Source organism: Mycolicibacterium arenosum (assembly GCF_024320865.1).
Lineage (GTDB): Bacteria > Actinomycetota > Actinomycetes > Mycobacteriales > Mycobacteriaceae > Mycobacterium > Mycobacterium arenosum.
Genome location: NZ_JANDBD010000010.1, coordinates 226,786 through 284,308, shown reverse-complemented (window position 1 = coordinate 284,308; position 57,523 = coordinate 226,786). Strand labels below are relative to the sequence as shown.

At 68.8% G+C, this 57,523-nt stretch carries 54 protein-coding genes, 1 tRNA gene and 2 pseudogenes (2 of these 57 running past the window's edge); 34 read left to right on the top strand and 23 right to left on the bottom strand.

Annotated elements, in window-relative coordinates; genetic code table 11:
* The 3 genes in view from NM203_RS24040 to xerD are tightly spaced (at most 4 nt apart) and all read left to right on the top strand, a layout consistent with a single transcriptional unit that may run on beyond the window.
* Positions 1-344: the end of a CTP synthase gene (locus tag NM203_RS24040; protein WP_255063024.1), read on the top strand. It extends 1,429 nt beyond the left edge of the window; the window shows 344 of its 1,773 coding nt (coding positions 1,430-1,773); the start codon falls outside the window, past its left edge; the stop codon is at positions 342-344.
* Complete coding sequence (locus NM203_RS24035) at positions 337-951, top strand: NUDIX domain-containing protein (protein WP_255063023.1); 615 nt, start codon at positions 337-339, stop codon at positions 949-951. Before NM203_RS24040 ends, NM203_RS24035 begins: the two co-directional genes overlap by 8 nt.
* A gap of 4 nt (positions 952-955) precedes the next feature.
* Complete coding sequence (xerD, locus tag NM203_RS24030) at positions 956-1,936, top strand: site-specific tyrosine recombinase XerD (protein ID WP_255063022.1); 981 nt, start codon at positions 956-958, stop codon at positions 1,934-1,936.
* Here the strand turns inward: xerD and NM203_RS24025 are convergent.
* The gene (locus NM203_RS24025; RefSeq protein WP_255063021.1) at positions 1,933-2,685 is read right to left on the bottom strand and encodes an O-methyltransferase; all 753 of its coding nucleotides are present in this window, start codon (positions 2,683-2,685) and stop codon (positions 1,933-1,935) included. The genes xerD and NM203_RS24025 overlap by 4 nt on opposite strands.
* A gap of 143 nt (positions 2,686-2,828) precedes the next feature.
* Here NM203_RS24025 and NM203_RS24020 point away from each other — a divergent pair, with 143 nt between their 5' ends.
* The 8 genes from NM203_RS24020 (at position 2,829) to NM203_RS23985 (ending at position 10,035) form a co-directional block, all read left to right on the top strand.
* Positions 2,829-3,692 (top strand): ParA family protein, encoded by an 864-nt coding sequence (locus NM203_RS24020; RefSeq protein ID WP_255063019.1) that lies wholly within the window; start codon positions 2,829-2,831, stop codon positions 3,690-3,692.
* Positions 3,689-4,504, top strand: coding sequence for a segregation/condensation protein A (locus NM203_RS24015; RefSeq protein WP_255063018.1), 816 nt, complete (start codon positions 3,689-3,691; stop codon positions 4,502-4,504). The genes NM203_RS24020 and NM203_RS24015 overlap by 4 nt, the downstream gene beginning before the upstream one ends.
* Positions 4,504-5,196, top strand: a complete 693-nt coding sequence (gene scpB / locus NM203_RS24010; protein ID WP_255063017.1) for an SMC-Scp complex subunit ScpB — start codon at positions 4,504-4,506, stop codon at positions 5,194-5,196. Before NM203_RS24015 ends, scpB begins: the two co-directional genes overlap by 1 nt.
* 1 nt (position 5,197) lies before the next feature.
* Positions 5,198-5,944, top strand: a complete 747-nt coding sequence (locus NM203_RS24005) for a pseudouridine synthase (RefSeq protein WP_255063016.1) — start codon at positions 5,198-5,200, stop codon at positions 5,942-5,944.
* Positions 5,941-6,624: a (d)CMP kinase gene (gene cmk, locus NM203_RS24000; RefSeq protein WP_255063013.1), complete on the top strand. Its 684-nt coding sequence runs from the start codon at positions 5,941-5,943 to the stop codon at positions 6,622-6,624. Before NM203_RS24005 ends, cmk begins: the two co-directional genes overlap by 4 nt.
* A complete protein-coding gene (gene der, locus NM203_RS23995; protein ID WP_255063011.1) occupies positions 6,621-8,033 on the top strand; it encodes a ribosome biogenesis GTPase Der in 1,413 nt (470 codons plus the stop codon). The genes cmk and der overlap by 4 nt, the downstream gene beginning before the upstream one ends.
* A gap of 219 nt (positions 8,034-8,252) precedes the next feature.
* Entirely contained in the window at positions 8,253-9,194 is a 942-nt protein-coding gene (locus NM203_RS23990; RefSeq protein ID WP_255063009.1) for a sulfite exporter TauE/SafE family protein, read from the top strand.
* Positions 9,195-9,267: 73 nt separating this feature from the next.
* The gene (locus tag NM203_RS23985; protein WP_255063060.1) at positions 9,268-10,035 is read left to right on the top strand and encodes a sulfite exporter TauE/SafE family protein; all 768 of its coding nucleotides are present in this window, start codon (positions 9,268-9,270) and stop codon (positions 10,033-10,035) included.
* Here NM203_RS23985 and NM203_RS23980 read toward each other — a convergent pair.
* Positions 10,032-11,516 (bottom strand): cryptochrome/photolyase family protein, encoded by a 1,485-nt coding sequence (locus NM203_RS23980; RefSeq protein WP_255063007.1) that lies wholly within the window; start codon positions 11,514-11,516, stop codon positions 10,032-10,034. The genes NM203_RS23985 and NM203_RS23980 overlap by 4 nt on opposite strands.
* A gap of 108 nt (positions 11,517-11,624) precedes the next feature.
* On the opposite strand from NM203_RS23980, the gene NM203_RS23975 reads away from it, so the two are divergent.
* Positions 11,625-11,698, top strand: a tRNA-Pro gene (locus NM203_RS23975).
* A 213-nt stretch (positions 11,699-11,911) separates the two neighbouring features.
* A complete protein-coding gene (locus NM203_RS23970) occupies positions 11,912-12,697 on the top strand; it encodes a bestrophin-like domain (protein ID WP_255063005.1) in 786 nt (261 codons plus the stop codon).
* 52 nt (positions 12,698-12,749) lie between these two features.
* Here NM203_RS23970 and NM203_RS23965 read toward each other — a convergent pair whose 3' ends face one another.
* Together NM203_RS23965 and NM203_RS23960 are read right to left on the bottom strand one after the other, a co-directional pair.
* Entirely contained in the window at positions 12,750-13,031 is a 282-nt protein-coding gene (locus NM203_RS23965) for a hypothetical protein (protein WP_255063004.1), read from the bottom strand.
* A gap of 151 nt (positions 13,032-13,182) precedes the next feature.
* Positions 13,183-13,374 (bottom strand): annotated as a pseudogene (locus tag NM203_RS23960) (ArsR family transcriptional regulator); the annotation flags it as partial.
* A gap of 204 nt (positions 13,375-13,578) precedes the next feature.
* On the opposite strand from NM203_RS23960, the gene NM203_RS23955 reads away from it, so the two are divergent.
* Both NM203_RS23955 and NM203_RS23950 read left to right on the top strand, forming a co-directional pair.
* On the top strand, positions 13,579-14,067 hold the full coding sequence (locus NM203_RS23955) for a hypothetical protein (RefSeq protein WP_255063003.1): 489 nt from the start codon (positions 13,579-13,581) through the stop codon (positions 14,065-14,067).
* 410 nt (positions 14,068-14,477) lie between these two features.
* On the top strand, positions 14,478-18,233 hold the full coding sequence (locus NM203_RS23950) for a hypothetical protein (RefSeq protein ID WP_255063059.1): 3,756 nt from the start codon (positions 14,478-14,480) through the stop codon (positions 18,231-18,233).
* Positions 18,234-18,296: 63 nt separating this feature from the next.
* On the opposite strand, the gene NM203_RS23945 is transcribed toward NM203_RS23950, so the two are convergent.
* Positions 18,297-19,184, bottom strand: a complete 888-nt coding sequence (locus NM203_RS23945) for a sulfotransferase family protein (RefSeq protein WP_255063001.1) — start codon at positions 19,182-19,184, stop codon at positions 18,297-18,299.
* An 87-nt stretch (positions 19,185-19,271) separates the two neighbouring features.
* Between NM203_RS23945 and NM203_RS33370 the strand changes: the two genes are divergently transcribed.
* Positions 19,272-21,794, top strand: a complete 2,523-nt coding sequence (locus NM203_RS33370) for a LuxR family transcriptional regulator (RefSeq protein WP_255062999.1) — start codon at positions 19,272-19,274, stop codon at positions 21,792-21,794.
* Positions 21,795-21,811: 17 nt separating this feature from the next.
* Here NM203_RS33370 and NM203_RS23935 read toward each other — a convergent pair whose 3' ends face one another.
* Positions 21,812-22,615 (bottom strand): bestrophin-like domain, encoded by an 804-nt coding sequence (locus NM203_RS23935; RefSeq protein ID WP_255062997.1) that lies wholly within the window; start codon positions 22,613-22,615, stop codon positions 21,812-21,814.
* Positions 22,616-22,730: 115 nt separating this feature from the next.
* Between NM203_RS23935 and NM203_RS23930 the strand changes: the two genes are divergently transcribed.
* From NM203_RS23930 to NM203_RS23900, 7 genes are all read left to right on the top strand, one after another.
* Positions 22,731-23,615 (top strand): SDR family oxidoreductase, encoded by an 885-nt coding sequence (locus NM203_RS23930; protein ID WP_255062996.1) that lies wholly within the window; start codon positions 22,731-22,733, stop codon positions 23,613-23,615.
* A 2-nt stretch (positions 23,616-23,617) separates the two neighbouring features.
* Positions 23,618-24,586: a tripartite tricarboxylate transporter substrate binding protein gene (locus NM203_RS23925; protein ID WP_255062995.1), complete on the top strand. Its 969-nt coding sequence runs from the start codon at positions 23,618-23,620 to the stop codon at positions 24,584-24,586.
* Complete coding sequence (locus NM203_RS23920) at positions 24,583-25,473, top strand: DMT family transporter (RefSeq protein WP_255062994.1); 891 nt, start codon at positions 24,583-24,585, stop codon at positions 25,471-25,473. The genes NM203_RS23925 and NM203_RS23920 overlap by 4 nt, the downstream gene beginning before the upstream one ends.
* Before the next feature lie 34 nt (positions 25,474-25,507).
* Positions 25,508-25,804: a YiaA/YiaB family inner membrane protein gene (locus NM203_RS23915; protein ID WP_255062992.1), complete on the top strand. Its 297-nt coding sequence runs from the start codon at positions 25,508-25,510 to the stop codon at positions 25,802-25,804.
* A 58-nt stretch (positions 25,805-25,862) separates the two neighbouring features.
* The gene (locus NM203_RS23910) at positions 25,863-28,202 is read left to right on the top strand and encodes a Tex family protein (protein WP_255062991.1); all 2,340 of its coding nucleotides are present in this window, start codon (positions 25,863-25,865) and stop codon (positions 28,200-28,202) included.
* Positions 28,203-28,276: 74 nt separating this feature from the next.
* On the top strand, positions 28,277-29,509 hold the full coding sequence (locus NM203_RS23905) for an MFS transporter (protein WP_255062990.1): 1,233 nt from the start codon (positions 28,277-28,279) through the stop codon (positions 29,507-29,509).
* A 43-nt stretch (positions 29,510-29,552) separates the two neighbouring features.
* A complete protein-coding gene (locus NM203_RS23900; RefSeq protein ID WP_255062989.1) occupies positions 29,553-30,869 on the top strand; it encodes an acyltransferase family protein in 1,317 nt (438 codons plus the stop codon).
* Here the strand turns inward: NM203_RS23900 and NM203_RS23895 are convergent.
* The 3 genes from NM203_RS23895 to NM203_RS23885 are packed head-to-tail and all read right to left on the bottom strand — an operon-like array spanning position 30,799 to position 35,668.
* Positions 30,799-31,560 carry a hypothetical protein gene (locus tag NM203_RS23895; protein ID WP_255062988.1) on the bottom strand — a complete coding sequence of 254 codons (762 nt, stop codon included), beginning with the start codon at positions 31,558-31,560 and terminating at the stop codon, positions 30,799-30,801. The genes NM203_RS23900 and NM203_RS23895 overlap by 71 nt on opposite strands.
* On the bottom strand, positions 31,557-32,759 hold the full coding sequence (locus NM203_RS23890) for a DNA cytosine methyltransferase (RefSeq protein WP_255062987.1): 1,203 nt from the start codon (positions 32,757-32,759) through the stop codon (positions 31,557-31,559). The genes NM203_RS23895 and NM203_RS23890 overlap by 4 nt, the downstream gene beginning before the upstream one ends.
* Positions 32,760-32,809: 50 nt before the next feature.
* Positions 32,810-35,668: an MMPL/RND family transporter gene (locus NM203_RS23885; RefSeq protein ID WP_255062986.1), complete on the bottom strand. Its 2,859-nt coding sequence runs from the start codon at positions 35,666-35,668 to the stop codon at positions 32,810-32,812.
* Between the two features lie 80 nt (positions 35,669-35,748).
* On the opposite strand from NM203_RS23885, the gene NM203_RS23880 reads away from it, so the two are divergent.
* Positions 35,749-36,129, top strand: coding sequence for a DUF4267 domain-containing protein (locus NM203_RS23880; RefSeq protein WP_255062985.1), 381 nt, complete (start codon positions 35,749-35,751; stop codon positions 36,127-36,129).
* Here NM203_RS23880 and NM203_RS23875 read toward each other — a convergent pair.
* Together NM203_RS23875 and NM203_RS23870 are read right to left on the bottom strand one after the other, a co-directional pair.
* On the bottom strand, positions 36,126-37,391 hold the full coding sequence (locus tag NM203_RS23875; protein ID WP_255062984.1) for a spinster family MFS transporter: 1,266 nt from the start codon (positions 37,389-37,391) through the stop codon (positions 36,126-36,128). The two genes, NM203_RS23880 and NM203_RS23875, sit on opposite strands and share 4 nt — an antisense overlap.
* Positions 37,392-37,403: 12 nt before the next feature.
* Positions 37,404-38,057, bottom strand: coding sequence for a TetR/AcrR family transcriptional regulator (locus NM203_RS23870; RefSeq protein ID WP_255062983.1), 654 nt, complete (start codon positions 38,055-38,057; stop codon positions 37,404-37,406).
* Positions 38,058-38,162: 105 nt separating this feature from the next.
* Between NM203_RS23870 and NM203_RS23865 the strand changes: the two genes are divergently transcribed.
* Together NM203_RS23865 and NM203_RS23860 are read left to right on the top strand one after the other, a co-directional pair.
* Complete coding sequence (locus tag NM203_RS23865) at positions 38,163-39,380, top strand: cytochrome P450 (protein WP_255062982.1); 1,218 nt, start codon at positions 38,163-38,165, stop codon at positions 39,378-39,380.
* A gap of 2 nt (positions 39,381-39,382) precedes the next feature.
* A complete protein-coding gene (locus NM203_RS23860; protein ID WP_255062981.1) occupies positions 39,383-39,982 on the top strand; it encodes a TetR/AcrR family transcriptional regulator in 600 nt (199 codons plus the stop codon).
* On the opposite strand, the gene NM203_RS23855 is transcribed toward NM203_RS23860, so the two are convergent.
* The 3 genes from NM203_RS23855 to NM203_RS23845 all read right to left on the bottom strand — a co-directional run bounded on the left by NM203_RS23855 (position 39,979) and on the right by NM203_RS23845 (position 44,198).
* Positions 39,979-40,665: a C40 family peptidase gene (locus NM203_RS23855; protein WP_408633403.1), complete on the bottom strand. Its 687-nt coding sequence runs from the start codon at positions 40,663-40,665 to the stop codon at positions 39,979-39,981. The two genes, NM203_RS23860 and NM203_RS23855, sit on opposite strands and share 4 nt — an antisense overlap.
* A 318-nt stretch (positions 40,666-40,983) precedes the next feature.
* Positions 40,984-43,314 (bottom strand): amino acid permease, encoded by a 2,331-nt coding sequence (locus tag NM203_RS23850; protein ID WP_255062978.1) that lies wholly within the window; start codon positions 43,312-43,314, stop codon positions 40,984-40,986.
* 89 nt (positions 43,315-43,403) lie between these two features.
* Positions 43,404-44,198 carry an SDR family NAD(P)-dependent oxidoreductase gene (locus NM203_RS23845; protein WP_255062976.1) on the bottom strand — a complete coding sequence of 265 codons (795 nt, stop codon included), beginning with the start codon at positions 44,196-44,198 and terminating at the stop codon, positions 43,404-43,406.
* A 42-nt stretch (positions 44,199-44,240) separates the two neighbouring features.
* On the opposite strand from NM203_RS23845, the gene NM203_RS23840 reads away from it, so the two are divergent.
* The 4 genes from NM203_RS23840 to NM203_RS23825 all read left to right on the top strand — a co-directional run bounded on the left by NM203_RS23840 (position 44,241) and on the right by NM203_RS23825 (position 46,831).
* Positions 44,241-44,726, top strand: coding sequence for an SRPBCC family protein (locus NM203_RS23840; protein ID WP_255062974.1), 486 nt, complete (start codon positions 44,241-44,243; stop codon positions 44,724-44,726).
* Positions 44,727-44,778: 52 nt separating this feature from the next.
* Positions 44,779-46,032, top strand: coding sequence for a cytochrome P450 (locus NM203_RS23835; protein WP_255063057.1), 1,254 nt, complete (start codon positions 44,779-44,781; stop codon positions 46,030-46,032).
* A gap of 14 nt (positions 46,033-46,046) precedes the next feature.
* Positions 46,047-46,238, top strand: coding sequence for a ferredoxin (locus NM203_RS23830; protein ID WP_255062972.1), 192 nt, complete (start codon positions 46,047-46,049; stop codon positions 46,236-46,238).
* Between the two features lie 80 nt (positions 46,239-46,318).
* Positions 46,319-46,831, top strand: coding sequence for a hypothetical protein (locus NM203_RS23825; RefSeq protein WP_255062970.1), 513 nt, complete (start codon positions 46,319-46,321; stop codon positions 46,829-46,831).
* Here the strand turns inward: NM203_RS23825 and NM203_RS23820 are convergent.
* The 3 genes from NM203_RS23820 to NM203_RS23810 all read right to left on the bottom strand — a co-directional run bounded on the left by NM203_RS23820 (position 46,828) and on the right by NM203_RS23810 (position 49,458).
* Positions 46,828-48,486: an acyl-CoA synthetase gene (locus NM203_RS23820; protein WP_255062968.1), complete on the bottom strand. Its 1,659-nt coding sequence runs from the start codon at positions 48,484-48,486 to the stop codon at positions 46,828-46,830. The two genes, NM203_RS23825 and NM203_RS23820, sit on opposite strands and share 4 nt — an antisense overlap.
* Positions 48,487-48,533: 47 nt before the next feature.
* Entirely contained in the window at positions 48,534-48,956 is a 423-nt protein-coding gene (locus NM203_RS23815) for a hypothetical protein (protein ID WP_255062966.1), read from the bottom strand.
* Positions 48,957-49,062: 106 nt separating this feature from the next.
* Positions 49,063-49,458 (bottom strand): Rv0313 family protein, encoded by a 396-nt coding sequence (locus NM203_RS23810; RefSeq protein WP_255062965.1) that lies wholly within the window; start codon positions 49,456-49,458, stop codon positions 49,063-49,065.
* 109 nt (positions 49,459-49,567) lie between these two features.
* Between NM203_RS23810 and NM203_RS23805 the strand changes: the two genes are divergently transcribed.
* The 3 genes from NM203_RS23805 to NM203_RS23795 are packed head-to-tail and all read left to right on the top strand — an operon-like array spanning position 49,568 to position 51,399.
* Complete coding sequence (locus NM203_RS23805; RefSeq protein WP_255062964.1) at positions 49,568-50,383, top strand: ketosteroid isomerase family protein; 816 nt, start codon at positions 49,568-49,570, stop codon at positions 50,381-50,383.
* 56 nt (positions 50,384-50,439) lie between these two features.
* A complete protein-coding gene (locus NM203_RS23800) occupies positions 50,440-51,000 on the top strand; it encodes a hypothetical protein (protein ID WP_255062963.1) in 561 nt (186 codons plus the stop codon).
* Between the two features lie 36 nt (positions 51,001-51,036).
* Complete coding sequence (locus NM203_RS23795) at positions 51,037-51,399, top strand: DUF732 domain-containing protein (RefSeq protein WP_255062962.1); 363 nt, start codon at positions 51,037-51,039, stop codon at positions 51,397-51,399.
* Here the strand turns inward: NM203_RS23795 and NM203_RS23790 are convergent.
* Genes NM203_RS23790 through NM203_RS23780 form a run of 3 tightly spaced genes read right to left on the bottom strand, consistent with a single transcriptional unit; the run spans position 51,385 to position 54,692 of the window.
* Positions 51,385-52,206, bottom strand: coding sequence for an SGNH/GDSL hydrolase family protein (locus NM203_RS23790; protein WP_255062961.1), 822 nt, complete (start codon positions 52,204-52,206; stop codon positions 51,385-51,387). The genes NM203_RS23795 and NM203_RS23790 overlap by 15 nt on opposite strands.
* A gap of 21 nt (positions 52,207-52,227) precedes the next feature.
* Entirely contained in the window at positions 52,228-53,004 is a 777-nt protein-coding gene (locus NM203_RS23785) for a hypothetical protein (RefSeq protein WP_255062960.1), read from the bottom strand.
* A gap of 47 nt (positions 53,005-53,051) precedes the next feature.
* Entirely contained in the window at positions 53,052-54,692 is a 1,641-nt protein-coding gene (locus tag NM203_RS23780) for a serine/threonine-protein kinase (RefSeq protein WP_255063055.1), read from the bottom strand.
* A 110-nt stretch (positions 54,693-54,802) separates the two neighbouring features.
* On the opposite strand from NM203_RS23780, the gene NM203_RS23775 reads away from it, so the two are divergent.
* Entirely contained in the window at positions 54,803-55,291 is a 489-nt protein-coding gene (locus NM203_RS23775) for an NUDIX hydrolase (RefSeq protein WP_255062959.1), read from the top strand.
* A 22-nt stretch (positions 55,292-55,313) separates the two neighbouring features.
* Here NM203_RS23775 and NM203_RS23770 read toward each other — a convergent pair.
* The 3 genes and pseudogenes from NM203_RS23770 to NM203_RS23760 form a co-directional block, all read right to left on the bottom strand.
* Positions 55,314-55,706: pseudogene (locus NM203_RS23770) on the bottom strand (nuclear transport factor 2 family protein); the annotation flags it as partial.
* Positions 55,703-57,061 (bottom strand): serine/threonine-protein kinase, encoded by a 1,359-nt coding sequence (locus tag NM203_RS23765; RefSeq protein WP_255062958.1) that lies wholly within the window; start codon positions 57,059-57,061, stop codon positions 55,703-55,705. The gene NM203_RS23765 and the pseudogene NM203_RS23770, both read right to left, overlap by 4 nt.
* Before the next feature lie 28 nt (positions 57,062-57,089).
* On the bottom strand, positions 57,090-57,523 hold the 3' end of the coding sequence (locus NM203_RS23760) for a PDR/VanB family oxidoreductase (RefSeq protein WP_408633402.1). Its footprint extends 670 nt past the window's final position; 434 of the gene's 1,104 nt are visible here — the last part of the coding sequence; the start codon falls outside the window, past its right edge; it ends in the stop codon at positions 57,090-57,092.

Sequence of the window (57,523 nt, the reverse complement as noted above, 5' to 3'; positions counted from 1 at the left end):
ACCGGCACCGCTACGAGGTCAACAACGCCTACCGCGACCGCATCGCGCAGAGCGGGTTGCGGTTCTCCGGCACGTCGCCCGACGGCCACCTCGTCGAGTTCGTCGAGTACGCACCGGACGTGCACCCGTTCCTGGTGGGCACGCAGGCCCACCCCGAGCTGAAGAGCAGGCCGACCCGTCCGCACCCGCTTTTCGCCGCATTCGTCGGCGCCGCGCTCGACTACAAGGCCGCCGAGCGGTTGCCGATGGAACTGGCGGAACACCGGTCCAACGGCGAGCACGCGCACGAGGACATCGAGGACGGCGCGGAGCAGCAACTGCAAGAGCCCGTGCGCCGTGGCTGACCACGAATTCGACACGGTTTCAAGCGAAACGCTGCACGTCGGAAAGATCTTCGCGCTGCGTGCCGACGAAGTCCGCATGCCCGGCGGCGGCACCGCGCGTCGCGAGGTCGTCGAGCACTTCGGCGCCGTGGGCATCGTCGCACTCGATGAGGAGGGGCGCGTCGTCCTGGTGCGCCAGTACCGGCATCCGGTCGGGCGTCGGCTGTGGGAACTTCCCGCCGGACTGCTCGACATGGGCGACGAAGCTCCGCACCTCACCGCCGCCCGCGAACTGGAGGAGGAGGCCGGCCTGGCCGCCGACACCTGGCACGTGCTGGTCGATCTCATCACGGCACCGGGGTTCAGCGACGAGAGCGTCCGGGTCTACCTCGCCACCGGACTCACCGAGATCGGTCGACCCGAGGCGCACGACGAGGAGGCCGACCTCGAGGTGAAGCGGGTGCCGCTGGCCGAGGCCGTCGCCATGGTCTTCTCCGGCGACATCGTGAATTCGCTTGCGGTGGGCGGGATCCTGGCCGCGCACGCGATGGGGGAGCCGAGCGCACTGCGCACCGTCGACGCGCCGTGGGCCGATCGCTCCACGCGGTTCCGGGCGCGGCGCGCGTGACGACGTGACCACCTCTTCTGCTCTTCGCGCAAGCGGCTCATCGCCGCTCCAGTCGGTACTCGACGGCCAACTCCAGGGCTATCTCGACCACTTGACCATCGAACGCGGGGTGGCCGCGAACACGCTCAGTTCGTACCGTCGCGACCTTCGCCGCTACGTCGCGCACCTGGAGGCCAGGGGCGTCGCCGACCTCGGCGCGGTGACCGAGACCCACGTCAGCGACTTCCTGGTCGAGTTGCGCAAGGGCGATCCCGACACCGGGGTACCACCGCTGTCGGCGGTGTCCGCGGCACGCGCTCTCATCGCGGTGCGCGGCCTGCACAAGTTCGCCGCGGCCGAGGGAATCGCCGCGCTCGACGTCGCGCGAGCGGTGAAGCCGCCGACCCCCGGCCGCCGGCTGCCCAAGAGCCTGAGCTTCGACCAGGTGCTCGCGCTGCTGGACGGCGCCGGTGGGGACGGTGAGGCCGACGGACCGCTGACACTGCGCAATCGCGCGCTGCTGGAGGTGCTGTACTCGACCGGCGCCCGTATCTCCGAGGCCGTCGGCCTCGACGTCGACGACGTCGACACGCAGACGCGGTCCGTGCTGCTGAGGGGCAAGGGCGACAAGCAGCGTCTGGTGCCGATCGGCAGGCCCGCGATCAGCGCTCTCGACGCGTACCTGGTGCGCGGTCGGCCGGACCTCGCCCGCCGCGGCAAGGGCACCCCGGCCATCTTCCTGAACGCCAGGGGCGGCCGACTGTCCCGCCAGAGCGCGTGGCAGGTGCTGCAGGACGCCGCCGAGCGAGCGGGCATCACCGCCGGCGTCTCACCGCACACGCTGCGGCATTCGTTCGCAACGCATCTCCTCGAGGGCGGTGCCGACGTCCGCGTCGTCCAGGAACTACTGGGCCACGCGTCGGTCACCACGACCCAGATCTACACCCTGGTGACGGTGTCCACGCTGCGCGAGGTCTGGGCCGGCGCCCACCCGCGCGCTCGCTAGCCCTGCAGGTACCGGGATTCGAGAACGAGGTCCGGCATCAGCGTCTGGTACTCCACGTGGGTCCGATGCTCGACGGTGTCGAACTGCCGGCCCTGCTGCTCCCTCATGTAAGCGCGGTACTTCGGGGCGCCGGGGATGCGCACGTTGTCGGCTACGACGATCGCGCCGCGCCGCAACCAGCCCCGGTCCAGGATCGCCTGCAGATCGGACAGATAGGCGCTCTTGTCGTGGTCGATGAACAGCAGATCGAGGCCGCCCGGCGCGAAGCCGTGGCCCGCCAGCGCGTCGAGCGTCGAGCCGCCGTCCCCGATGGTGCCCACGACGCAGGTCACACGGTCGGAGACACCCGCATGCGCCCAGATTCGCCGCGCCACGTCGGCGTTGGCGGCGGCGAACTCGACGGAGAACACCTCCGAGCTCGGCGCCGCCCGAGCGATGCGCAGCGCGCCGTAGCCGCAGTAGGTGCCGAGTTCGAGCGCGCGCACGGGGTTCGCGCGACGCACCGCGGCGTCGAGCAGTGCGCCCTTCTCGTCGCCGACGTTCATCAGCATCGACTTCTCGCGCGCGAACTCGTCGATGGTTGCGAGCACGTGGTCGACGTCACCGCGGCGGGCGTGCGCCTCCACGTAATCGGCCGTTGCGCGCTCCCTGCCGTCGCCGATCTGACCCGTCTTCAGGAAGCCCGGCATCGCCAGCGCCATGCGCACCATCGACCACCGCAGGAAGGGCAGCCGTTGCTTCCAACCCATAAACCTCACGATATGCCACCGGGTCTGCCGTACCTGGCGAGGTCAGCCCGTTAAACTTCTGCGGATGTTCGCCAACCCGCAGCGGTGCCCGACCTGTGACGGTCGCGCATGCCCGTCGAGCGAGAAGCGGAGCGGGATCGCGCATGAGTGACGACGCGGGAGGCGGCGACGGCGCCAGCCTGACCGGCCGCACCCCACGGGTGATCCCCGTTCCCAAGCCCAAGAGCGTGCACGGGCCCGCCAAGGTGATCGCGATGTGCAACCAGAAGGGCGGCGTGGGCAAGACGACGTCGACCATCAACCTGGGCGCCAGCCTCGCCGAGTACGGCAGGCGCGTGTTGCTGGTCGACCTCGATCCGCAGGGCGCACTGTCCGCCGGGCTGGGGGTGCCGCACTACGAACTCGCGCACACCGTGCACAACGTGCTGGTCGAGCCCAGGGTGTCGATCGACGAGGTGATCGTCACCACCAGGGTCAAGGGCATGGACCTGGCGCCCAGCAACATCGACCTGTCGGCGGCCGAGATCCAGCTGGTCAACGAGGTCGGCCGCGAGCAGTCGCTGGCACGCGCGCTGCACCCGGTGCTCGACCGCTACGACTACGTCCTCATCGACTGCCAGCCGTCGCTGGGCCTTCTGACCGTCAACGGCCTGGCGTGCGCCGACGGTGTGATCATCCCCACGGAGTGCGAGTACTTCTCACTGCGCGGGCTGGCGCTGCTCACCGACACCGTCGACAAGGTGCACGACCGGCTCAACCCCCGGCTGGAGATCAGCGGCATCCTCATCACCCGCTACGACCCGCGGACGGTCAACTCGCGCGAGGTCATGGCGCGCGTGCTCGAACGTTTCGGCGATCTGGTGTTCGACACCGTCATCACCAGGACCGTGCGCTTCCCGGAGACCAGCGTCGCCGGTGAGCCGATCACCACCTGGGCTCCGAAATCCGGTGGCGCTCAGGCATATCGAGCACTTGCGCGCGAGGTCATCGACCGGTTCGGTACGTGACGACCGAAGCGGCACCGGACACGCAGAAGGCAGGCTTCCAGGTCCGGCTGAGCAATTTCGAGGGCCCGTTCGACCTGCTGTTGCAGCTGATCTTCGCGCACCGACTCGACGTCACCGAGGTGGCGCTGCACACGGTGACCGACGACTTCATCGCCTACACCAGGACCATCGGCCGTGAGCTCGGCCTCGACGAGACGACGGCGTTCCTGGTGATAGCCGCGACCCTGCTCGACCTCAAGGCGGCGCGGCTGCTGCCGTCCGGAGAGGTGCACGACGAGGAGGATCTCGCGTTGCTCGAGGTGCGCGACCTGCTGTTCGCGCGGCTTCTGCAGTACCGGGCGTTCAAGCACGTCGCGGTGATGTTCGCGGAGTTGGAAGCCGCGGCGCTGCGCAGCTACCCGCGAGCGGTGTCGCTCGAGGATCGCTATTCGGCGCTGTTGCCCGAGGTGATGCTGGGCGTCGACGCCGACAGCTTCGCGCAGATCGCGGCGACGACGTTCACCCCGCGGCCCGTGCCCACGGTCGGTATGGAGCACCTGCACGTGCAGGCGGTGTCGGTCCCCGAGCAGGCGCGCAGGTTGCTGGCGCTGCTCGAGCAGAGGGGTGTCGGGCAGTGGGCCACGTTCTCCGAACTGGTGGCCGACTGCGGGGACGGCATCGAGATCGTCGGCCGGTTCCTGGCGCTGCTCGAGCTGTTCCGGGCCAGGGCGGTAGCATTCGAGCAGCCAGAACCGCTTGGAGTGCTCCAGATTTCGTGGACCGGCGATCGCCCGACCAACGAGCACCTGGCCGCGGCCATGGAAGAAGACTGATGACAGAGCACGCACCGGATGACCTCGTGACGGAACTGCCCGACCTGGCAGAACCGCCCGAACTGGACGACGGTGAACTCGGCGCGATCCTCGAAGCGCTCCTGCTGGTCGTCGACACGCCGGTCTCGGTCGACACCCTGGCCGCGACGGTCGATCAGCCGGAGTACCGCGTGGCCGCGAAGCTGCGGCTGATGGCCGAGGAACTGGAGCAACGCAACAGCGGAATCGACCTGCGCGAGGCGGGCGGTGGCTGGCGCATGTACACCAGGGCGCGGTACGCGCCGTACGTGGAACGGCTGCTGCTCGACGGGGCCCGGTCGAAGCTCACCAGAGCCGCACTGGAGACGCTGGCCGTCGTCGCCTACCGCCAGCCCGTGACCAGGGCCAGGGTGAGCGCGGTGCGCGGCGTGAACGTCGACGCGGTGATGCGCACGCTGTTGGCGAGGGGGTTGATCACCGAGGCGGGCGCCGATTCCGATTCGGGCGCAGTCACGTTCGCCACCACCGAGCTGTTCCTCGAGCGGCTCGGTCTCACGTCGCTGGTCGACCTCCCCGATATCGCACCGCTGCTACCCGATGTCGACGTGATCGACGACATCACCGAAACCCTCAGCGACGAGCCGCGTTTCGCGAAGCTCGGCGGGGTCTCATCGTCCGACCGGGCGATGACGTTCGATGTGGACAAGGACTGACGTGGCCGGCGAAGATGAGGGCGTCCGCCTGCAGAAGGTGCTATCCCAGGCGGGGGTGGCATCGCGACGTGTCGCGGAGCGCATGATCCGCGACGGTCGGGTGGAAGTGGACGGTTCGATCGTCACCGAGCTCGGCACCAGGGTCGACCCCGACAACTCCGTGATCCGGGTGGACGGCGCGCGGATCGTGGTCGACGACGACCTGGTGTACCTGGCGATCAACAAGCCCCGTGGCATGCACTCGACGATGTCGGACGACCGCGGGCGACCGTGCGTCGGCGACCTGGTGGAGCACCGGGTCCGAGGCACCAAGAAGCTGTTCCACGTCGGGCGGCTCGACGCCGATACCGAGGGGCTGCTGATCCTGACCAACGACGGCGAGCTCGCCCACCGCCTGATGCACCCCTCCTACGAGGTGCCCAAGACCTACCTGGCCACGGTGAACGGGAGTGTGCCGAAGGGACTGGGAAAGAAGCTGCGCGAGGGCATCGAGCTCGACGACGGTCCGGTCGCGGTCGACGACTTCGCCCTCGTCGACGCCGTGCCGGGCAAGTCGCTGATCCGCGTGACCCTGCACGAGGGTCGCAAGCGGATCGTGCGCAGGATGCTCGCCGAGGTCGGCTTCCCCGTTCAGGAACTGGTGCGTACCGACATCGGCTCGGTGGTGCTGGGCGATCAGCGGCCAGGGAGCATTCGAGTGTTGACCCGCAAGGAGATCGGCGAGCTGTACAAGGCGGTGGGACTGTGAGCGACGGGCTGACCATCGCCATCGACGGCCCCGCGGGCACCGGGAAGTCCTCCGTATCAAGGGGATTGGCGCGCGCGTTGCACGCGCGGTATCTCAACACCGGCGCGATGTACCGCATCGTCACGCTGGCGGTGCTGCGGGCGGGCATCGACCCGGAGAACGCCGACGCCGTGGCCGCTTTCGCGCCGACCGTCGACCTCGCGGTCGGATTCGACCCCGACGAGGACTCCGCGTTCCTCGCCGTCGAGGACGTCTCGGTCGAGATCCGCGGGGACGCCGTGACGAAGGCGGTGTCGGCCGTGTCGGCCGTGCCCGCGGTACGCACCATGCTGGTGCGCCGGCAACGCGAATTGGCCGAGGGCGGAACGGTTGTCGTGGAGGGACGCGACATCGGAACCGTCGTGCTGCCCGACGCCGACGTCAAGGTCTTCCTGACCGCGTCGCCCGAGGAGCGAGCCCGTCGGCGCAACGACCAGAACACCGAGGCCGGACTGGCCGACGACTACGACGCCGTGCTGGCTGACGTGCACCGGCGCGACCATCTGGACTCGACGCGCGCGGTGTCACCGCTGCGCGCCGCGGACGACGCGATCGTCGTAGACAGCAGCGACTGGACCCAGTCGCAGACCATCGCCCACCTGATCGATCTGGTGGAGCAGCGCGCAGGAGCCACGAGATGACCGACCCGGTGAACGACGACGGAACCTGGGCCGACGAGGCCGACTGGGATATCGGCGAGGACCTCGAGGGCGAACTCGAGGAGGAATTCGCACCGCCGCCCGTCGTGGCCGTCGTGGGGCGGCCGAACGTCGGCAAGTCGACACTGGTGAACCGGATCCTCGGCAGACGCGAAGCCGTCGTGCAGGACATTCCAGGGGTGACCAGGGACCGAGTGTCCTACGACGCGAGCTGGCTGGGCAGGCGGTTCGTCGTGCAGGACACCGGCGGATGGGAGCCCGACGCGAAGGGCCTGCAGCAACTGGTCGCCGAACAGGCGTCCGTCGCGATGCGCACTGCGGACGCGATCATCATCGTGGTCGACGCCGTCGTGGGGGCGACGTCGGCCGACGAGGCCGCCGCCAAGAAGCTGCAGCGCTCGGGTAAGCCGGTGTTCCTCGCCGCGAACAAGGTGGACAACGAGAAGATGGAGGCCGAGGCCGCCTCGCTGTGGTCGCTCGGGCTGGGGGAGCCGCACCCGGTCAGCGCCATCCACGGGCGCGGCGTCGCCGATCTGCTCGACGCGGTGCTGGAGAAGCTGCCCGAGGCCTCCGAGGTCGCCACCCGCACCGGCGGTCCGCGCCGCGTCGCGCTGGTCGGCAAGCCGAACGTCGGCAAGAGCTCACTTCTGAACCGATTGGCCGGTGATCAACGGTCGGTGGTGCACGACGTCGCGGGCACCACCGTCGATCCGGTGGACTCGCTGATCGAATTGGACGGCAAGACCTGGCGTTTCATTGACACCGCGGGTCTCCGGCGGAAAGTCGGGCAGGCCAGCGGACACGAGTTCTACGCCTCGGTGCGAACCAGGGGTGCGATCGACGCCGCCGAGGTCGTCGTCGTCCTGATGGACTCGGCGGAGACGCTGACCGAGCAGGATCAGCGCATCCTCAGCATGGTGATCGAGTCCGGCCGCGCGGTCGTCCTGGCGTTCAACAAGGCCGACCTGGTGGACGAGGACCGGCGCTACACCCTCGACAAGGAAGTCGAACGCGAACTCGCACAGGTGCAGTGGGCCCAGCGGATCAACATCTCCGCAAAGACGGGGCGCGGTCTGCACCGCCTGGTCCCCGCGCTGGAGAACGCGCTCGCCTCCTGGGACGCCCGGATCTCGACCGGCCGGCTCAACACGTTCCTCAAGGAGGTCGTGCAGGCCACCCCGCCGCCGGTCCGGGGCGGCAAGCAGCCCCGGATCCTGTTCGCGACCCAGGCCACCGCGCGACCGCCGACGTTCGTGCTCTTCACGTCGGGATTCCTGGAGGCCGGCTACCGACGCTTCCTGGAACGCCGACTGCGGGAGACGTTCGGCTTTCAGGGCAGCCCGATTCGCATCAACGTGCGCGTGCGTGAGAAGCGGGGCTCCAAGCGGTAGCGGAATGCGCAGGTCGCCGATGCGTTGAGTATGGTTGTCCGAGCACCCGATGAGGAGAGGAGTGGACGATGGCCGAACGCGCCTTCCGTACCGCCCCCTCGTCGGCGTGCGCGCTCGAGCCGTTCTGGCCGTCTCGGCGTCTCATGGCTTTCGACGAATGGTGTTGTGCGCGCTAGGTAACCCAGCGCCCTCATCCCTTTCTCGAAAGCAGCCGAACTCGTGCGTTCGCTCATCATCTTCACCCTCGTCGGCGTCGGCGCGCAGCTCGTCGACGGTGCTCTCGGCATGGCGTTCGGTGTCACCGCCTCCACGCTTCTCGTCCTGAGCGGCGTCGCGTCGGCACAGGCCAGTGCGGCCGTCCACCTCGCGGAGGTCGGCACCACGTTCGCGTCCGGTCTGTCGCACTGGAGGTTCAAGAACATCGACTGGCACATCGTGCTCAAGCTCGGTGTGCCCGGCGCCGTCGGCGCCTTCCTGGGCGCCACGGTGCTGTCGTCGCTGTCCACCGAGGACGCCGCGCCGCTGATGGCCGCCATTCTGCTGGGCATCGGCGTCTACGTGTTGCTGCGGTTCTCGCTGCGCACACCGCCTCAGGTCAAGGTCGGTGAGACCAAGCACACCGCGAAATTCCTTGCGCCGCTTGGTGTCTTCGGCGGCTTCATCGACGCGTCAGGCGGCGGCGGCTGGGGCCCGGTGACCACCAGCACGCTGCTGTCCAGCGGCAAGACCGCACCGCGCACCGTCATCGGCTCGGTGAGCGCATCGGAGTTCCTGGTCGCCGTATCGGCTTCGCTCGGCTTCCTCGTCGGGCTGCGTGAGCAGTTCTTCGACAACCTCCTCATCGTGCTCGGACTGGCCCTGGGCGGCGTCATCGCGGCACCGTTCGCCGCGTGGCTTGTGAGCCGGATCAGCCCGGCACTGCTCGGCACTGCCGTCGGAGGTGTGATCGTTCTCACCAACTCGCAGAAGCTGGTGAAGTACTTCGAGGTCGGCACCCCGTGGTCGACGCTGATCTACGCGACGATCGTCGTCGCGTGGGCGTCGTTCGTGTACCTGGCCTGGAGGATCTCCACGGCGCCCGCGTTCGTGCCCGACGAACTCGAGGCCGAGGTGGACGTCGACGCCGATCGCACCACGGAGCCCGTCGACGACGCGCGGTGACGACGCGGCTCACCCGTCGCTTCGCTCGCCCCTGAAGTGACCCGCTAACGTTCGGGTAGTGCCCGTTCTCGACATGATCCTGATCGCCCTGGCGGGCGTCGGGGCCGGAGCGATCAACGCAATCGTCGGCTCGGGAACGCTGATCACCTTTCCGACCCTGGTCGCGCTGGGCTACCCGCCGGTGACGGCGACGATGTCCAACGCCGTCGGCCTGGTGGCGGGTGGGATCTCCGGAACCTGGGGTTACCGCCGCGAGTTGCGGGGCCAGTGGGACCGGCTGCGCTGGCAGATTCCGGCGTCGTTCCTCGGCGCGGGTGTCGGTGCGTGGCTGCTGCTGCACCTGCCCGAGAAGGTGTTCGTCGCCATCGTGCCGGTCCTGCTGATCGGGGCACTGCTGCTGGTGGTGCTGGGGCCGCGAATTCAAGCCTGGGCACGGACGAGGGCGGACGCGGCGGGACGCTCGCTGGAGCACGTGTCGCGCGGCCGGATGGCGGCCGTCGTCGCGGGAACGTTCGCCGTCGGCATCTACGGCGGGTATTTCACGGCGGCGCAGGGCATTCTGCTGATCGGCGTGATGGGTGCCCTGCTGCCCGAGGACATGCAGCGGATGAACGCGGCGAAGAACCTGCTGTCACTGATCGTGAACGTCGTCGCCGCGGTCGCGTACACGCTGGTGGCGTTCGACCGGATCAGCTGGCCCGCCGCGGGCCTCATCGCGATCGGGTCGCTCATCGGCGGCTTCCTCGGGGCGCACTACGGCCGAAAGCTGTCGCCGAACGCCCTGCGCGCGATCATCGTCGTCGTCGGGCTCATCGGGTTGTACCGACTGCTGACGGTTTAGAACCGACGACGGTGCGCCTCCTGCTCGAGAACCGCGTCGAGGTCGCTGAGCCGGTTCATCGAGGACACCATGCGCTGGGTGCGGTTGTTCTTGGCCAGCATCTCCTGATGGCGGTGCACGAACGACCAGTATCCGGCGGTGAACGGGCAGGCGTCATCGCCGAGGCGCTTCTTGGGGTCGTACCGGCAACCGCTGCAGTGGTCGCTCATCTTGTTGAGGTAGGCACCGCCCGACGTGTACGGCTTGGTCGCGAGGAGACCGCCGTCGGCGTGCTGGCTCATCCCGACGACGTTCGTCGGCATCACCCAGCGGAAGCCGTCGACGAACGCCGTCGCGAACCACTCGGTGAGGTCGTCGGGCCGGTACCCGCGCTGCAATGCGTGGCTGCCCAGCACCATGAGGCGCTGGATGTGGTGGGTCCACCCGCGGTCGCGCACCCCCTCCAGAGCGTCGTGCAGGCAGGCGGCGGTGACCGCGTCGGCATCGAGGTCGACCCACCAGTCGGGCAGCTTGCCGCGTGCCGAGAGTTCGTTGTTGTCGGTGTAATCCGGGCCGAAATGCCAGTAGAGATGCCACATGTACTCGCGCCAGCCGAGGATCTGCCGGATGAAGCCCTCGACGGCGGCCAACGGGGCCGACCCGTCGCGATAGGCCCGTTCCGCGGCGTCGACGGCGTCGAGTGGGTGCAGCACTCCGAGGTTCAGCGGCACGGACAGCAGCGAGTGCGACATCGCCCAGTCGTCGCCCATGATGGCGTCCTCATAGCGGCCGAAGGTGGGCAACCGGTGCTCGATGAAACGGGCGAGGGCGCGCTTCGCCTCGGCGGGGGTGACGGCGAACAGTCGTGGGCCGTCGGCGCCCACGGTGTCGAGTTTCATCGCGTCGAGGTCCCGCCGCACCTCGGCGTCGATATCGTCCTCACGCGGCCGGTAGGGCGCGGGGACGTCCAGGGACCGCTGCTTCTTCGGGGGCGGCTCCCGGTTGTCCTCGTCGTAGTTCCACCGACTGCCGACGGGGTCCTTGCCCTCCATCAGCACGTCGAAGCGGCGCCGCTGATCGCGGTAGAAGTCCTCCATGCGGAACCGGGTTCGGTCACCCGCCCAGTCACCGAAGTCCTTGCGGGACAACGCGAATGTCGGAGTGGGCAGGACGTCGGCGACGAGGCCCCGCTCCTTGAGGCGGTGCACGAACGCCTCGGCGGCGAACGACGTCGGCTCGTAGACCAGGACGGGGCGCGCGAAGCGCTCGAGGGCGTCGGTGTAGCTGTCGGCTTTGATGAGTGTGGCGCGGTCGCCGAGATCGACGGCGGCGTGGCGCAGGGCCGACATCACCAGATGCAGCTTCTGCCGGTGGTAGCGCCGCTTGCTCAGCGCCGAAGCGGCCTCGACGAGGAGCACGTCGCGGTGCGCGTGCTCACCGCCGTACGTGGCCGGCCCGAGTTGGTCGGCGAACAGCCACAGGGGAGTGTCATCGCTCACCACGCCGTTGTACCCCGGCCGCGGGCCGGCGACGCGGAAACGACGCGGTTGGGATTCCGACCGTCGGCTGCGGTAGCATTTCGTCCGCTGCCGGCGATCCTGGCAGCACCACGGGCTGTGGCGCAGCTTGGTAGCGCACTTGACTGGGGGTCAAGTGGTCGCAGGTTCAAATCCTGTCAGCCCGACTGGAGTGAGCGCAGTACAGAGCGGTTTCGGAGACATCCGGAGCCGCTCTTCTGCTACCCGGCCGGGTTGAACCCAGTGCGACGTAGCCACTATCGCCATGGTCACAATCGCAGGGAATCCCCATGCCCGCCGGACCCGCCCGCTAGAACTGTAGAGCGCAAGCGGGCAACCGGCCCACAGCGAGTTGCCCGGCGTGGTCGTAGGAGTGCCCGATGATTAGTCAGTGGCTGGTGGCCAACCTTCCGTCATGGGTGCTGTTACTCGGAATCATCATCGTCGTCACCGGCGGAGCGATCCTCATCCAAGTTCTGGTGCGCCGCAACTTTCCCAACCTCAAGGGTGAAGAGCACAACGACGTCATCAGGTTCGCCTTCGGCGTGGTCGGCTTCGTGTTCGCGTTCTTCCTCGGTTTCGTCGTATCCGCGATGTGGGGACAGATCGGCGACGCGGACTCGAGAGCGCGTACCGAGGGGGCAGCCGGCGTGCAGCTCGCCAGGACTCTGACAGTGTTCGACCAACCTGACGAAGACCGGATTCGGAACGCTCTGCTCGAATACCAGCAGGCAGCGTTGATCGAGTGGGACAAGATCGCCCAGGGCGGCTCCCACCCCGACGCCGACGCCGCTCTGACGCGACTCTATGCCGCGTATGAAGACGTTCAAGCGCGCACCGACGCGCAGAAGTCCATGCTGTCAAGCTCTTTCAGCAATCTGGACAGCCTCGGTCAGGCCCGCACACAACGCTTGGCGCAGGCGCAAACCGACGATGGGCCGCCGTGGTCACTGTGGGCGGTCATCTGGCTCACCAGCGGCCTGCTCCTGGCATGCGCCATCATCTACGACGTCAAGAAGCCCGCCACCCACTACACGATGGTCGCGATCCTGGGCATCCTGGTCGCGGTGAACCTCTTCCTCGTCGCGGAACTCTCACACCCGTTCATCGGCGAGATCGGGACGACGTCCGAGCCACTGCAACAGGTCATTCGACAGCTGTCGTAGGCCGGAGACCGGAAGAGTGCGCTCGCAGCCGGCTCGAATTCAGCCGGCGAGCCTAGCGCGGCTGACCCCACCACACGGGAACGTCGTCCCAGTGACCGGGCGGGACGCCGTAGACCGGATTCGGGATCGGACCCAGATACGCGTCCTTCTTGACCTGTCCTGGCGGCCCGAACGGATTCTGCCCTGGCGGACCCTGGAACGCATTGCACGGCAACGGCCAGCATCCGTGCCGGTTACCGTCGTCGGCTTGGGCTGCGCCGATCCCGAAACTGAACGCACCCAGTCCGAGCGCACCGGCCGTCATCGCTGCGGCTGCCAAACCTCTGAGATTCATCGTGAGCACCTATCGTAACGCCGACGTCGAGTGCCTGCGTCGGATCGTGGACAGCCGTTCGCGCTACAGAACAGCTGGCGACCCCCCGATTGGACGTTTCAGTACCCGGGCCGGCCTCCACCGAACCACGCCATCCGAAACCGCCATGTCACTACGTGCAGCAGTTCGGGTTTAGAACGGCGCACATTGCCTCCACCGCGTCCCGGCCGGGGCGGTGGTAGACGTTCATCCCGCGGCGGTCCGATTCGACGAACCCGGCGCGCCGGAGCTGTGCCAGGTGGTGGCTGACCGTGGACTCGGTCAGCTCGCTGACTCCGACACCTTCGGCAACAGCCCCCAGCACTCCGAGGGTGGCACCGCCGAAGGCGGCGTGTGCTGCGGGAGCACCCCTGCCGATAGCGAGAAGGCAACCGCGGCACACGGCTGCTGCTGAACCTCGCCAGTAGAAGCCGGCGCCCCCGGCAGGCCAGAGCTTCTTCCTGACGATCGTTCCGGCAACGGGATCGATGACTACGATCTGCTGCGGCGATCCGGCACAATCGCAGCCATGCAGCTCATCGGCTACGCAGGTCCGCAGCTAGACGTCAGCGCCGTGCCGGGACTCGGCGGATTGCTCAGCTGGACGGAGTCCACGGTGCGGCAAACCGCACGGCGTGCCATCGCGCTGGCCGCCCTGATCGACCGGGTGGGTTCGACGTTGGACGACGTCGCCGAGCTCCGTCGTGCCGCGGAGATCATCGCCGCCAGTCTCTCCGAACTCGGTGAGAGCGCGGCCGGCATCGACCGAAACGCGGCGGAGATCGCCGAGGAGATCGCAGGCCTGAGCACGGCCGCTCAGGGCATCGACACTCACGCCGAGAAGCTGGCGGCGGGTATCGACGAACTGGTGGCCATCCTGCCCACGCTTCAACGACTGACCGAGATCGTCGACCCGTTGGAGAACACCGCAGTCCGGCTCGGCCGCTTCGTCGACCGGCTACCGGGTGGCCGCCGCCCGAAGCTGCCCCAGGACGCCGTCGAGGCCTCGCGCGCCTGACGCGACGACGCGCGCGAAAGCTCAAAAACAGCAACTTCGGGCAACCGACGCGCGCTGTCATGCAGCTGCCCGGCCGGGCAAAGCGACGTTCGCGACGTCAGGGCGGCGATAAGCACAATTGGCAAACCTGCTGATCGCTATTCGGCGCTCGCCGCCCGGCGCACCGACACTACTGAAACCGGTCGTGCTGCGAGAGACCCGACTACTGCAGAATCCGCCCATTTCAAGATCAAAACTACTGCAAAATCATGATTCCGGGGGAATTTTCGGATCCGTCAACCAAACGTGCGGGTGGCGCGCTGTCCGTCAGTTACATTCGCCGCGACAATGTCGGTTTAGCAAATGCCGACAGCGATGCGAGCGTGTTGGAGCAGCTCGTCCCGCTCTGGTGACGATGCAGCGTGAAAGGAATGGTTATGGCGGGGATGAACGGCGACAGCAAACCGGACAAGCGACTACGCAGCAATCGCGATCACCGCGTTCTGCCGGTCTCGAGATGGTTGAGCGCCGGCGCCGTCACCTTGGGGCTGGGCGCGGCGATGGTCGTGAGCGCAGGGCTGGCGCAGGCTGAGCCCACTTCCGACGCAGGGTCGTCGAATCCCGGCACCAGCGACACGGGCGCTTCGGATGATGCAGGACCGTCATCGTCCACAGGCGGGGCTACGTCGAACGCACCAACGCCCGCAGCAGGCGGATCGGCTGTCGACGGCGAGAACGCCGACGGTGGACCGTCGGGCACGGCGACGTCGAATTCGCAAACGAGTCGGACGGGCGACGGTTCCCGAAGCACGACCAACGCATCCGGTGGCGGCGGGCCGACCACCCGCGTCAGCGCCGCGACGAACGGGGGATCGCTGACGTCAACGCCCAAGGGCGACACCGAGCAGGCACCGCCGGCCGAGCCGGCAACCGCGACGACCACGCTGGCCCCCCAACGCGTCCAGGCGGCGCGGGTCGCTCCGGCCGCCGCGCCTGCCCCGGCTGTCCCGGATCTGAACGCACTGGTCGGGAGTGTCCTCGCTCTTTTCATCAGCAACGGCACAGCCGCCAACCCGAATGCCGGGCTGCTGCTGGGCACCGGTTTCAGCTACACCGGCGAGACCTGCGCGACCGGCGTCTCGTGCGCGGGAGGCAACGGTGGCTTGCTGCTGGGCGTCGGCGGTGCCGGCTATCACGGCGGCAACGGCGGCAACGTCGGAGCCTTCGGTAACGGCGGTGCGGGCGGCGACGGCGTCGCCGGAATCAACGACGGTGCCGGCGGCCGGGGTGGCAACGGCGGACTGCTCCTCGGCAGCGGCGCGAACGGCGGCGCAGGCGCGGCGGGCACGCCAGGGGTCAACGGCGGCAACGGCATCGGCTCGGGGGCTTCCGGTATCAGCGGCACCGCGGGGGGTAAGGGCGGAGCCGGGGGAGCGGGCGGGGCAGGCGGCCTACTCCTCGGTGACGGCGGCGCCGGCGGAGTCGGCGGAGCCGGTGCGATCGGCGGCAACGGCGGCAACGGTGTGAGCGGCGCTTCGGCCACCGTGGCCGGAGCCGACGGGCAAGCCGGTGGCGGTGGCGGCGCCGGCGGCAGGGGCGGTGACGGCGGCGTCGGCGGTGATGGCGGCCGTAACTTCTCGCTGCTCGGGCTGGCCGGGGTCAACGGGAACGGCGGCAACGCGGGCACCGGCGGTAACGCGGGTTCCGCAGGAGACGGCGGGACGGGCGCGGCCGCTGGCGTCAGCGGTCAGGACGGTGGAGCAGGCGGAGCGGGCGGGGACACGGGCTTCGCGGGTGCCGGCGGAACGGGCGGATTGGCCGGCACCGGGGGCAGCGGTGGCGTAGCGGGTACCGACGCAGGCGCGGGCATTCAAATCCTCAGCGGCGGCAACGGCGGCGACGGCGGCAACGGTTACAGCCCCACCACCCCGGATGCGATCGTCGGCAACGGAGGACGTGGCGGCAACGGCGGCAATAGAGGCAACGGCGGGGACGGCGGCAACGGCGGCAACGGGGTGACCGGCGCCAACGGCCTCTCCGGAAGCGCACTGTCCCGCCCCGGAGGGGACGGCCTGGTCGGTGGAACGGCGGGCAACGGCGGCGCCGGCGGGCTCGGCGGTTCGATCTCCGGTGACGGTGGCGCGGGCGGAGTCGGCGGACAGGGCGGCCGCGGCGGCAACGGCGGAAACGGCATCGATGGCGGCAACGGCGTGTTCCTGGTCGCTGCCGAGGTGAACGGCGTGGCCGGCTCCGATGGCGGCGACGGCGGTACCGGCGGTGCGGGCGGCATCGGCGGCGCAGGCGGCCTCACGGCGGGCGGGTCGGGGCAGGCGGGCGCTAACGGCAACGGAGGGCAGGGCGGCGCCGGCGGTAACGCCGGCGCGCCGGGCAACGGCGGCAACGGGGCCGACGGCTTCTTCAACGTCGGCAGTGGCAGGGGTGGCGACGGCGGCAATCCCGGCGCGGTAGGTGCGGGTGGCAGCGGCGGCGCGGCCGGTGTCGGCGGCTCCGAGGGCACCGGTGCAATCGGCAGCACGGGCGCGGACGGTGCCGCGGTCACCAGCGGCGGCAACGGCGGCAACGGCGGCAGGGGCCCCGACGCACTCATTCCCGGTGACGACGCCGGCAACGGCGGGGCCGGCGGCAACGGCGGGTCGGTCGGCAACGGCGGCAACGGCGGGGCGGGCGGCAACGGGGTGGCCGGCGTAGCGGGTGGTCGTGGCGGCGACGCCGACGGCCCCGGCGGCGCAGGCGGTTTCGGCACGTTTGGTACGGACGGCGGCGACGGTGGGGCCGGCGGGGCGGGCGGATCGACGTCGGGCAACGGCGGCCGCGGTGGCGCGGGCGGCAACGGGGCCAACGGAGGCACCGGTGGCGGGGGCGGCAACGGCGAGTCGGGCGGGTTCCTCGAGTCCGGCGAGCGCGGGGGCAGGGGTGGCGAGGGCGGCTTCGCAGGTGACGGCGGCGCCGGCGGCGCCGGCGGCGCGGCCCTGGGCTCGGGCAATGGCGGAGCCGGCGGTGCCGCCGGGTTCGGCGGCGTCGGCGGAAACGGCGGGAACGGCGGTTTCGGCGGCCAGAACGGAAGTCAACCGTTCTTCGAGGGCAATCCCCTCGGCGACAACCGTGCCGGCGCCGGCGGCGCCGGTGGGTACGGCGGTGGCGGAGGGTTCGGCGGGAATGGCGGGGTCGGCGGCGCGGCCCTGGGCAACGGCAACGGAGGCGTCGGCGGCAACGCCGGGGCGGCCGGCGCCGGTGGACGGGGTGGCAACGGCGAGCTCGGCGGTAGCGACTCGGGTGTCTACGCCACGTCCGCCGGCTCGGGAGGCGCAGCAGGCCGCGGCGGCAGCGCCGGCTTAGCCGGTCGCGGGGGCGCCGGCGGTGCCGCTCTGGGTGCCGGCAACGGCGGAGCGGGGGGCGTCGGCGGAGCCGGGGCCAACGGCGGTGCCGGCGGGTTCGGTGGTAGCGGCGGCGTCAGCACCGAGTTCGCCGGCTTCGGCAACGACGGTGGAGACGGTGGGTACGCCTCGGGCGGTGGCGACGGCGGTGCCGGTGGCGCCGCGTCGGGATCCGGTGCCGGCGGTGCGGGCGGTGCAGGAGGCGTCGGCGGTATCGGTGGTACCGGCGGCGGCGGCGGGTTCGGCGGCCAGCTCAAAGACTCCGGGCCCCTCTCAGCCGGCGACGGCGGAGACGGCGGCAACGGCGGCCGAGGGGGCAGCGGCGGATTCGGTGGCGCCGGCGGCAACTCCGCTTCCGGACCGGCCGGCGCGGGTGGCACCGGCGGGAATGCCAACGTCGGCGGCGCGGCGGGTAACGGCGGCAACGGCGGCACCGGCGGATTCGGCGGCTTGTTCGGAACGTCGAAGGGCAACGGCGGTGACGGCGGAGCCGGAGGTGTCGGCGGAACCGGCGGGTTCGGTGGGTGGGGCGGGTACGGCGGAAGCTCCCTGTCCGGCCCCGGCGGTGACGGCGGCAACGGCGGCAACGGCGCGAAGGGCGGCAACTTGGGCGCCGGAGGACCCGGTGGCTACGGCAATGACTTCCTGGGTGAGGAAGGGCGCGACGGTACGGCGGGCGCGGCGGGCACCGTGGGCGCCGTCGGTGGTGCGGGCCTCGGCCGACTCGGTGGTGCCGGCACGCCGCCCGGCGACACCGGCACGACCGGCACGGCGGGATCCAACGGTCCCTAGCGCTTTCGAGCCGTGCCGCCACTGATCACGTCGGTGGCGGCACGCCTACCGGCTGGGCTGGTCTCACACGATTCGGAGACCGTCGGGCATGGTGGCCCGATCGCGCCAGAACGCGTCGTTCGCGAAGCGCTCGAACAGATCCGGCGGTAGCAAGGTCGCGCGCGAGGACGCCGTGACGCGCGTGCCGACCGTGTGCAGTCCCGGCGTGCCCGCGCGCCTGTCGAAATCGGTGACGTCGTACTCCACGTGGTCGAAGTCGTGCTCGAACGCCGCCTCGCCGAGGAAGTCGTAGATCGTGCGCATCGTCGTGGCCGGATCGGTCGTCAGGGTCTCGTACTGCACCAGGAGCAGCCGATCGCGCTGCGCGCCGTAGCACGCCTGTTTGAGCGCGTCATAGGGTCCACCGACCATTCCGTCCTGTCCCGCAACGACATTGGCGCGCGTGTAGACGGTACCGCCGGCGCTGTAGTTGAAGATCGAGGACGGGCTGAAGACGTTGCGCTGAATCAGTCGTTCGATGCTGTCGATCACCCACGGCAGATCGCGCACGCAGGCGATGACCTTGGCATCCGGGAACAGGTGCGCGATCGCCGGCATCCACGCACACCACCCGCGATTGGTGTCGAAGACGACCTCGGCGTCCGTCTCGGCGTAGAAACTGTCGAACAGTCCGCGGAGGATGCGCTCGCGCTTGACGTCGTCGATGAACACGGAGTACTCGTGACCCGCGCTCATCTGGCCGAGCAACGCGCCGAAGAGGCCGGCCAGCGGACCCGACATCCCGGCCTCGAAACGCGGGTTCTGCCGCAGCAGGGCCGCCAGCAGCGTCGAGCCCGAGCGCGGCAGACCCGAGATGAGTGCTGTGCTGCCACGGGCGCTCCTTGAGATGACGTTCGCGTTGCCCGCGGGCATCGAGTCGGGTGTTGTCGCCAGACTAGCTGATCGCCTCACGGCTAAAGTGCCAAGTGCGCCAATGGCTTCCGGTGCCGTGTGCGGAATAACAGTGGCGTGGTCCCAGTCGTCGGCTAATGTTCGCTGGTGTCCGACCACTGGCCGATGATCGGCCGAGACCAGCAGCTCGGCGAGGTCACCCGCCTCCTGGGCGCCGACGGGGTGCGCGGAGTGGCCGTGGCAGGCCCACCGGGGGTGGGCACATCCCGGATGGCGCGTGCGGTCGTGCGGGGTGCGGCCGAGACCGGGTGGACCGTGCGCAGCTCGGCGGCGACCACCACGAGTCAGGCGATTCCATTCGGCGCGTTCGCACGGTGGACCGACGACAGCGGTGGCGCACCGTCGGCCGTCACGCGACGAATCGTCGACGCCCTGATCGCCGGTGCGCGCCCTGAGCGGCTCCTGGTGTTCGTCGACGACGCCCACCTGCTCGACGAGCTGTCCGCGCTGGTGCTGCATCTGCTGGCTCACTCGGGTGCGGCGAAGGTGGTGATCACCGTGCGAGCGGGTGAGTCGGCGCCGGCCGCGGTAACGGCTCTGTGGAAGAACGGTTCCGTGCGGCGATACGACGTGGACCCGTTGACACGCGAGCAGTCGGACGACCTGGTGACGAGGGTGTTCGGGTCGCCACCCGATGGCCGGTGCGGTGACGAACTCTGGCGCCTCACCCGCGGAAATGTGCTGTTCCTCCGACAGTTGGTGCACCAGGAATCTCAGGCGGGACGACTGCTCGTCGACAGCGGTCGACTTCGCCGGGTCGGAGACACCTCGATTTCGGGGCCACTCGCCGAACTCGTCGACGCACAGATCGGCGCCGTTGCCGACGCCGTGAACGACGTCGTGGACGTCGTCGCCGTCGCCGAACCCGTCGACTGGCCCTGTCTGCGATCCCTGGTGCGTCAAGACGCCATCGAGGAAGCCGAGCAGCGCGGATTGATCCGCATCTCCGGTGACCACGTGGTCGTCGGGCACGCGATGTACGCCGAGCTCCGCCGGACTCGTTGTGGCAGTGCGAAACTACGGCGACTTCGCGGCCAGGTGGCGATCGCCATGAACGACGGCGGCAGGGCGGCTGACACCGTCAAGCGGGGACTGCTGTGGTTGGAGTCCGACTCGCCCCCCGACCCGGATGTGCTGGTGGCCGCGGGCAGGGCGGCAAGTTCACTGCTCGATTTCACGTCGGCGGAGCGGCTGTTCACCGCAGCCGCCGCCACGGACGTCGACGATCCGATCCAGGTGCCACCGTCCGCCGACGTTAACGGCGTCGTCATGCGCGCGTCGAAACTGTTGTGGGCGAAGCGTTCTCCGGAACTCTCCTGGAAGGTCATCGACGAGGCACTGAGTTCCACACGCGGCGTTCACCGCCAAAAGCTGTTGGTCTTCCGTGCCTGTCAGCTTGCCTTGGCGGCACGGCCGGCGGAGGTCCTCGCCAAGATGGCCGAGATCGACGTCGATACTCTCGACCCGTTCAGCGCGGTGATGGCGTTCGGTGTCCAGAGCATGGCCGCCGGTGAACTCGGGCAACCCGAGCGGGCCGTGGCGATGGCCGAGCAGGCGTACCGCGCACTGGACACCACCGACGAGGGCGTGTACATGCGCCTGCCCGTAACCGAGTTTCACACGTTCGCCTTGGCGGCCGGGGGACACGTCGCCGAGGCGTTGGAGGTGTCGGGTCGCCACCTTGCCAGCCAACGCACTCCGATGGCGCTTGCGGGAGTGGTGGCGTCGGAGATCTTCGGTATGGCGGCGCTGGCCGCTGGCGATCTACACGAGGCTCTGGTCCATCTTCCTGACGAGACCACTGTCGTCGAGGCGGCGGATGGATTCCAGTTGGCCAACAGCTTTCACCGATTCAGCCTGCTCCGCGCGCAGGCGCTGGCCCGCACGGGGGATGCCGACGCCGCCGAGCAGACGCTGGAAGTTGCACGTGCACATCGACATCCGACCTCTCTCTACGTCACGTCGCTTGAAACGCTCACCGAAGCATGGTTGGCGGCAGCACGCGTGCGACTAACGGAGGCACGTCGGCTGGCGCGACTCGCCGCCGATTTCGCTCGCAGCCACGATCAGTTCGCGCGTGAGGTGTGGTGCCTGCAGACCGCGGTGCAGTTCGACGACATCGATGCGGCGGAGCGGTTGGCGGAGCTGGCCGTTCACGTGGAGGGTCCGCGCGTGGCGATCGCGGCGCGGTACGCAGCCGCCCTGAGTATCGACGACGCCACCGGGCTCGACAGCGCGTCAGTGGATTTCGAGCTGATGGGCGACCGCTTGGCCGCTGCGGATGCCGCCGGACAGGCCGCAACGGCCCACCGGCGGGCCGGCCGGGTTGACAGTGCGACGACCGCTGCGGCACGCGCGCATCAGCTGGCGTCGGCGTGTGGGGGTGCGACGAGCCCCGCGATCGCGGCGGCCGCGTGCGCGCCGCCCTTCTCGACCAGGGAACGCGAAATCGCGATGCTGGTCGCTCAGGGTCTGTCGAATCGTCAGATAGCCGAGGTGGTTTCGCGGTCGGTGCGCACCGTCGAGAGTCACGTCTACCGCGCCAGCATCAAGGCAGGGGTCGCCGGACGGTCCGGGCTCGCGGAGATGATGCGCAGTATCGATCGCTGATCCCGATGCCGCGCAGGCTACGGAGGATCGCCGTGCTCACTGCAGGGTGCGGCGTGGCCGTCGTCGATGAGCTGCAGCGTCACGCGCATCTCGTCGGGTTGAATGCCGCCCGACCAGTCGGCGTACGGGTGATCCAGGAACGCGATGACGACGAGAGCCGATCCGACGAGCGCTGAGACGAAGGCGATCGGGATGGCTTGTACAACAGCGGATTCGCGTTTATCGGCCTGCACGCACATGTACGTGAGGATCGCCGTCGCGCCGATGCCCAGCACGATCCACAGCGGCACCGGAACCGACGGCGTCGCCTCGGCGAGCCTAGCGCGGCGACCGTCCCGACGCTCGGCCTGCTGATCGAACCACTGCCCGTAGGCGGCCTCCTGGGACGCGCCGGTCGGCGTCGTGGCCGCGAAGTCGCGAACCATGGACTCGACCCAGTGCACGACCACCGGGGACGCCTCACCTCGACCCATCGCGGGCCACTCGTCGGCGACCACGGCACGCCCGTAGCAGATGAGACCGCCGTGCAGTCGATCGCCGCCGTGCCCCTCGAGGACGTCGGCGACGTTGTGCAGCTCCGTGACCGCGACGGCTTCCATGCTGGCCCCGTCGCGGGCGCGCTGATAACTCTGGAGAGCGAAGAAGATGGTGAACGCCAACAGCACCGCGAACATGGTGCCGATGACGGTGAGCGCACCGGCCGCACGGGTGCTGTCGATGAACCAACCGGGGTCCGGGGCACGGGTACGCGCCGCGAGTTTCGCCGCGACGGCCACTGCCACGACGAGGACGACCACGACACCCGCTATCCAGCTCGGCATCGGCCGACTGTAAGCACATGCTGCTTTCCCGTCAATTTGCTGCATCCACCGCTGCCGCACCCTAGAGTTGCGCAGGAGCAGCGACCGCTGTGCCGACCTGACAGGGGCGACCGCTGTGATTCCGAACGCAAGGACGGCACTCAGGCTGGCCGGAATGCGCCCACTCCCGCGTTGGCGAGCGGGCGCGAAGGTCGACCTCCGCGGCCGACGGATTCTGCTCACCGGCGCGTCGTCGGGAATCGGGGCGGTTGCTGCACTCAAGCTCGCGGGCGCGGGGGCGACGGTCATCGCGGTCGCGAGACGCGAGAGTCTGCTAGTCGAGCTCGTCGGCCGGATCACGTCCGCAGGCGGTCACGCCGTATCCGTACCGGCTGACCTGTCCAGCCTCGACGAGGTGGACCGAGTCGTCGACGAGGTCGGCCGCGTCGACATCCTGATCAACAACGCGGCGCGGTCGATCCGTCGGCCACTGGCCGAATCCCTGGACCGCTGGCACGACGTCGAGCGCGTCATGGCGCTGAACTATTACGCGCCGCTGAGGCTCATCCGTGGTCTCGCGCCCGGCATGATCTCGCGCGGCGACGGGCACGTGATCAACATCGCCACGTGGCGCGTGCTCCCGGAGTCCTCCCCGATGTTCGCCGCCTACAACGCATCCAAGGCGGCGTTGAGCGCGGTGAGCCGGGTCATCGACACCGAGTGGGGTGGCCTCGGCGTCCACTCGACGACCATCTACTACCCACTGGTGGCGACGCCGATGATCGCCCCCACCCGCGCGTATCAGGGCGTCGCCGCGCTCAGCGCCGACGAGGCGGCCGACTGGATGGTGACCGCGTGCAGGACCAGACCCATCCGCATCGCGCCGCGCAAGGCTCTCGCGCTGCGCGCCGTCGACGTCGTCGCGCCCCGGCTGCTCAACACCATCCTGGCGCGCGAAACCGATCGACTGAACGCCAGGACCGCTCCGCCTCACCCGCGGACCCGATCGGAAAGCGCGTGACCGTGACCATCAAGACAATCCTGCGCGCCCTACTGGCCGCCTCGCTCCTCGTGTCGGCAGGCCAAGCCGTCGCGTCGACCGCGCGTGCCGCGCCCTACCCGGTCGGCCCCGTGACGATGACGGCGGGCGCCGGACCGGGTAGCGGATTCGACCTCACCATCCGCTCGGTGGTGGAGGCCCTGCAGTCGGAGCACATCGTGAACGTGCCTCTGCCGGTGCAGAATCGGCCCGGAGGGAGCGGGGCGGACTTCCTGGCCACGATGATCGAGCAGCACCGGGGTGCCGACGATCAGGTGTCGGTGACGTCGCTGGCGATGATGACCAACGAGCTCAGCGGCAACTCCCCGTACGGCTTCGCCGACGTCACGATGATCGCGCGGCTGATGACCGAGTACTTCGTCGTCGTGACCCGACCCGATTCACCGTTCGCGAACCTCAACGACCTCATGGCGGCGATCACAGCCGACCCGGTCGGCGTCGCCGTCGGAGCGGCCCATGACGACGAGGCTCCGTTCGACCTGCTGGTCTCGCAGGCCGGCGGTGACCCCGCATCGGTTCACTACGTCAATCGCGAAGGGGGCGGCGAGCAGATCGCCGCGCTGGCCGACGGTGCCGTCGATGTCGCCATCGGCGGCGTCAGCGAGTTCGTCGACCGGGTGACGTCCGGGGAGCTGAGGGCCCTCGGGGTGCTGGCCGAGAACCCGCTGCCGGGCCTCGCCGCGCCCACGGCGCGAGAGCAGGGACTCGACGTGACCCTGTCGAACTGGCGAGGACTGTACGGACCTCCCGGCATGCCCTCCTACGCCGTGGACTACTGGCAGCAGGCGCTCGCGAAGATGGTCGAGTCGCCGACCTGGAAGCAGATCGCCGATCGCAGCCGCTTCACGACCACCTTCATGGTCGGCGACGAGTTCCAGACGTTCCTCGCCGAGACCAGGGCGGACGTCGAGGCTGCGCTCCGAGCTCGGTGACGACCCCGACGACGACGGGTCATCGGCCCGAGAACCTCATCCTCGGAGCGGGTTTGACCAGTGCGGCGTTCTTCTGCGTCGCTCTGGTTGGTGCCCTCGCCAAGGTGTCCGGCCAGTACGCGTCGACCGGCGCGCTCCTGCTGTGCCAGAACGTCGTCGGGTTGTTGTTCGTGATCCCGATTGCGGCCCGCGGTGGCTGGACGTTCGTGCGAACCGACCGAATCGGTCTGCACCTGCTGCGTGCCGCCGCCGGAACCGCCTGCTGGTACGCCCTGTTCTTCGCCATTGCGCGCGTACCGCTGGCCAACGCGACCCTGCTGACCTACAGCGCTCCGCTGTGGATGCCTCTCATCGCGTGGACGGTGTCACGGCAGCGGGTGTCACCGCTGACCTGGGTGGGCGCGGGCCTCGGCTTCGTCGGGGTGATGTTGGTGCTGCAGCCCAGGGCGGCGAGTTTCAGCGCCGGGGAGTTGTCCGCGCTCGCCGGGGCCCTGTTCCTGGCGATCGCCATGACGTCGGTTCGCTGGCTCGGGGCCACCGAACCGATGGCGAGGGTGCTGTTCTACTATTTCCTCCTCTCCACGTGCATGGCGGTACCGTTCGCGATCGTGGATTGGCGACCGCTACCCACCGGAGCGTGGATGTGGTTGGCCGCGCTGGGGTTGGCGCAACTGTTCTCGCAGGCGTTGATCGTGCTGGCCTACCGTTACGCCCCCGCGGAGAAGGTGGGTCCGTTCATCTACTCGGTGATCGTCTTCACCGCACTGATCGACTGGCTCGTCTGGCACCGCCCGCCGACCCTCGTCGTGTACGCGGGTATGGCGTTGGTCGTCGGCGGAGGACTGATCGCAGTGCGGGCCAGGGCGGCCGACCCGAAACTGGAGTAGAACTACTCACCCGAGGTGGCCCCAGGCTCTGAGTATGAACGCAACCAGCCCCATCGCCGACATGACCAAGACCACCGCCGCTTTCGCGGTCCAGGCGGCCATCTCGTTCGGCGTCAGCTTCATCGGCGCGCTCGCCGGAATCGTCTACCTGCCGCTCGATCCGTGGCAGCGACTGTTCCTCGGCATGACCGTGCTCTTCCTCGTCGCGAGCACGTTCACGCTCGCGAAGGTCGTCCGCGATCAGCAGGAGGCCGCGACCGTGCGGGTGCGCATCGACGAGGCGCGCCTGGAGAAACTGATCGCCGAACACAATCCGTTCACCACCGGGTGACCCGACACGCCACGCACTGGCTCGCCGCGGCGTCGGAGTCGTTGGGTAGGGTCGTCCGGTGCCTGCAAGCCCCACCCTCGCATCCGTAAACGCCCGTCTCGCTGAGGAACTCGGTGTCGCTGAAACCCAGGTGTTCGCCACGGTGAAGCTGCTCGACGAGGGCTCGACGGTGCCGTTCATCGCTCGCTACCGCAAAGAGGTCACCGGCAGCCTCGACGACGGGCAGCTTCGGACCCTCGAGGAGCGCCTCGGCTACCTCCGGGAGCTCGACGATCGCCGGTCCGCGGTGCTGGCCTCGATCGAGGAGCAGGGCAAGCTCACCGACGAGCTGCGGGCGGCGCTGCTGGCCGCCGATACCAAGTCCCGTGTCGAGGACATCTACCTGCCCTTCAAGCCGAAGCGCCGGACCAAGGCGCAGATCGCCAGGGAGGCCGGACTCGAGCCGCTGGCCGACAGGCTGCTCGCCGACCCGACGGCGGTGCCCGACCAGGTCGCGGGGGAGTACCTCGGCGCGGAGGTCGCCGACACCGCCGCCGCGCTCGACGGCGCCCGCCACATTCTGATCGAGCGTGTCGGTGAGGACGCCGAACTCGTCGGAGCGGTTCGCGCGACGTTCTGGACGGACGGTTCACTGCGCACCCGACCCGCATCCGATGCCGCGGCGACCAGCTCCGCGGCCCAGAAGTTCCGCGACTACTTCGACTTCGCGGAGCCGCTGGAGAAGATGCCGTCGCACCGGGTCCTCGCCGTGCTGCGCGGGGAGAAGGAGCAGGCGCTGGGGCTGAGCTTCGACGGCGGTGACGACGACCGCTACCAGGCGATGATCGCGCAGTCGCTCGGCGTCAACCTGGCGGCGTCTGCCCCCGCCACCCCGTGGTTGGCCACCACCGTCCGCCTGGCCTGGCGGACGAAACTGATGATCACGGCCTCCGTCGACGCGCGCATCCGGCTCAAACAACGTGCCGAAGCCGACGCCGTCGCCGTGTTCGCGAAGAACCTCAAGGATCTGCTCCTGGCCGCGCCCGCCGGTACGCGCACGACACTCGGCCTCGACCCGGGGTTCCGCACCGGCGTCAAGGTGGCGGTCGTGGACGGCACCGGAAAGGTCGTCGACACCTGCGCCATCTTCCCGCACCAGCCGCAGAGGCAGTGGGACGCCGCCAAGGCCACCCTCGGGGCACTGGTGGCGCGCCACGGCGTCCAGCTGATCGCCATCGGAAACGGCACCGCGTCGCGTGAAACCGACGCGCTGGCAACCGAACTCATCGCCGACATCCGGTCGGCGGGAGCCGACGTCCCAGCCAAGGCCATCGTGAGCGAGGCGGGGGCATCGGTGTACTCCGCCTCCGCCTACGCCGCCCACGAACTGCCCGGCCTCGACGTGACCCTGCGCGGAGCGGTGTCCATCGCGCGCCGCCTGCAGGACCCGCTCGCCGAACTCGTGAAGATCGAGCCCAAGTCGATCGGCGTGGGGCAGTACCAGCACGACGTGACACCGGGGACGCTCGCACGGAGTCTGGATGCGGTCGTCGAGGATGCGGTGAACGCGGTCGGAGTCGACCTCAACACGGCATCCGTGCCGCTGCTAGCCAGGGTGTCCGGTGTCACCGAAGCACTGGCCGAGTCGATCGTCGCGCATCGGGAGGCAGCCGGGCGGTTCACCAGTCGCAAGGGACTGCTCAAGGTTCCGCGTCTGGGGCCCAAGGCATTCGAGCAGTGCGCCGGCTTTCTCCGGATCAACGACGGAGACGATCCTCTCGACGCGTCGGGTGTTCACCCGGAGGCCTATCCCGTGGTGCGGCGCATTCTGGACCGGGCCGGCGTCACGCTGGCCGAACTGATCGGCAACGAGCGCTCGCTGCGCACGCTCCGGCCCGCCGACTTCGCCGACGATCGGTTCGGCGTGCCCACCGTGACCGACATCATCGCCGAGTTGGAGAAGCCGGGACGCGATCCGCGGCCGGCGTTCTCTACGGCGACGTTCGCCGCGGGAGTCGAGAAGGTCGGCGATCTGAAGCCCGGCATGATCCTCGAGGGCGTGGTGACGAACGTGGCGGCGTTCGGCGCCTTCGTGGACGTCGGTGTGCACCAGGACGGACTGGTGCACGTCTCCGCGATGTCGGACCGCTACGTCTCGGACCCGCACGAGGTGGTCAAGTCCGGGCAGGTGGTGAAAGTGAAGGTGCTCGAGGTCGACGTCGATCGGCAGCGGATCGGGCTGACCCTGCGCCTCAAGGACACCCCGGAGCGCGGCCGTGGCGCAGGTCCGCAGCGCAAGCCGGCCCGCCAGGAGCGCCGAAACGACAACCAGCGCAATCGGTCTGGCGACAAGTCGTCGACTGCGCCGTCCGGATCGCTGGCGCAGGCGCTACGCGACGCCGGATTCGGCAACAACTGAGCCGCAATCGCTGCTGGTCCTGCCCGTCGTCCTGGGCCAGGTCGACGGGCACCGCTGACGGTAGGTTCACAGGTGTGCGTGACGACACCCCGGCGCCGGGTTACCTCGGCGAATTCCGCACGCACTGGCAGCCGCTGGCCGCCGCGACGGCGGGACTCAGCGCCGGGCTGAGCCTCAGCGCCTACACCAACGCGGCGATGGGACCTCAGTTCCTCGCCGAGTTCGGTTGGAAGCGATCGGATTTCGTGCTCACCGGCGTCATCGCACTGCTTACCTTCGTCTTCCTACCGGTGTACGGCCGCCTCGCCGACGTGTTCGGCGTGCGGCGGATCGCAATCATCGGGGTCATCGCCATCCCCGCCTCCTGGATCGCGTGTGCTCTGATGACGGGGCCGATCTGGCAGTACTTCCTGATCAACGCCGCCATCGTGGCACTGGGCACGACGACCACGCCCGCGATCTACAGTCGCATCGTCGCGACGCGCTTCCAGAACGCCCGCGGGCTGGCGCTGGCCATCGCGATCTCGGGGCCACCCCTGCTCGGTCTCGTCGCCGCGCCGGCACTCGACGCGATCAATCGGAACTACGGCTGGCGAGTGGGCTGTGTGGTCATCGCCGTTACCATCGCCGTGATCGGAGCCGTCGCACTCGCGCTGATTCCATCCGACGAGACGTCGGGGCGACGCGCTGCGGCGGACCGCAAGAAGGACAGGGATTTTCGGCGCATCGCGGCAACTCCGGTGTTCTGGATTCTGCTGATCGCCATCCTGCTGTGCAACCTGTACCACACCGTGACCACGTCTCAGCTCGGCGTCATGCTCGGCGACGCGGTCGCATCGGGACAGGGCGTCGCGCTGCTGATCTCGCTCTTCGCCGCCGCCGTTATTGTCGGCCGATTCATCTGCGGTCTCGCCCTGGACTGGCTGCCCGAGCAGATCGTTGCGGCCGTCGCGATGGCACTGCCGGGCGTCGGATGCCTGCTCATCGCCTCACCGTTCAACAGCTACGCCGTCCTGGTCGTCTCGGTGTGCTGCCTCGGCGCCGCCTGGGGAGCCGAGGGTGACGTGATCGCCTACCTCGTGTCCAAGCGCTTCGACGTGAACCTGTACAGCACCGTGCTGAGCCTGCTGATGTCGGCCGTCGGTGTCTCCTCGGCTCTCGGCGCCGTGGTCCTGAGCCGCATGCTTCGCGAGACGCCTAGCTTCGCCGGTTTCCTCGCCGTCGCGGGCGTCGCGGCGCTCACCGGCGGTGCACTGTTCCTACTGCTGGGGCGCAGCCGGATGCCCGCCCCGGCCGAACTCGGGTAGTCCTACTCACCCGGATCCGCCGACGAGCCTGCATGCTGAATGCATGTCGTCTGCCACACCCGAACGCGACCGTGCCGTCGACGTCGCTCGCCTCGGTGCGCTCGTCGTCGTCATGTTCGGTCACTGCGCCCTGCTGCTGGCCACCATCGACGGAAGCGGCCTGCGCATCGGCAACCTCCTCGGCGAGATGCCGGTGCTGATCCCACTCACCTGGCTGGCACAGGTCATGCCTCTGTTCTTCCTCGCCGGTGGCGCGGCGGGCGCCTACGGGTGGCGCACCGGGACGCCGTGGGGAACCTGGCTGCTGTCCAGGGCGCAGCGGCTCTGCCGCCCGGTGTTCTGGTATCTGGCCTTCTGGACCGCCGGACTCCTCGTCACACGGCTGGTGCTCGGCGCGGAGTCCGCCGACCGACTGGGCCGCGAGAGCGTAGCCCTGCTGTGGTTCCTCGGCGTCTACCTCGTCACGCTCGCGTTCGTCCCCGCACTGTGCCGGCTGCGCGACGCCCGCGGTCTCGCTGTCGTCGTGGTGGCCCTGCTCGCGGCGGCCGGTGCGGTCGACGCCGTCCGCATCGCCAGCGGAAGCCTCTACGGCGGCGTCGCGAACTTCGTGTTCGTCTGGTTGATCCCCGTGGCCATCGGCGTCGGCTACGCGCGGAAGTTCATCCGGCCGGTCGCGGCACTCGTCGTCGCCGCCGTCGCATTCGCCGTCCAGGTCCTGCTGGTCAACGTGGGACCGTACGAGGTCGCCCTGGTGGTCACGGGCGTCGAGCGGATGTCCAACGTCACACCGCCGACGCTGATCCTCGGCCTGCACTGCGTCTGGATGTCGCTGGTCTTCGTGGCCGCGGCGGGCGCCGTTCGCCGGTGGGCCGAGCGCCCGCTCGTCTGGCACGTCGTCTCCGTCGGCAACGGGGGAGCGATGACGCTCTACCTGTGGCACATCCCCGCCATCGCCGTCGCTGCGTTCACCCTGAACGCGTTCGGCCTGGACGCCTGGGACGTCGACGCACCGAACTTCGGTTGGCTGCTGCTGCTTCGCGCCGTGGTGTTCGCGGTCGTGATGGGGGTGGCGTTCAAGGTGCTCTCCCCGCTCGAACACCTGCGGCTGCCGTGGTGGGACGCGAGGGCGGCCGCCACCGGGCTGCGCTCGACCGCCACCGGAGTGCTGATCTGTCTTGCGGGCGTCGCGCTTCTGTTGATGGCCAAGTTCGGGCTCGCGGGCGTCGAGGGCTGGTCCGCACTCGGGTGCTTCGTCGTCGCGATGGCCGCCGCGCGGGTGAGCGCGGGGGTCAGCCCTGCGGCTCCAGCGTCCACCGACCGTGCACCGAGCACACAGCGAGCCGGATCCCCGTCAGCGTGATCTTCGCGTCCGATCGGTCGATGCGGATCTTCAGGTAGGGCTCTCCGGAGTCCGTCGGCACGGGGATCGTGGGTTGCTGGGCGGTCTTGATGTCGAGCCGGTCGATCGGCGCGAACAACGAGGTCGGGATCTCGACCAGCTCGTAGTACACCCCTGCGGCACTGGGGAATCCGCGCAGCATGATGATCCCGTCGCATGCGGCCCGGTACTCCCGGAACAGCTCGACGATCCTGTCCTGCCGATCCGCGAGCTTGCGCACGTCCTGGATCCACGCGGCCTCGGTCAGCTTCGAGATGTGCACGTACGACTTGCTCATCCCCTTGGCCGATGACGCTTTCAACGAGATCCGTTTGGAGAGAAGCGTTCCCGGCGGGGCGATGGCGGTGTCGTAGAACCGCTGGGTCGCCGACGTCGACGAATCCACCATCCAGCCCGCCGCTTCGCACGCGGCTTCGAAGGCCGCCTCGAACTGTGTGGTGGACAACGGCTCTCGGCTCAGCGCATGGTGCGCGCGCAGGCGTGCCAGGAACGCCTCCGACCAATCCGGCGTGGTCAACCAGGACCCGGCGAGCAGGTCCTCGGTGACCGGCGTGAGTAGGGAGTCCACGAACTCGTTGACGACCGTGATCTCCTGCGCGCCAAGCGCATCGAGCTTCCTCATCAGGTCCGCACGGCTGACGGGCGCGTTCAAGCGGCCTCTTCGCCGGCGCCTACGATGTCCTGCGGTCGCAGCGAGGTGTCGGGTAGCACGATGTCGGCCATCGCGGGGCGCTTACCCGTCAGCGCCCAGTGCGTCGCCCAGGCGATCTGGTAGCTGATCATCGGCGGCACCGCGTCGCCGACGTGCCGGTACTTGTTCGCCAGGCTGGTCCCACCGAACGCGTAGGTCGACGGGAAGCCGTTGAGGATCGCGAGTTCGCGCAGCGTGCAGAGCCGGTCGTCGATCGGGTGGGCGTAGCGCCCGTTTCCGACGTGGCCGCATTCGCGCTTGATCGTGGGAGCCGGCCTGTTCCACGCCATTCGGCCGTACACGTCGGGATGGTTGCCGAGCTTGCGGGCCGCGATCAGCTTCAGCATGGCGGGCGTCAGGTACTTCGAGGTGGCCCTTCCGCCGTCGATCAGGTCGCGCCAGGAACCGCCGTCGGGCGGGATGGCCGCGATGCGCTCCAGTGCATGCGATGTGACGAATCGGGGCGACACGTGCGCCTCGTCATCTGGGTCGGTGTGGCCCGCGCGCAACGACGGCAGCGATCCGATGGCACGCTTCACGGTGAGCGCGTCGCCGGTGACGGCGTGGCCCCGCCACATCTGCTCGAGCGTCCGCACCGGCAGGCCGTTGCGCACCGCGATGACCAGCGCGCGTTCGCGTACCTGGGGGAGGCCGAACCGGGTCAGCACGTGCACGTCCGCAGCGACGGTGTATCCGAGCCGTTCGAGCCGCCGGCGCAGCAGCGTGAAGTGTCCCTTGAAGTTGCCCATCAGCAGCTCGCGCGCGTTCTCCATCACCACGACCGTCGGCTCGAGTTCGGCGACGTAGGCGGCGACCCGCGGGACCAGGCCGTTGCGGGCGTCGTCGACGAGGTGGTTCTGCGAGTTGGTGCGCGAGAAGCCGGTGCACGGCGGGCAGGCGCTGAGAACGTCGACGCGGCCGACCCCGAGTGCCCCGCGGAGCCGCTTGGGCGAGATGGCGGCGAGGTCGACGGCAACGGGTTCGACGCCGATGTTGAGGGCGTACGTCGAGTTGCAGCCGAGCGATCCGCGCCGACTGCTGGGCTTACCCAGCTGCGCGTCGGCCGCGCCCACCACCCGGAAGGAGGGGTGCGCGTGAAAGCCGTAGCTCATCCCGCCGCCTCCCGAGAAGAGGTCGACGACGCTGTAGGTGCGCCCCATGTGCGTGATCTTATGGCCGACCTCGGACACATCCCCGGATCGGCGCGCACCTAGCGCGTGAGCAGCCGGCTCGCCGACGCCGGCCGTTGCCGCACCCTCTGCGGCCACCAGAACCATCGGCCGAGCAACGCCGCGATCGACGGCGTCATGAAGGCCCGGATCACCAGGGTGTCGAACAGCAGCCCCATGCCGATCGTGGTGCCCATCTGCGCCGCCACCGTCATCTCGCTCACGACCATCGACATCATGGTGAACGCGAACACCAGACCCGCGGCGGTCACGACCGACCCGGTGCCGCCCATCGCGCGGATGATGCCGGTGTTGATGCCGGCGTGGATCTCCTCGCGGAGTCGCGCGACGAGCAGCAGGTTGTAGTCGGCGCCGACCGCCAGCAGGATGATCACCGCCATCGCCATCACCATGAAGTGCAGCTGGATGCCCAGGACGTGCTGCCACACCAGCACCGACAGGCCGAACGACGCACCCAGCGACAGCACGACGGTGCCGACGATGACGGCGGCGGCGACGATGCTGCGGGTGATGATCAGCATGATGATGAAGATCAGGGTCAGGGCGGAGATACCGGCGATGAGCAGATCCCAGTTGTTGCCGTCGCGCATGTCCTTGAACGCCGCCGCGGTGCCGCCGACGTAGATCTTGGAGCCCTCCAGCGGCGTGCCCTTGATGGCCTCCTTCGCGGCCAGTTTGATCGCGTCGATACGGTCGATGCCGTCACCGGTCAGCGGGTCGTCCTCGTGAGACACGATGAACCGCACCGACTTTCCGTCCGGCGAGATGAAGCTCTCCATTCCGCGTTTGAAGTCGGCGTTGTCGAAGATCTCCGGCGGGAGGTAGAACGTGTCGTCGTTCATCGCGTCGTTGAACGCGTCGGTCATGGCGGACTGGTTCTCCGACAGCGCCGCCTGCTGCTCCTGCTGACCACTCTGGGTGGCGTGCATGGTCAGCAGCATCGTCCTGTTCTTCTCCAGGGACTCGATCTGCTCCGGCATCAGCGCCTGAAGCTGGGGCAGCAGCGAGGCGAGCCGCTCCAGCTCCGGGACGATCGCCTGGACGTCCTCGGTGGTGGTGTTGACCCCGTCGAGGGTGTCGAACACCGAGCGGATCGCCCAGCAGCCGGGGATGTTGTAGCAGTGCGGTTCCCAGTAGAAGTAATTCCGGATCGGCCGGAAGAAATCGTCGAAATTCATGATGTAGTCCCGCAATTCGGCGATGTCGACGGCCATCGCCTTCGTCTTGACCACCATCTCCTGGGTGACCGCGTTCATCTGACCCATCAACGACTGCATCTGCGTCAGCGTGTCGATCGTGGTCTGCAGATCGTCGGCCTGCGCCAGCAGGTCGGCCATGCGGTCCTGGTTGTAGCTCTCGTTCAGCTTCTGGCTGGTGCCGCTCATGCCCAATTGCGCGGGGATGGTGGCGAACTCGAGCGGTTTACCGCTGGGGCGGGTGATGGCCTGCACGCTGCCGATGCCCGGCACCTTGAAGATGGCCTTGGCGATCTTGTCGATGACCAGGAAGTCGGCCGAGTTCCGCAGGTCGTGCTCGGTTTCGATGAGCACCAGTTCGGGGTTCATCCGCGCCACGGAGAAATGCCGCTCGGCCGCGGCGAAGCCCTCGTTGGCCGGGATGTCGGCGGGCAGGTACTTGCGGTCGTTGTAGTTCGGCTGATACCCGGGCAGTGTCAGCAGCCCGACGAGCGACAGGGCGATCGTCGCGAGTAGCACCGCGCCGGGCCACCGCACGATCGCGGCGCCGATCTTGCGCCAGCCGCGGATTCTCATGGCGCGCCGGGGTTCCAGCGTCTTGCCGAAGCGACTGGCGACGGTGATGAGCGCGGGTCCCAGCGTCAGAGCCACCAGCACGCAGATCGTCATGCCGACGGCCAGCGGAATGCCCAGCGTCTGGAAGTACGGCAGCCTCGTGAACGACAGGCAGAACGTCGCGCCGGCGATCGTCAGGCCGGAGCCCAATACGACGTGGGCCGTGCCGTGGAACATCGTGTAATACGCCGATTCCCGATCCTCGCCGTTGGACCGCGCTTCCTGATATCGGCCGATCAGGAAGATCGCGTAGTCGGTGGCGGCGGCAACGGCGAGCGTGACGAGCAGCTGCGACACGAACGTCGACAGCCCGATGAGCTCGTGATGTCCGAGGAACGCCACCGCCCCGCGCACCACCGACAGCCCGAGGAACACCATGAAGAGCGTGAGGATCGTCGTGACGATCGACCGGTAGACCAGCAGCAGCATCGTGATGATGACGCCGAAGATCGTGAACTCGATGACCCGGACGCTTCGGTCACCGGCGATCTGCTGATCGGCCGCCAGTGCCGAACCACCCGTGACGAACACCTTCAGACCCGGCGGTGGCGGGGTGTCGGCGACGATCTGCTGCACCGCTTCCACCGACCGGTTGGCGAGTTCCTCGCCCATGTTGCCCGCGAGGTAGACCTGGACGTAGGCGGCCTTGCCGTCGTCGCTCTGCGCGCCGGCCTCGGTCAGCGGGTCGCCCCAGAAATCCTGTACGTGCTCGACGTGGACGGGATCGGCTTCCAGCTTGTCGATGAGCTCGTCGTAGTAGCGGTGCGCGTCCGGGCCCAGCGGTGCGTCGCCCTCCAGCACGATCATCGCCGAGCTGTCGGATTCGTACTCCTCGAACACCTGGCCGGTGCGGGTCATCGCGATGACCGAGGGCGCCTCCTTGGGCGACATCGACACCGACCGCTCCTGGCCGACGACCTCCAGTTGCGGCACCGTGAGGTTGAGGATCACGACGAGCCCGATCCAGGCCAGGATGATCGGGACGGCCAGCCGGCGAATCCACTTCGCGATGCCGCCGCGATGTGGCGCTACGGGCTTCGCGACGGGCTCGAGAGTCGGGGTGCTCATGTCTCCCTGAAGGGCATTAGGTTGACCTTAGTTTTACCAGACGTCGTAGTCGAACGGCCGCCGCCGCTTAGGCTCCGGCCATGCCGACCGATCGCGCCGCACTCGTCGTGGGCGGTATCCGTCTCGCCTCCGGAGTGTCGTTCCTCGTAGATCCCCTGCGAGCCAACCGGTTGTGGGGCGAACCCGACGATCCAGGGCCGTCGGCCAGGCTGCTGCTGCGGTCGATGGGATACCGCGACGCGCTGATCGGCGGGCTGCTGATGGCCGCCGCCGCGCGCGGGCGGGACACCCGCGGCTGGTTTCTCGCGTCCGGCGGCGCCGACGCGGCCGACCTCCTCGGTGGCATGAGCGTGCACGACGACCTCAAGCGCGGCCAGCGGATCATCGGCCTCGGGGGAGCGGTCGTCGGCATCGGCGTCGGGCTGTGGGGAGCGCTGCGCCGACCCGGATCCGCCGACTAGCGGGTCGCCACCTCGTCGACGAGTTCGCGGGCGAAGGTGCGGGACGCCAGCAGGTAGAGAGCGACGGCGAGGAGTTGCGCCACCGGCACCAGGAACAGCGCGAAGCGCAGTGACTCGGTCCCGAAGTCCGCTGTCAGTGCGTCGCTGAACACGCCGGTGAGGAACGGCCCGAGTGAGCCGAGGGTGGCGCCGAAGAACAGGAAGATCGCCGATGCGGTCGCGCGCTGCTCGGGCGGCACCAGGCGCTGAATCGCCGAGATGGACGGCGCCATGTAGGCCGTTCCGACGACGTAGCTCAGCGCGATGAACCACACGCACAGCGTCGTGTCGTCGACCAGCAGGGCCAGCGCCGAGAAGGGGAGCAGCGCCGCGGTCATCGCCGCGACGATCCACAGCAGCCAGCGCGGGTCGCGCGCCGCGAGTTTGTCGGCGATCCGGCCGACGACGAGAAGGCCCAGCACGCCGGTGATCCCGCTCGCCAACCCGTAGTGCAGCCCCACCTCACCGAGCGACATCTGGTGCGAGCGAATGAGGAACGCGGGCGCGAACGTCGTCAGCGAATAGCCCGCCACCGACACGAACGCGGCACCCGTCACGATCGCGAGGTAGCTCGGCTTGCGCAGCAGGTCCCACCACCTGACCGTCGGCGCCGCAGGTGAGGCGGGCGCGGTGGCGATGCGCTGCCGCGTCCCCACGACCAGCAGGACGATCGGCGCGAACGCGACGCTGATCGCACCCATGATGACGAAAGCCGTTCGCCAGCCCAGCGATTCGGCGAGCAGCCCGCCGCCCAGCAGGCTCGCCGCGCTGGCCAGCGGGATGGAGAGTGTGATGACGGCCAACGGTGCGGCGCGGCGTTCGGGCCTGAAGTTGTTGGCCACGTAGGCGTGCGCGGCGGGAGTGCTGCCCGCCTCACCGACGGCGACGCCGATCCGCGTCAGCGCGAGTTGGAAACCGGACGTGACCGCTCCGCCGATCATCGTCATCGTGCCCCACAGCGTCAGGCATCCGGTCACGACCAGACCGAAGGCACCCCGGTCGGTGATCCTCGCGATGAAGATCCCGAGCACCGCGTAGACGATGAGGAAACCGAACCCGTTGATCACGCCGATCGCCGTATCCGACAGTGCGAGTTCGTTCTTGATGGGTTCTGCGAGGACGGCGGGTAGAAAGCGGTCGACGTAGTTGAGGGTGCCCACCACGGCCAGCACGATGACCGCCGCCCAAGCGCGAAAACCCCCGTGGCTTTCGGTTTCCGTCACGCCGCGAATATGTCAGTTCGGCGCGTCGACGTCCATATCGGCGGCGAACTGCGCCACGTGGCCCAGCGTCTGCTCGAGCCGTTCCATGACGATCTCGGGACCGAGGTCGATGTCACCGGTGCTGTCGACGAGGTCGCTGCACGCGCTCACGATGGTCGTCGAGAACAACGCGACGCCGAGATCCAGGCGCTTGTCATCCGGGGGCACGCCCATGTGGCGGGCGAGGATCTTCATGGCCGCCGGATACCGGTAGTCGATGGCCGCCTGGCGCAGCGCGTCGGATGAGTTGACGATCCGCAGGATCAGCGCGATGCGGTCCTTCGTCAGACCGACGAGAGGGCGCCTGCTCACCCGCCCGAGCACCGCCATGTGCGCCGCCCGCAGCGCCTCCATGGGTCCGAGATCCGCGGGTTGCGTAGTCAGCTCTGCGACGATCTCCGCTGCCAGGTCGTCGAGCACCGCGATGAACACCGCCTCCTTCGTTGCGAAGTAGCGGCTGAACGTCCGGGTGGAGATGTCGGCGGCCGCCGCGATCTGCTCCACAGTGGTGTTCTCGTAGCCCCGTTTGACACACAGTTCGACAGCCGCATCCACCAACATCCGGCGCGTGATCTGCTTTTTCCGTTCGCGCAGAGTGGACGGCTGCAACGACGCGGATTCTGTCACGGCGCTGAGTCTACTAGCCGTCGGCGTCGTGCTTCATTCGGTGAAAGGGTTTGCGGTGGTGCTATGGTGAATCTGAATTCAGTTTCATCGAAGTGTAGGGAGCTCATGCCGCACGACCTCGAGTACGCATCGCCCGCAGTACTGCATCCGTTCTGGGCCGCTGACATCGACGACAGACTCCGCGGTTTCGCTCTGATGCGCGAGCGCAGCGCGGGCGTCGAGTACCACCTCGACGCCGGCGGCAACGGGCTGTGGTCCGTGACATCACACGCGGCGGTGAGCCGGGTGAGCCGGGACCCCGCGACGTTCACCAGCACCGCCGGCTTCTCCATGGACGACTTCCCGCCCGAGGTGCTCGAGGTGATGGCATCGATCATCGCGATGGACGATCCCCGCCACGGGCGACAGCGCAAGCTGGTTCAGAGCGCGTTCTCGCCGCGCGCCATCAAACGCCTGACCGAGTCGGTCGGCACGCTCGCCGACGCCATCGTCGACGAGATCAGGGAGCGACGTGAGTTCGACTTCGTCACCGCGGTCGGCGCGAACCTGCCGCTTCAGGTCATCTGCGATCTGCTCGACATCCCCGCGGCGGACCGCGCTGAGGTACGGGAACTCATCAACAAGATCCTCGGGGTCAACGACCCCGACTTCGGTGGCCCCGAAGTCGCACTGCAGAGCCTGCTGTCGCTCTACGGCTACGCGATCGAACTGGGCAGGCAACGGCTGGCGTCACCCGGCGACGACATCACCTCGGTGCTGATGCACGCGGAGATCGACGGGTGTCGCCTGTCGCCCGCGGAGTTCGGTTCCTTCGTGGTGCTTCTGGTCTCAGCGGGCAACGACACGACGCGAACCGCACTGACCTGGGGCATGAAGCTACTGAGCGACCACCCCGCGCAGATGCGTTCGCTCCGTGAGGACTTCGGCGGGCGTCACTCGAACGCGATCGAGGAGATCCTGCGCTGGTGCTCACCGGCCCTACACATGCGGCGCACCGCCACCGAGGACATCGACCTCGGTGACCAGCGAATCGCGAAGGGCGACAAGGTGGTTCTGTGGTACCTGGCCGCCAACCACGATCCCGCCGTGTTCGCCGACCCCGACGCCTTCGACATCGCCAGGGCCAACGCGCGCGACCACATCGCCTTCGGGGCGGGCGGACCGCATTTCTGCCTCGGGTCCAACCTGGCGCGCATGGAGCTGACCGTGGTTCTGGACAAGCTGCTGCAGGCGTTCCCCGACCTGCACGCCACGGGTGCGCCCGAGGTGTTGATGTCGCCGTTCGTGCACACCATCAAATCGCTGCCCTGTTCGATCGGCTGACCGTGCCCACGACGACCAGAAGCGAATCGACACAGGCCGCGTTGCTCGAGGCCGCCCGCGACGTGTTCGCCGAGAAGGGCTACGTCAACGCGAAGATCGCCGACATCACCGGAAGGGCCGGCCGGTCGATCGGTTCGTTCTACAACTACTACGACACCAAGCAGCAGCTACTTCGGGCTCTTCTGGAGCGGTTTCCCGCGCAGATCGTCGAACGCGCCCGCGACGGTCTCAGCGACGACTGGGCCGCCAACATCGAGGCGGCGGTCCGCGCGTACTTCCACACGTTCCGCGACTATCTACCCGAGATGATCGGCGTGTTCCAGCTGTCGATGTCGGACCCGGACGCCGCGGCGTGGTGGCGATCGCAACGCGCCTACGGGATCGCGTCGGTTCTCGCGCTCATCGACGCAGTCGAGCAGGACGGCGACCGCATCGGCCTCGACCACCACGTCTTCGCCTCGGCCATCGTGTCGATGCTCGAGTCGTACTGCTGGACGTGGTTGGCCGCGGGGGGCGACGACGTCGACGCCGTGTTCGACGAGGAGACGGCGATCCACACGCTCGCCGCGATGTGGCGGCGAGCGATGGTCGGCGAAAGCTAGACGGGCATCCCAGGCGGGGGCGGGGGCGCCAGCGGATCGACGGGAGCGGGCGGTGCGCCCAGCTCGGGTGCGGGCACCAGGTCCGGACCGGGTGCAGGCAGCGCCTGGGGGAGCGCATTCGGGTCGGCGGGCGCGAACCCGGCATTGATCACTCCCGGCGGGGGCGGGGGCGCGAACGGGTCGGCCGGCGGCGGGGGCGGCGGCGGGGGCGCGAACGGATCGGCCGGTGCCGGGGCCTCGGGAGCGTCGACATTCTCCACGGGGAGGTACATGTGATGGGTGAACTGAGGCTGGAAGGCGCCACCACCGCCCACGCGCACGCCACCGCCCTCGCCGCTCGACACGGGCGTCCCATCGGGCAGCGTTACGGCGGTGTGGCCGGAGTTCCAGCCGATCACCAGGGCGCCCGGTGCGGTGCCGTGCCTGAAGCCACGGGCCAGCAGTGCGGCCTCCTGGTTACCGGTGTTGAACCGGTCACCGTAGACGGGGCGTCCCGTCGCGGCGTTGGCCACCCAGGACGCGAGGCCGGAGCAATCGGTGCCTCGAGGCGAGTCGCCGCCGGAGATGTACGGCGTGCCCGAGACTCCGTTGACAAGGGTCATCAACGTTGCGGTCGCGATACCAATCATGCTGCGGGACGCTAGCAACGGGATTTGCTCGAAGCCAAAATATGTGGCACCCATCACGTTCGATGCAATCCACGACTCAGCTAACAGAAATCGTTGAGCGCGTTGCCTTCTCGGGTGCCCGCGGCGGGAACACTACGCCGTCGTGAACCAAAGCGCCAGTCCCGGTTTGCACTTCGCTTGAAGCGTGAAAACACCTGTTCAGAAGCACTTTCCGAGCAGCCGGGGAGGTGTCGCCAATAGCGCACTCGGGCACCCCGGTTCACGTCCTCGCCAGCCGCCGAATTCACGTTGCTGCCGAACCGCTTTCGCGCCAGGTGAATCGATCAAGTCGATGACCGCCGAACGACCGTTCCGCCTGCATGGAATTTCGCCCTACTTGTCCTGACCGTCGTTTTCGACGATGACGTAATCGGGGTTGGCGATACCTGTTGGACGACTGCCCGTTTGGTGCGCTTTCCCGGTGATGCGCACGATCTGACCCGGCTCGATGTCGTCTCCGCCGCGGCCCGGCCCGAACGTCACCCTTATCCGGCCGCTGTCATCACCGACGAGGACACTGCGAATTCTCTTGCCCGCGTTGATAATATCCTCTACCTCGAGGACTCTACCCTCGATGACGGCGCGATGACCTGCGAGAACACCGTCGACGGCGATCACCTGCTGCAAAGGAGTCGGGTTCTCGTACTCGCGCACTCGCTCGTCGTCACCGTGCGCGATGCGCGCCTGCACCTTCTCGACTTCGCGGGTGATCCTCTCCTCGATCATGTCGGGGAACGTCGCGCGAATGCGGGCCTGTACGTCGTAGGGCACGATCGTGGCCGCCGCGTGCGGAACTCGACTGATCGCCTTGGCCATCCGGTCAGCGGTGCGGTCGTGCAACACCCTGCCGATGACGGGAGCGTACGTTCGTCGCGGGAGCAGAACCGTGACGTTGGTGCGCCCGTCCGGCGTGACCGCATCACACGCCAGGTCCTGCGCCGCACGGTTCAATCTCCGCTCCGGACAGTCGATTACCCGCAGCGGCACCCGAAGACCGAAGTGCTCCCAGCGCTCCCGCACCCTATCGGCCTGCGCCTCGTCGATCATGAAGTGGACCGCGACCATGTCGTCGGCGCGTAGCCCGTGCCCGTATCTGATGGCCTCCAGCACAGCCAGATCCACGGAGTTGACGAGGATGAAGACCTGATGGTGCGCGTAGTCCACCAGTTCGGGCCGATTGGTGCGGAAGTTCTCCAGAATGGCGGCTTCCGCACGGTACTCGCGATTGAGCCGCATCAGCACGATGACGAGGATCGGGAACACCACCACGACGAGCCACGCACCCTCGGTGAACTTGGCGATGGCGAAGATCGCGACGACGATCGTCGACAGGATCCCGGCCGACAGGTTGATCGCCGTTCTGCGCTGCCAGCCCGGCTCCTTGCGCACCAGATGATGTTTGGTGAGGCCGTACCCCGCCATGGCGAATCCGGTGAACACGCCGATGGCGTAGAACGGCACCAGCGCCTCCACCGAGCCGCCGGTGAGTACCAGCAGACCGACCGACAGCACCGCGAGGATCACGATGCCGTTGGAGAACACCAGGCGGTGGCCGCGCTTGGTCAGCTGTCGGGGCAGGAAGCGGTCCTCGGCGACGAAGTTGGCCAGCGCGGGAAACCCGTTGAAGCTCGTGTTGGCGCCGGTGAAGAGTATTGCCGCGGTGGATATCTGGACCAGTGCATAGAGCACGTGACCCAGCACGCCATCACCGAAGACCGCCCTCGCGATCTCGGAGAGCACCGACGGGTAGCCCGCCGAGTACGGAGCGGAATGCGTCTCGTACGCCAGCCAGGCGACGCCGGCGAGCAGGAAGGCGAGGATGCCCGCCATGATCGTGAGGACTTTGCGGGCGTTGGCGCCTGCGGGATCCCGGAACACCCCGACGGTGTTCGAGATCGCCTCGACGCCGGTCAGGGATGCCCCGCCGTTGGCGAACGCGCGTAACAACACCAGGATCGTCGCGCCCATCACCAGCCCGTCGCCCTGCTCTATCGGAATGAGCCCGGAGATGTTCGCCGTGTCGTATCTCGGTAGATCGCCGAGGATTTCGCGTACCAGGCCGGTGCCGATCATCAACGTCATCATCACGACGAAGAAGTACGTCGCGATCGCGAACGGCCTGCCCGCTTCGCGCAGGCCGCGGAGGTTGGCCACGCACATGACGACGACCACGCCGACCGTGATCTCGAGGCTGTAGGGCCCGAGCGAACGCACGGCCGAGACGACCGCCACGGTGCCTGCGGCCGCCTGCACCGCGACCGTCACGACGTAGTCGATGAGCAGTGCGGCAGCGGCGATCTGGGCTACCCGCGGACCGAAGTTGTCGCGCGCGACGACATATGACCCGCCCGCCCTGGTGTAGGTCATGACGACCTGGCGGTACGACGCCGCCACGAGGACGAGGATGCACAGGATCACGCCCGTGACCGGCAGCAGCAGTGCGAATGCGGCGAGCGCGGCGAACGGCAGCAACTCGAGCAGGATCATCTCGGTGCCGTACGCGGTCGACGAGATCGCGTCGGGCGCGAGCACCCCGAGTGCCACCGGTTTCGAGAGCTTCTCGGACGTGAGTTGATCGTTGATCAGCGGGCGCCCGAGCACCAGTCGTTTGACCGCGTAGCCGAGCGACTCCGGTGTGCCGCCGTCGGTGCCCTTGCCCGCCACGCCCACATTCTGACCGCGACACCCCGTTTTCCGAGGGAGCTTTCGCGAACGCGGCTCGAAACCCGCCCGCGGCCCGTGGCGGGACGCGGTCAGCGGTAGACGCCCATTCCGCCGTCGACGTGGATGGTCTGGCCCGTCAGATAGTCGCCGTCGGTTCCGACGAGGAACGCGACCACCGCGCCGATGTCCTCCTCCGTCCTGCCGACCCGCCCCAACGGCACCGATCTCAGCGCGCGATCGAAGTCCTTGGGCGCCAACTCCTGCCAGAACTGCACACCGGGGGAGTCGGCGAACGGGCAGACGACGTTGACCCTGATGTTGTCCCGGCCCCACTCGAGCGCCGCTGCCTTCGACATGCCCCGGATAGCCTCCTTGGCGCCCGCGTACGCGGCGAACTTCACCTGGCCGCCGGTGCCCGACGCCGATCCGAGGTTGACGATCACTCCGCCGCCCGCCGCCACCATCGTCGGGTGTACCGCCTGCATCAGGAAGAACGTCGCCCTGGGTCCGACGTCGAACACCAGGTCGTAGTCGTCTGGGTCGATGTCGACGAGAGCTTTCGGCTCGTTCGTGGCGATCGCGTTGTTGACGAGCGCGTCGACCCGGCCGAACGCGGCGACGGCGGCGTCGACGATGCGCCGGGGGCTGTCGGGGTCGCGGAGATCGGCCGTCAATGCCTCGGCTGCGAATCCCGCAGCGGCGAACTCCGCGGTCGCCAGGGCCAACGCGTCCTCCTGGTGATCCACGAGTAACACCGACGCCCCACGGCTCACCAGTGCACCCGCGATGCCCCGTCCGACCCCCTGCGCAGCGCCCGTGACGATCGCCGCGCGGCCGGCGAGCGCCCGCGGATGGGTGTAGTCGCCGTGGCGGCCCTCGGTCATTCCGACAAGCTACCCGGCTGCGATAGGGCAGGATTCGGAATCGTGGCGCCGAACCGACCGTGGTGGAAGTCGCGTTCCGAACACGCTCTGAGCGAGGACATTCTAGCGGCGCCGGACGCGGTCCGGGAGTTCTACATCGACCTGCGCAACATCATCGCCGTCCACCCGCTGGTCGTGGCCGTCACGCCGACTCGCTACCAGGCGACCGCCGACGGCCACGCGCAGACCTACCGCGTCCGGGACCGCATCCCGATGGGACCGATGACGCTGCCGGTCTCCTATACGGCCATCGTGCGCGTCACGGCGGGCGGCGACGTCCACACCGACGCGCGACAGTTCCCCGCCGTCCGGCTCACCGGTGCGGTCTCGTTCGAATCGACCGGCACGGGCACCCGACTCACCGAACGTCTCACCATCGTCGCGCCGCGCCCACTGGCGGGCTTCACCGTGCGGGAGGCGGTCGCTGCGCACGTCGAGATGCTCGCCGGGGTGCGGGCGCACTTCGCGGGGTCCGCACCGGCTCGGTAGCGCGGTTTCGCCATCCGCACAGCTTTACAAAGTAGACCGAAAGTGTCACGCTATCTGCGTGTCTCAGGCCCTGGCGCGCGAGTTCTGCGAGTACGACGTCTCCTCGAGGGAGTTCTGGGCGAAGAGCTTCGTCGAACGCGACGCCACGTTCGCCGCACTACGGGCCACCGAGGGCCTGACCTGGCATCGGCCGCTGCCGTCCCTCTTCGAGTCCGACGAGCCCGGCTTCTGGGCGGTCACCCGGCGCGCCGACATCGCGTACGCGAGCGCGCACCCCGAACTGTTCAGCAGCGCCGACGGCGTCGCGCTCGACCCGATGCCCGCGGACGTGCAGCGGTTCGCCTCCTTCTTCCTGGCGATGGACCCGCCGCGACACAACGTGTACCGGCGGTTGATCAGCGCGGCCTTCACGCCGAGGAACGTCGCACGCATCGAGGACCGGATCCACGCGAACGCGGTGCAGGTGGTCGATGACCTCGTCGGAGCGGGGGACGTCGACTTCGTCGCGGCCTGCTCGACGCGCCTGCCGATGATGACGATCTCCGACATGCTCGGGGTCGATCCCGGCCAGCGCGAGGCGCTGGCATCGGCGGCCGAAAAGCTCTTCAGCGCAAGCGATGACGAGTACGCCACGCTCGAGGATCGAGCCGCCCACACCATGGGCGAGATGTTCTTCCTCAACAACTGCGGCGTCGAGTTGGCGAAGCACCGACGCGCACACCCCGCCGACGACCTGATGACGGCGATGGTCAACGCCGAGGTCGACGGGCACCGCCTCACCGACGAGGAGATGGGCGCGTTCATGGTACTGCTCGCGTCCGCGGGCAACGACACGACGAAACAGGCCACGACACACGCCATGATGGCGCTCGTCGCGAACCCCGAACAGCGGGACTGGCTGATGGCCGATTTCGACAACCGCATCGGACCCGCCGTCGAGGAGTTCGTCCGCTACGCGACCCCGGTGATGCAGTTCGCCCGGTTCGTCACCGCCGACACCGAGTTGGGCGGCCAGCAAGTCAAGGCCGGCGACAAGATCGGATTGTTCTACTGCTCGGCCAACCGTGACGAGGCCGTGTTCGACGACCCGCACGGCTTCGATCTGGCCCGCTCGCCCAATCCGCACCTCGGCTTCGGTGGCGGTGGACCACATTTCTGTCTCGGTAGTCAGGTGGCCAAGGCGGAGTTGCGAAACCTGTTCCGCGAGTTGCTCACCCGGCTCACAAGGGTCGAGTTCGGCGAACCCGACTACCTGTTGAGCAACTTCGTGCACGGCGTCAAGCGTCTACCTGCGTACGTGGAATAGAAGGGCGGGACCGGATGGACGTCGAAGTCGACCTCACCAAGTGCACCGGGCACGGCATCTGCGAATCGATCGCCGAGGACGTGTTCGAGGTGCAGGACGACGGCAGCGTCGTCATCGATCACGAGCGCGCCGCCGCACTGGACCGCAGCACACTCTCGCAAGCGGTGACCCAGTGCCCCGCGGCGGCCCTGAAACTCGTGGACTAGCGCGGCACGTCACGGACTTGCCAAATTCACGTTCCATCCTTTACAGAAGTGATCGAAAGTGTCACGCTGGTGAGGTGCCCTTGACAAGCCGGCAAGTCCGCACCACCAGCCATGGCAAGTACCAACTCGACGTCACCGCGTGCGACGTCGCCGACGTCGTACGCCACGCCGGGGGATGGCTGTACGACCGGGCGATGGCCGGCTGGGACGTCGCGGTCACGGTCACCGGGGACTGCGACGTCACACCGCTGCGGATCCTCGGCGTGCGCACGGAGCGCCTGGAGTCCGACGAGGACGAGGACGGGGCACCCGCGCGCGCGTTGGCCCTCGCAGCCTCCGCCGATGTGCTGATCGCCACCGCCGAACTGCGCGACGACGTGCTGCGCACCCTCAAACGCGGCATCGCCGAGGTGACGGTGTGGGGTGAAAGCGGAGTCGACGTCCTCGACCGCGGCGTGGAGTCCGTCGACCACGTGCTGAGCGCCGCCGCCCGAGCCTTCAAGACGCATGCGCTGCGAGCCGCAGGCATCGACGAGCCCGCCGGGCCGGTCGAGACGTTCCGCCGCAAGCCGACGATGTTCCTCGCGGGCTAGCTACCCGCGCTCGCCACCTCTTTGGCCCACCGGTAATCGGCCTTGCCCGCGGGCGACCTGACGATCTTCTCCGCGTGAACGAACGCCTTGGGCACCTTGTAGCGCGCGATCGTCTGACCCGCTGTCGCCGCGAGTTCCTCGTCGGTGGCGGAGGCACCCTCGGCGAACTGCACCACCGCGACGACCTCGCTGCCCCAGCGCTCCGACGGCCTACCGACCACGACGACGTCGTACACGCTGGGGTGGGCGGCGACCGCGCGTTCGACCTCCTCGACGAAGATCTTCTCGCCACCCGAGTTGATGGTCACCGAGTCGCGACCGAGCAGCTGAATCCGCCCGTCGGACAGCACGTTCGCGCGGTCACCGGGGACCGACCACCGCACGCCGTCGATCGTCGGGAACGTCCGTGCGGTCTTGGCGGCGTCACCCAGGTAACCCAGCGGGATCAAATCCCTTCTGGCCAACCAGCCCTGACCTTCGCCCGGCGTCAGAACGCGGTCGAGGTCGGCCGATACGACGGCGGTATCCGACTGGGGCGTGAAGACCGCGGGCTGCATCTCCACGCCGGGGGTGCTCAGCGTGCTCATCTGTGCGCCCGACTCGGAGGCGCCGACGGCGTCCATCACCATGACGTTGGGCAGCGCGGCGTGGATGCGGTCCCGCACGGTAGGGGACAGCGGCGCACCGCCGTTGGTGACGGTGACGACGCTCGACAGGTCGTAGTCGCCGCGCTCGATCTCGTCGATCAGGGGGCGCGCTATCGCGTCACCGACCACCGGAATGCTCATCACCTTCTCGCGTTCGACGAGGCGAAGCACGTCTGGCGCGCGCATGCGTTCGACGTCGTCGGGGATGACGAGCCGCCCGCCCAGCGTGACCATCGTGTAGGCGGCCCACTGCGCGGCGCCGTGCATGAACGGCGGGATGACGAGGATCGACATCACCCCGGCGGCGGCACGCGCCTTGCTGACGAGTTCGTCGTACGACGCGGTGGCCTCGGTCGAGCCGTAGGGCCTGCCGCCCATCGACGACATGAAGATGTCGTGCTGACGCCACAGCACGCCCTTCGGCATTCCGGTGGTCCCGCCGGTGTAGAGGATGTACAGGTCGTCACCCGACGGCGTGGGCATGCCGTCCGCGGGCTCGGCTGTCGTCAGCGTCGTCTCGTAGTCCACGGCACCGGGCAGCAACTCGTGGCCGGAGTCGTCGGCCACCTGGATGAGCACCTCGAGCGCGGGCAGGCGGTCCCGGATGGCGGCGACACGGGAGGCGAACTCCGACGGGTAGATCAACGCCCGCGCACCGGAGTCGGTGAGCAGGTAGATCAGCTCCTCCTCGACGTATCGGTAGCTGACGTTGAACGGCGCGACCCTGGCGCGGTAGGCGCCGGTCATCGCCTCGAGGTATTCGTTGCCGTTGCGCAGGTAGATGCCGAGGTGGTCCTGACCGGACTCGTGACCGCCGAGTGCGTGGCGCTCGGCGTGACAGCCCAATCCCGCTGATCTCAGGTAGTGCGCGAAACCGTCGACGCGAGAGTCGAATTCGGCGTACGTGAGCCGGCGGTCCCGCCACACCAGATAGGTCTGGTCCGGGATCTCCCGCGCCACGGCGGCGAAGACCTCGGACAGGTTGAACGACGGCGTGTCAGCACCCATGACGTCGACCATACAGTCGTCTCAGCACTGTATGGTCAACCGGTCGGTCATCCGGGGAAGAACCCGGCCCCGGTCAGCGTGCCGGGCTGCCAGCCCCGCGCTCCGAGGCACACCATCGGCCTGCCGTCGGGCGACTGCGCGGCCTGCTTCGGACCGTCGCACGGTGCGCCGATCTCCTGAACGCCCTTCAACGGGTAGGAGGCCTGCCAGAAACCCGTGTACACCGGGGGCCACTGATTGGGGATGTAGTGGCACACCAGCGGTTCGCCGCCCGGTCCGCGACCGAACGTGAACAGCTGATAGTTGTCGCACGGTCCTGCGAGATGCGCGTCGTAGTTCATGCCGGGAACGTCCGTCGGATACCTGCCCGGTTTATCGGGGAAGTCGTTGCCGGGATCGGCAGCGGCGGACGGTGCCAATGCGACGGCGGCAGCCACCGTGGCGGCGGCGATGGTGAGTTCGCGAAGCATGCTGTGTTGTCTCCTCGGCTGAGTTCCGGCAAAGCCTAACGGTTCGCGCGCCAGGACCGGGAGAGTTCGGACGGAGTCCGGTGATGTGCCGGGGTGGACGAGTCAGCTAGTCCGGCGCGTTCGGCTCTCCCTTTCCTTCGCTCGCCTCGTCGAGGACGCTCACCGCGATGCCGTACGGCAGGAACCGCACCTTGCGAGCCGGGTCGGTGTTGTTCTTGTTCGCCCGCAGCGCGTCGAGTTCGGCCGGATAGACCTCCTCGATGTGGGCCCCGCCATCGGCCGCGGTGGTGTACACCGCCCATACACCGTCGCCTGCGGACCCGGTGGTCTCCGGCTCCGGCTTGGCGGACGGTCGCGCGCTCCTGGTGAACTCGTCGAGCAGCGTCGCCCAGCTCGCTCTCTTCCCGAGGCGGTCCAGCGCGTCGCGCAGGCTGTCGCCCGCGTCCCGCAGTACCCGGTCGAACTCCTCGGGGTCCATCCCGAACGGTCCGTTCTGACTCATCGCCTGCTCCTCACTGGGCGGTCGACGTCGCCGTCCGCGTATCCACCAGTGTGCAGACCGAGACCGCGCTTCGCCACGACTGGGACGGGTTCGTGGTACGGCTTGTGTCATGTCCGACGACCCGGCCGTGACGCGAGCCGACCTTCTCGCCGTCGTCGAGCAGTCACCCGCCGCCGCGAGCGCACACGACCGCACGGGATGGGTGGGCCTGTTCACCGCGGGGGGCGTGGTCGAGGATCCGGTCGGGTCGCGGCCGCACCGGGGCGCCGCTGAGCTGACCCGGTTCTACGACACGTTCATCGGCCCCCGCGAGATCACCTTCCACCGCGACGCCGACGTCGTCGTCGGGACCGCCCGCGGAGGTATCGTCGTCCGCGACCTCGAACTCGAGGTGCGCATGTCCGCCGCGGTCGTCATGCGAATCCCCGCCTTCCTGCGCTACGACGTCGACATCGCCGCCCTCGCGATCACCCGCCTGCGGGCGCACTGGGAGCTGCCGGCGATGGTGCGGCAGTTCGCGCGCAGCGGGTTCGCGGCCGTACCCGTGGGGCTGGCGCTCGGGCGGGCGCTCATCGGCAACCAGGGTGTCTCGGGCGCGCTGGGATTCGCATCGGGCTTCGCGGGTGTCGGCGCCAGGGGCAAGCGCCACCTCGCCGACCTCTTGCGCAGCGCCACCACGGGCGACGAGGTCTCGGTGCGGCGCGCGGTCGGGGAGTCGGCACTCGTCACGCTCGGTGACGACGTCCCGATCAGCAGCTCGGACCTGACGGCCCGGCTCGCGGGCGCCCGGTGGCGCAAGGTCATCGCGGCCGGGAACACGGTCGCCGCGACCGTCGACGGCGACGGCGGCCGCGGTGTCGTGATCGCCGATCTGGGGAACCGTCCGTTGGCGTTCTCCCGGCTGCGGCTGTTCACCGAGCACTGACCTTTCGGCCATGTCGTGCGTATCAGCCGACGCCGACGTGAGAACGTGAGTGCACCATGCCTGAAGAACACATGACCTACGAGGAGTTCGGCCGCAGTTTCTTCGAGGTCGCGGTCACCGAGGAGCGGGTCGGCGACGCGATCGCGGCCATCGCCGGCGAGGAGTTCACCGTCGGTCCCATCGCGCAGGGGCCCGGCAGGATCGCCAAGGTCACCGCCGTCGTCAACGTGCAGACGCCGGTCGTCACCCGGCACGTCGCCGAGCAGATTACATTCAGCATCCGGATCCCGCTCGAGATCGACATGGTGATCGACCTGCGCATCGACAAGCCGCGCTTCAAGGTGTTCGGCGAGATCGCACTGAAGGCGTCCGCGCTGGCCGCCCGGCCGCTGCTGCTGATCCTCGACGTGCACAAGCCGCGCCCGACCGACATCGCGATCCACGTCACCTCGACGTCGCTGCGCGCCGAGGTGCTGCGCATCGTGGCCGGCGTCGACGCCGAGATCAAGCGGTTCATCGCCGCGCACGTGTCGGGGGAGATCGACAGCCCGGCGTCGCGCAAAGCCAAGATCATCGACGTTGCCGAACAGCTCGATTCCACCTGGACGGGCATCTGATTGGCTCGCCGGATCGTTAGCCCGTACCCTGGCCCGGTGCTCCGAACGACGCTGATCCCCGCCGCCACCGCAGGCCTGCTCGCGACCGCGCTGCTGACCGCGGCGCCCAGTGGGGCCGACCCGGTCGACGACGCGTTCCTCACCGCGCTCGACTCCGCGAACATCGCGATGACCAACCCGCAGGAGGCCGTCGCACTCGGCCAGTCCGTGTGCCCGATGCTGTCCCAGCCGGGCCAGACCGCGGCCGACGCCGCAGCGAAGGTCGCCGACACCGCGGGGATGCCGCTCGGCCCGGCGACCATGTTCACCGGCCTGGCCATCTCGGCGTTCTGCCCCAGCGCGGTGGCCTCGCTCGGCTCGGGCCAGCTGCCGTTGCCGCTCGACCTATTCGGCTTCTGACGCGACCGGCAGCGGCGACAGGTCGTCGACGCCGGCGAGCTCCGGCCGTTTCGGTTCTCGGCCGTCTCCGGTGGACACGCCCTTGACTTCGCGAAGCAGCCACGGCATGAACAGGTTCCGCGTCCACTGCGCCTGCGCGTAGACCCGCGACCGGAAGCCCGGTAGCGCCACGTCGGCCCGCGCGACCGCCCAGTCGTGACTGCTCCCCGGCAACGCCAACGCCTCGGCGGCGGCCGCGGCGAACAGAGCGTGGCCCCGCGGCGAGCCGTGCACCCTGTCGTCGCTCCAGGTCTCCGAGTCGATCATCGACGACGCGCCGTAGAGATCGACCAGCCGGAACCCGTGCCGGTCGGCGGCGGCGCGGATCACCGCGTTGATCTCGACGACCCGGCCCGCGATGAACCGGCCCGCGGGCAGGATCTGCACCAGATCGGGAAACGTCGTCGTCACCACCGTCGCCCCGGTCCGGGCCAGCCGGTCGTGCAGGTACTCGAGGTCGGCCAGCGCCCGCTCGAACAGTCGGCCGGGCCGGGTCACGTCGTTCATGCCGATGCAGCTGGTGATCAAGTCGGGTTCCATCGCCAGCGCTTTCGGCAGCTGGTCGTCGATGACGTCCCGGATTCGCTTGCCCCGGATCGCCAGGTTGGCGTACTGCAATCCCGGGTGTAGCGAATTCAGCTGCACAGCAAGGCGATCAGCGAAACCGTGGACACCGGAATCGTCATCGCCGTCCCAGAGTCCCTCACTCTGGCTGTCGCCGAGCGCGACGTAGCGGCGGTACGCGGTGACGGGTGACGGGTCGGCCACGACCAGAGATCATATAAACGCTCAGGTGGTTCTGCTCGGCCAGATCAGCTTGAGCGGCCTGCCGACCGCGCTGAGCTGGCTGATCATGTCCTCGAGGCGGCTGCGGGGAATCTCCATCCGCCACTCGGGGAGCACCCCGGTGAGCCGGACCACGTTCGAGTCGAACTCCACCCCGGTCAGCTCCAGACCGTGCGGCAGCGGCGGCAGCCGAACCGGATACGCCGGAGTCCGGGCGGGCAGTGCCCAGCGCCGCCGTCGCGCGACGGCGATCGGTCTGAGCCACAGCGTGGACTCCTCGAGTCGTGTCTCGATCTCGACGTGACCCGCGCTCCTACGATTGGCCAGACGCAACCGGGCCACTCCGTCGGGGCCGACGTCACCCGCCAGGCGGGGTGCCGCCCAGCGGAACAGCTCGTCGAGCGGGCCCGCCGGGACGTCCAGCGTCAGTTCGACCGGTGCGGCGAGCAGAACCGGCGGCGACGACGCCTCCATCCGCATGTCGTGCAGAACCATCGTCGCGCGCCCGAAGCGGTGCTCCTTCCACCGAACCTGCTCGGCGACCACCCGGACGTCGTTCAGCCGTCCCGCCGCGAATCCGCGGAGACCGACTCGGGAATCCGCCTCGACGACGGTGAGCACCAGGTCGCCGTCATCGAGCCGAACCGCGAGGCGCCGACCCAGGACGAGCTGACGGAGGGTGACGAACGCGGTCAGGTGCGCGGCGAACGAGCCGGTGCTGGCCAGCCTGCCGAGGGGCCGCAGCGGCTCCCAACCGAAGAGCGAGCCCGGACGCGTCACGCGTCCAGCATCCGCCATGACGGCCGGGCCGGCCAATCCGGCCCGGCTCAGTAGATGTACACCCGCGCGTCCCTGCCACCCTCGCAGGTGATGTACCCGTCGCCGGGGCGGGCCTGACAGGTCATCACGAAATCAGCCCCCCGGCAAAGGTTTCCGCTAGCCACCGAGCGGCAGTCGACGGCACCGGGGGCGTACACCGTGCGAAGCTCGCGACTGGCGTTGCCGTACTGGTTCCAGTACGACGTGAGCACACTCTGAGCGAAGAAACACGACGTGTCCACCGAGCCCCGCCGGGACTGCGTTCCAGGGCCCGTGCCGTTCACCCGAAAGCCGTCGTCGCAGGTCTGGCGTGACGCGCTCGTGTCGGGACCGCTGATCATCGGGGGCGGTGCGCCCTCGTTGACCGGCACCTCGGTGGGGGTCGGCGGTAGCGGCTTCGGCTGGCTGGTATCCGCGTCACCGCCGGGTGCCCCCCTGGTCGGCGTGGGCTTCACCAGCGTGGGGTCCTGCGCAACCGGATCGTCGGACCCGCTGCGGCTGAGCACCAAACCGATCAGAACGCCCACGGCGCCCAGCAGCACCACGACCGCCACCACGACGGCAGGCAGCACCCATCCGCGCGAATCCGTCTTACTCGCGGTGGCCGGCTGCCCGGTCGGGGCCGCATAGGGCTGCTGCTGCGGCTCGTACCGCCGCGGTGGCGGACTGTACGTCGGCGGCCTCGACGGGTACGCCGGTGGGGCGGCCGGGTAGGCGGTGGGCGGGACCGGGGCGCGGGCGGTGGGCGGCGCATCCGGTGCATACGCGGTGGGCGGCTCCTCCGCCCTGTCCCACGTCTCCGCCTTCTCGTACGTCGTGGAGGGGTAGTGGTCGTAGAGCGAGCCGCCGCCGGACGCGACCGCCTCCAGCGCCGCCCGCCCCAACGCCGAGCACGTCGGGTAGCGGCGCAGCGGATCCTTCGCCATTCCGCGCGCCACCACGGCGTCGAATGCGGGGGGCACCCGCGGATTCGATTCGCTCGGGCGCGGTGGTGCCGACGTCAGGTGGGCGGCGATCGACTGCTCCATGCTGCCGTCCGGGAACGGGGTGTCACCCGTGAGCGCCTCGTACAGCACGCACGCCAGCGAGTAGACGTCGACCGCGGGGGTGGCGTCGCGGTCGCCGAACCGCTCGGGGGCCATGTAGCTCAATGTCCCGATGTTCGTGCCGGTCATCGTCAGGCCGCTCTCGCCGGAGGCCTCGGCGATACCGAAATCGACCAGGTAGGGGAAATCCGTTCCCGTCACGATGATGTTCTGCGGCTTGACATCCCGATGAATCAGGCCGGCTTGATGCGCGGCGTCGAGTGCCGAACCGATCTCGCTGACGATGTGCGCGGCGCGAGCGGGATCCAGCGGACCGGTCTCGAGTAACTCGTGCAGCGTGTTGCCCTGCACGAGCCGCATGTCGATGTAGAGGTTCCCGTCGATCTCGCCCCAGTCGTGGATCGGGATGACGTGCTGTTCCTGCAGGATCGCCGCGGCTCGCGACTCCCGCTGGAAGCGGGCCCGGAATCGCTCGTCGTGGGAGTACTGCTCGGGCAGGATCTTGAGGGCGACCATCCGGCCCTTGCGGGTGTCCTCGGCCTGGTACACCTCGCCCATGCCACCCCGACCGAGCAGACCGATGATCTTGTAGTGGCCGAACATCCGGCCTACACGCGAGTCCGCACCCACGGATTCCTCCCTGCCTCGCAAGAAGTATGAACGTCCCCGTGGACCCGTGCGGAACTATCGCCACCGGCAACTAGGCTCGTGCGATGCCGAAGACCAGTGCGGGCCTGCTGCTCTACCGGGTGATCGACGGGCGGCTCGAGGTCCTGCTCGGCCACCCCGGCGGACCCTTCTGGGCGCGTAAGGACGACGGCGCGTGGTCGATTCCCAAAGGCGAGTACACCGACGAGGATCCGTGGCGCGCCGCACGCCGCGAGTTCTCCGAGGAACTCGGCCTGTCGGTGCCCGACGGCCCTCGAATCGACTTGGATCCGGTGAAACAGGCCGGGGGCAAAGTGGTCACCGCTTTCGGAGTCCGCGGCGACCTCGATGTCGCGGACGCGACGAGCAACACGTTCGAACTGGAGTGGCCCAAGGGCTCCGGCAATGTCAGGGAGTACCCGGAGGTGGACCGGGTCGCCTGGTTCCCGTTGTCAGTGGCGCGGTCGAAGGTGCTGAAGGGGCAGCTGCCGTTGCTGGATCAGCTTGAGCAGCGGGTCGCAGCGCTCGGACCGGACGGGTCTCGATCGCGTTGACGGTGAGGGCGCGGCCGTGGATGCGCCAGCCGAGCGGCGTCCTGACGTACTCGTCGTCGTAGCGCAGGTGCCATACGACGTCGGTCACCTCGCCGTTGCGCCGAGACCAGTGGTGGGCGTCGCAGGTGATACGGCCCAGCGCGTAGTCGGGATCCGGTTGTGCGGCGTACACCTCGCCGACGATCGCGTGCTGCGTGCGCTCGACACCGGAGAGCGCCTCCATCGCCGCGTACACCCCCGGCCTGCCGTGGTGCACACGGCTGGGTTCGAGTGAACGCGGCGAATCAGGTAGCCGCAGTTCGGCTGTCTCCGTGAATAATTCGACGACATCGCCGAAGCGGCGATCGTCCACCGCGGCGGCGTAGAGGTGAACGAGATCGGCGAGTGCGAGCCGATCGGCGACGGCGAGCCTCATGGTTGGCGGTTGCTCCGCCTGATGTCCTCGCGGCAGCGAAGCCAACTCTGTCCGGTCTGCTCCATGCAGATGCGCACCGGGCTCTCCTCGGCGGCGGGCAGCGGCGTCTCGGTGGGCGCCGGGGTGTACGTCGGAATCGGCACCTCGCCCTGACGCAGCGACCAGATCGTGACGGCGGTGCCCTGCACGGTCACGCAGTACGCCGGGGCGCCACTGCTCGTCGTTCCCGTCGCACCCACCGGCGCGCAGTCGGCACCGATGAACGCGGTGGGCGTCTCGGTGCGCGTCACCGTGTCGGTGACGATCGACTCCGTCGGCGGTGGGGGAGGCGCGGGCGCGACGGCGGACGTGGTCGTGGTGGTCGTGGCGGCGGTGGCGCTGCGTTCACTGTCGGCGCGGTTGAGTTCCAGGAGCGCGAACACGACCGCCGCGATCAGCAGCGCGGCCAGCACCGCGGGCACGACGACACCCGCCCGGAACGGCGAACGCCTCTCCGACGCGACGGGCGCGGCGGGCGCGGCCAGCCGCGCTGTCAGCGCACGGGCGAAGTCGGCACAGGTGTCGTAGCGGTCCTTCGGGTCCTTCGACAGCGCCTTGGCGAGCACCGGATCGAGGCCGGCCAACTCGGGCCTGCGGTCACCGATCGCCGGCGGTGCGGCCGACAGGTGCTGGCTGATCACGACCGCGGGGTTGGAGTTCTGGAACGGCGGCGCGCCGGTCAGCAGGTGGTACGCACTGGCCGCCAGCGCGTACTGGTCGGCGCGGCCGTCCAGTGTGCTGCCCATCAGCTGTTCGGGAGCTGCGTAGGACACCGTACCCACCGTCATGTTGGTGGCGGTCAGACCGCTCGCTTCGTCGGCCCACCGCGCGATTCCGAAGTCCGCCAACATGATTCGCTGATCCGACGTGTCGGGGTGGGCGATCAGCACATTGCCCGGCTTGACGTCGCGGTGCAGCAGGTTGCGCGCGTGCGCGTAGTCCAGGGCCTCGGCGACGGCGGTGATGAGCTCACCGGCCTCGGACGCCGGGATGCCGCCGGGATGCCGGTCGTGCAGCAGGTGCGCGGCGTCGGTGCCGTCGACGTAGTCCATGGCGATCCACAGCTGACCGTCGACATCACCGCGGTCGTGCACACCGACGATGTGGGGGTGCCACAGCGTCGCGGCGACGTCCGCTTCGCGCTCGAACCGCTCGCGGTACTCGGTGTCCGCGGACACCTCGGTCAGCAGCACCTTCAGGGCGTCCCGGCGCGGCAGCCTGGGGTGCTGAGCCAGATACACCTCGCCCATCCCACCCGCACCGAGCCGCCGGACGATCGTGTAGCCGGCGAACGTGCTTCCCTCGGCCAGCGCCACGAGCCCGATGGTAGTCGGCGTTCCGGCGCTACAGATCCAGGACCAGCGGCCCGTCGCCGCGTGCGCGCGACACGCAGATCAGCATCGTGCCCGCGGCACGCTCCGGTTCCGTGAGCAGCGTGTCTCGGTGGTCGACGTCGCCCGACCGCACCGCGGTGCGGCAGGTGCCGCAGAAACCCTGCTGGCAGGAGTAGGGGGCGTGTACGTCCGACCGATTGAGCGCGGCCAGCAACGTCTCGTCGGCGGCGACTCGGATCGCCTCACCGGTGGACGCGATGGCCACGGTGAACTCCTCACCGTCGACGACGGGCGGCGCGGCGAACCGCTCGAAGTGGAGTTCGACGTCGGCGCGTCCCACCAGGGAACTGCGGATCGCGGTGAGCATCGGAGCGGGCCCGCAGGCGTACACCGTGGTGCCGTCGGGACAGTCGCCGAGTAGATCGGCGGCCGACGGCACACCGT

What these genes read in the sequence shown, in the direction of transcription:
- NM203_RS23935 (WP_255062997.1), bottom strand. Translation starts at nt 22,615, where the DNA reads ATGCCGAGCTGGATAGCGGGTGTCGTGGTCGTCCTCGTCGTGGCAGTG.
- NM203_RS23780 (WP_255063055.1), bottom strand. Translation starts at nt 54,692, where the DNA reads ATGTTCGGCCACTACAAGATCATCGGTCTGCTCGGTCGGGGTGGCATG.
- scpB (WP_255063017.1), top strand. Translation starts at nt 4,504, where the DNA reads ATGACAGAGCACGCACCGGATGACCTCGTGACGGAACTGCCCGACCTG.
- NM203_RS23805 (WP_255062964.1), top strand. Translation starts at nt 49,568, where the DNA reads ATGTCCGACGACCCGGCCGTGACGCGAGCCGACCTTCTCGCCGTCGTC.
- NM203_RS23830 (WP_255062972.1), top strand. Translation starts at nt 46,047, where the DNA reads ATGGACGTCGAAGTCGACCTCACCAAGTGCACCGGGCACGGCATCTGC.
- NM203_RS23890 (WP_255062987.1), bottom strand. Translation starts at nt 32,759, where the DNA reads ATGGGGCGCACCTACAGCGTCGTCGACCTCTTCTCGGGAGGCGGCGGG.
- NM203_RS23915 (WP_255062992.1), top strand. Translation starts at nt 25,508, where the DNA reads ATGAACGCAACCAGCCCCATCGCCGACATGACCAAGACCACCGCCGCT.
- NM203_RS23810 (WP_255062965.1), bottom strand. Translation starts at nt 49,458, where the DNA reads ATGAGTCAGAACGGACCGTTCGGGATGGACCCCGAGGAGTTCGACCGG.
- NM203_RS23865 (WP_255062982.1), top strand. Translation starts at nt 38,163, where the DNA reads ATGCCGCACGACCTCGAGTACGCATCGCCCGCAGTACTGCATCCGTTC.
- NM203_RS23815 (WP_255062966.1), bottom strand. Translation starts at nt 48,956, where the DNA reads ATGCTTCGCGAACTCACCATCGCCGCCGCCACGGTGGCTGCCGCCGTC.
- NM203_RS23845 (WP_255062976.1), bottom strand. Translation starts at nt 44,198, where the DNA reads ATGACCGAGGGCCGCCACGGCGACTACACCCATCCGCGGGCGCTCGCC.
- NM203_RS24020 (WP_255063019.1), top strand. Translation starts at nt 2,829, where the DNA reads ATGAGTGACGACGCGGGAGGCGGCGACGGCGCCAGCCTGACCGGCCGC.
- NM203_RS23855 (WP_408633403.1), bottom strand. Translation starts at nt 40,665, where the DNA reads ATGGGTGCCACATATTTTGGCTTCGAGCAAATCCCGTTGCTAGCGTCC.
- NM203_RS24025 (WP_255063021.1), bottom strand. Translation starts at nt 2,685, where the DNA reads ATGGGTTGGAAGCAACGGCTGCCCTTCCTGCGGTGGTCGATGGTGCGC.
- NM203_RS23800 (WP_255062963.1), top strand. Translation starts at nt 50,440, where the DNA reads ATGCCTGAAGAACACATGACCTACGAGGAGTTCGGCCGCAGTTTCTTC.
- NM203_RS23965 (WP_255063004.1), bottom strand. Translation starts at nt 13,031, where the DNA reads ATGAATCTCAGAGGTTTGGCAGCCGCAGCGATGACGGCCGGTGCGCTC.
- NM203_RS23985 (WP_255063060.1), top strand. Translation starts at nt 9,268, where the DNA reads ATGATCCTGATCGCCCTGGCGGGCGTCGGGGCCGGAGCGATCAACGCA.
- NM203_RS23820 (WP_255062968.1), bottom strand. Translation starts at nt 48,486, where the DNA reads ATGGGTGCTGACACGCCGTCGTTCAACCTGTCCGAGGTCTTCGCCGCC.
- NM203_RS23880 (WP_255062985.1), top strand. Translation starts at nt 35,749, where the DNA reads ATGCCGACCGATCGCGCCGCACTCGTCGTGGGCGGTATCCGTCTCGCC.
- der (WP_255063011.1), top strand. Translation starts at nt 6,621, where the DNA reads ATGACCGACCCGGTGAACGACGACGGAACCTGGGCCGACGAGGCCGAC.
- NM203_RS23970 (WP_255063005.1), top strand. Translation starts at nt 11,912, where the DNA reads ATGATTAGTCAGTGGCTGGTGGCCAACCTTCCGTCATGGGTGCTGTTA.
- NM203_RS23955 (WP_255063003.1), top strand. Translation starts at nt 13,579, where the DNA reads ATGCAGCTCATCGGCTACGCAGGTCCGCAGCTAGACGTCAGCGCCGTG.
- NM203_RS23900 (WP_255062989.1), top strand. Translation starts at nt 29,553, where the DNA reads ATGTCGTCTGCCACACCCGAACGCGACCGTGCCGTCGACGTCGCTCGC.
- NM203_RS23950 (WP_255063059.1), top strand. Translation starts at nt 14,478, where the DNA reads ATGGTTATGGCGGGGATGAACGGCGACAGCAAACCGGACAAGCGACTA.
- NM203_RS23885 (WP_255062986.1), bottom strand. Translation starts at nt 35,668, where the DNA reads ATGAGCACCCCGACTCTCGAGCCCGTCGCGAAGCCCGTAGCGCCACAT.
- NM203_RS23775 (WP_255062959.1), top strand. Translation starts at nt 54,803, where the DNA reads ATGCCGAAGACCAGTGCGGGCCTGCTGCTCTACCGGGTGATCGACGGG.